Source organism: Gracilimonas mengyeensis, assembly GCF_900182705.1.
Lineage (GTDB): Bacteria > Bacteroidota > Rhodothermia > Balneolales > Balneolaceae > Gracilimonas > Gracilimonas mengyeensis.
This window is the reverse complement of sequence record NZ_FXTP01000019.1, coordinates 1-57,671: the sequence shown is the minus strand read 5'-3', so window position 1 is coordinate 57,671 and position 57,671 is coordinate 1. Positions and strand designations below refer to the sequence as shown.

Sequence of the window (57,671 nt, the reverse complement as noted above, 5' to 3'; positions counted from 1 at the left end):
ACTGATACTTCTGCTACCTGTCCAATAGTAAACCTGGAGATTACAAGTAATCCAGCAAGGTGTTACTAAACATTGTGGTATGAACAGCCATAGCTGATTCATAAGCTACCTGGTTACGCTGCATGTCGGAAAAAGCCTGGGCATAATCCGTATCCACCAAACCACTGATATCCGCTTCCTGTGAAATTTTAGAAGATTCGTACTGCTCAAACATGTACTCCATACGATTGATATTATTCCCTAATTGGGAAGTCTTATCCGTTACATGTTCAATAACATCCTGTACGTCGGTGAGCAACTGGTTAAGGGCAGCACCGTCATTGTTAATCAGGGCCTGTTCAATATCACCCAATATCGTAAACATATCGCCGGCAGGCGTTGTGGTCAGTTCTTGGCCTGTAACACTAAACTTGATAGATACACCGTCCCCAGCTTTAATTACCGGCGGGTTAGCATTACTATTATTGGTAACATTTCCGGCACCGTCAACTTCAAAAGGTGCCTGATCACTGTTAGTACCGGCAAAGAGATATCGGTCGCCATAGGTCAGGTTCAGGGCATTGGCAAGGGTTACTTTAATCCCTTTTACCTGGTCGGCCATACTCACCCGGTTTTCTTCTCCATAGGAATCTGAGGCACCTTTTACCGTTGTTTCCTTAATCTCAATCAGGCTATCAATCATTTTGTCGAGGGTATCCTGCGCCAGTCTTCCCTGCCGCAAGCCACTGTCCAAATTGCTCTGATATTGTTCTTCCTTACGGATGTTTTCTTCCAGGATGCGGGACCGCTGGAATGGAACCGGTGCCTGGGATGCCACCCGAACCGAGCGGCCACTGGAAAGGTCTGACTGGATCCTTCCAGCTTCGCTGCGGTTCTTATTAACATCACGCATAAAATTGCCAAAAAGCAGTTTCTGTGTAACTCTCATGGTTTTACCTCATTATTCCTAATAGTGTGTCGTACATATCTTGTGCCGATGCCATTACGCGGGCTGCTCCCTGATACGCATTCTGATACTGTATCATCAAGCTCAGCTCTTCGTCAATGTTTACGCCGGCTTCTCGTTCCTGCTGAATTTTCAACATTTGCAGTTCTGAGTCGCGGGCTTCCACTTGTGCATTTAAGCTGTTTAGCTCAGCGCCGGGAGAACTTATCAGGCCTACGGTGTAATCCACCAGCTTCCGGCCGTCAATTAGTTTCTCGTTTCTCAATTCTGCAATAGAAGCAGCCACTGAACCGTTGCCAGCCTCTGTATCACTAACAGAAGCAGCCACATGTGCGGGATCATCAATAAGTACCTGGTTCACTTTTATGTCTGCCGCAGTAGTACCGGTTGGGTCAAAGAAGTTTCGGTTGGTGTTGTCATTCAATCCAAAACCGGTGGCATGCAGGCTGTTGAATTCATTCACCATCGTAGCGGCCAAATCATCCACTTTCTGCTTCAATTCCGGAATTTCAGTCTGGTACATTTCTATTTCTGCACCCAGCTTCCCGGAATCTACATTTACGGTTTTACCGCTGCCGAGACGAACTCTGAACTCACGGTTAACGGCATCAATTTCGGGAGTTAGCGTTTGAGCCTTTTCTGAATCCAAAACACTTACGCCGCCAATACGGATTTCAACAGAACCATTATCGGTAAATTGACTTTCGAAACCTGTTAGCTTGGAAAGTTCTTCCAGCTTGGCTACGCGAATATCCAGGCTGGTATTATCAGGTTGGCCAGCTGCTTGCCCCTGTTCAATCGATTGGTTCAGGGAATAGATTTCTTTTAGAATTCCATTGATGGAATCAGTGGTTTTGATGGCCGATTCACGGGTCAACTCACTGGTACGTTCCAGGTTCCGGTCAATGTCATGAAACTTTTGAGTAAGCTGCTGGGCGTTGGTTATCAGGCTGTGTCTCACACTCATATCCTGAGGATCCGACGACAGTTCGGAGAAACTATCCAGCAGGTTACTGATATTAAGATCCAGGTCATTTCCTGAATCCGTAGCCAGGAAGGTTTCCAGCTGCTCAAACACCTTCGACTTGTTTTCCATGAACGACATATCCTGCTGCTTTTGGTTCATCAGCACGTCGTTCATTTCGTTACGAAGGCGTGTATAGCCGGTAATTTCCACACCCAGTCCGGAATGGTAACCGGTCATCTGCATCCCTAGGGGAGATTTCTCAACCCGCTGGCGCGAATAACCCGGCGTATCCGCATTAATGATGTTGTTGGAAGTGACCGAAAGTGAACGTTCAGCCGTCCTTAATCCGGTTTTTGAAATTTCTAAAAGTGAACGCATAATATTTTATACCTCTTGATTTACGGCAACACCGGTAGATATTGGAGACCGGTTGCCATTGGCACTGTATCTTGAATTCTTGGTGCTGTGCTCGCTGTACATGGAATGCATCAGGCGTGCATTTTGCTCCATGGCAAACTCAAGCAACTGAATAATTTGCTTGTGCTTGTTTTGCAGCAACTGGGTGTTTTTTGTAAGCAATGTATGCCAGCCGTCAATTTCTGATGCATACTCAGGATAATGGTTTTTGAGGTCCATCAGGCGCATGCGTGGCTGTTCCTTGCCTAAATTTTCAGCTTCCAGTAACTCTGAAAGTTCCCTGATAAAGGCTTTTTCTTGTTGTTTGTACTCAAGCGTAAGCTCTGAGTGAATATCGGAAAGGGCTTCAATCCTGGAAGGGTTTGATGCGATAATGGCATCAATTTGTTCTTCCATTACCTTGATGAGCTTATTTGAGCATTTGTCTAGTGATACTATCGTCTCAGATAGCACCTGTAATGGCATAATGCTGTTATCTGTATGTTCCATTGGTAGAGTGTGGTTTGTTTAATGGTTGTTCGATGACGCTTTTGACTGATTCCAGTATTTGGTTACCAAATCAGCCATGCCCAATTTCCGTTGTTCAGCGAGCTCCTTCGCCAAAGCGTCAGTTATATGTTCGCGGTACAGGTTATTTGCACTTCCCATTACGCCGCTATTATCGGACATCTTAAATGAATCTTTAGTCATCTCTTTTACGAGGTGCTTGGCAAATATTTCTTCAAAATCGTTGGCTGCCTGCTCTTTTTTAATTTGCTGGCTGTTTTGATCGCTCACCTGCCGGCGGGCGATTTGCAAAAATGAATCATCAATATTCATGGGTACTATCCTTGTTTAATACTTCTCTAAAATTTCCTGGTTTGATGGATACTCAAACTCCATAAAGCCGGTTTTAAAACGTTTACATTACAATCAACTTAGCCCGCAGAACGCCGGATTTGTCCAGTGCCTGGAAAATCGAAATGATGTCCCGTGGCGTCATGCCCAGCGCATTCAGTGATGCCGATAGTTGCTGAACCGTGGTTTGTGGCTCCAGTACAAAAGTCTGAGCCAGCTCTTCACTTAGTTCCGCTTCCGGAACGTCCAGCACCTGTGTTTCGCCACCGCTAAAGGCCGGAGGCTGACTCACATACGGACTGATTTGAGTCCTCAGCTGCAGATTTCCATGAGAAATCATGGCATCGTCAATAATCACATCACCGCCGGCTACAATAGTCCCGGTACGCTCGTTGATCACTACCCTTGCCGGGGTTTCTACTACAATTTCCTGGTCCAGGATGATGCTGGTAAAAACATTCATATTTCCACGATCTTGGAAGGCTTCGGGCCACTCCACGCGAACCAGCCCGGAATGGTGCATCGAGGCCAGTTCTTCGTCAAAAGTCTGGTTGATGGTTTCTACGATATTTCTTGCATTGGTAAAGTTGGGGTCGCGAAGTACCAGGCCGAGTGGCTTCTGGGTATCCATTTCAAATTCTTCATTCTTCTCAACTATGCCTCCCCCGGGGATAGTAGCCGTCAGGGTTTGGTTTTGGCTTACACGTGCTCCGGTAATCTCGGCCGTAGCTCCGCCAACAATCAGCGGCCCCTGGGCTTTTACAAATACTTCTTCGTTATCAGGATCAAACATAGGCGTTTGTAGTAATACCCCGCCCTGTAAGCTTCGTGCATCTCCCAAAGACGATACCGTCACATCAATTACACTTCCTGGTGCATGATAGGGACTGATGGAGGCTGTAACCATCACTGCCGCTACGTTACGGGTGCGAAGGCGTTCGGCATCTACCGTTATCCCAAAATTCTCTAACATATTGGCCACGGATTGTACCGTAAAAGCCGAACCGCGGGTACCCATAGAACGGTCGCCCGTACGATCCAGACCGGTAACCAGGCCGTATCCAATCAGTTCTTTACGTTGCATGTCTTCCAGCTCCACCAAATTGGATAGTTTGGTTTGAGCCTGTGCTACCGGTGACATTACAGACATGGCAAAAAGCAGAGTAGCAAGAAAAGCCAGTATTAGTTTCCAGTTCATTTTTATGTGTATTGATAGATTCATGTCCATTTCAAAAGCTTCTTAATTACCCAATTGTCTTAGCAGGATGGCCGCTCCCATTCCCAGGGAAACAGCGCCTAACACTGCTTTTTTGAGCAATCCACGGTCTTTAGTTTTGGGATTTATCCCACCCTTTTTCTGATAGCTGATATTGGCGTTAGCAATACGATAGGATAACACCTGATTCTGGCTGTTAACATCGTTCTGCCGTACAATACCGCTCAAACTCATCTCGTGAACTTCACCGTTAACCTCGGTCAGGCGGTTGCCTTCCACAAGCAAGTCTCCGCTGGGAGTTACCTCTTTCACCTGCACACTAATGAAACCCTCCAAAAGCTGGCGCTGGTTGGCAAGGTTTCGCTGATCAGAACCGTAATTAACATTAGCTTCAGCTCCAAAAGTAGGTTCGAAGGGAAGAAAATTACTGGCTACTGCGCCCTCCGTTCCGCCATTGGCAGATGTAGATAATTGGGTATCTGAGGTAGAGCTACCAGAGGTGCTTTCACGCAGTATCACGGTGATCACATCTCCTATCTGCTTGGCTTTTACATCGGTATACAGTGATGATTGTGCGGCTGTTAGGGCAGGCATTATGATGGCTGCTATAAGAAGTGGTATTGTTAGATATAAATTGTTTAATGCGTTCTTAACCATGCTGCTTCTCCAGGGCCTGTAATCTTGCCCAGATATTTATTTCGTGTTTCTTTGCAGTAAATTTGAATTTCGTCGTTCAGGGCTCCATCCTGTCTGGCTTCGCATGCCAACATTATTTGCAGTCCATTTTGCTGATAAACCAGGTTTACGGTACCGCCTGCTTCAACCACATAGCCGGCACTTAAATAATCCGGATTGATGTACTGACCGGGATTAAGTGTTCGACGTAAGGTTTTTCCCAGTAGCTGATCCATGTCAGATACCGGCTGTTCGCGGCCCAGGGTAATTTGAATCCAGGCCCAGCTGAGATCCTCGGCTTTTATCGCCTGACCAGCAACGACCCTTTGACTTAAGACAGGTAATTTTTGCTCAGCAACCACTTCCAGCTGTATCTCGGTTTTATCCGGCTGACCTCCTGCCTGATACACCACCTCAAAGCTGGTGTATTTTTGGATAGGCCCTACCGGTTGAACCATTTGAATTTGCGCCGGCGATATTTCCCGTACTGAACGGGGTATCCACCTTGGCGATAGCTGGAAACGGAAGCTTTGATCAGCAAATTTAGCTTGTACTGCTTCAAGGGCCATGTCCACAATAACCTCCTCGGCCCCGGCAGGCTCAGTGGCCGTTACCGGTTGGACCGGGAGGACTAACATGACTACTATGAAGAGAAAGCTACTACTCGTCATTTTATCAAAGCTTATCGTTTAATGGAGTTGGTTACAGACATCATATCTTCAGCGGTCTGTACCATCTTCGAGTTTGTTTCGTAGGCACGCTGCGCTTCAATCAGTCGTACCATCTCATTTACAATATCTACGTTGGATTGCTCAAGGAAACCCTGGCGTACGGCTCCAAAGCCTTCTGATCCGGGTGCCGCATAAAAAGGCATACCGGAAGCTTCGGTTTCGCGGAACAGGTTGTCCCCCACGGCTTCCAAACCACCGGCGTTGGCAAATTTTGCCAATTCAATTTGTCCGAGTTCCACCTGACTGTTATCACCAGCCATCAGGGCTGTGACGGTTCCATCTTGTCCAATTTCGATAGCAGCGGCATCACTGGGGATTTCGATCTGGCTGGCCAGAGGCAATCCGGAGTTATTCACCAGCATACCGGTGGCATCCTGGCTAAAGTTACCATCACGGGTATAGGCAATGCTTCCGTCCGGCATTTCAACCTGGAAGAAACCGGAACCTGTAATAGCTACATCCAGGGCATTCCCTGTTTCTGTAACGGAACCCTGCATAAAGTTTCGAATGGTTGCCACGGCACGTGATCCGTGTCCGATTTGCAAAGCAGGACCGGTACCGGAGTTGTTATCTACGGAGCCCCCTATTTTTGAAGAGGCAATGTTTTCATAAAAAAGATCCTGAAAAGCAATCGTGCTTCTCTTGAAACCGGTGGTTCCAACGTTGGCCAGGTTATTGGCAATGTTATCTACCGATCGTTGTTGGGCACTCATACCGAGTGCAGCTGTACTTAGTGCTCTAAACATGTGTATAGGGTTTTACTGTTGATTAATATTTTCCGAGTTGTGTGCTAACCCGTGACAATAACTCGTCAGAGGTTTTCAGAGCGCGTTGCTGAGATTCGAACATTTTCGTGTTCTGCATCATATCAACCATCTCAGCCAGAGGCTCTACATTTCCTTTTTCAAAATATCCTTGCATAATGGTGCCGGTATTATCATCCGTAAGCATGCTCTCGTCTTCCACGGTAAAGTAGGCACTGCCCTTGCGCTGCAGCTGGCTGGAATCTTCTACATTTACCATACGCAGCTTGTCAATCGGGCGGTCATTCAGGCTGATGGTGCCGTCTTTGGCAATTTCCAGCTTAGGCATCTCGCCGTCGCCCTGTGCCATAAAGTAGTCCGAAAGATCAATCTCACCGGAGTTGCCCATCACTTTGGCACCACTTCCGTTCACTAAAAAGCCATCCGGGTCTAAGTGAAAGCGGCCATCGCGGGTCAGCATATTCTGCCCGTCTTGTTCTACCATAAAAAATCCGTCGCCGTTAATACCCAGGTCAAACTCATTACCGGTAGGCTCCAGCACGCCCTGGTTCAGGTTGATACGTTGCATAGGCACGCTTTTAATTACTTCGCGGCCGTCAATATTTTCTTTAAACATGCGGTAAAACATCTTATTCCCTTTGAAACCAGGGGTATTGATGTTTGCCAGATTATCTGCTGTCGCTTCCTGCGATTTGGATAACACCTGCATGGCCTGCATATGAGCATATATTCGGTCAATCATAAAAAACTGATAGTGGTTTATAATTTTGGGGATTCACACCGTGGAACGGCTTTCCCTTCTTTTCACGACCGAATAGTTCAACTTTTATGCCATTGTACACTGACCTCCGTTTTTTTGAGGAATTCCGGGGCTTTTTCTGTCTTGATGGATCTTCTAATTTATTTACCTGAATGTCCTCTAAAGTATCTATATGCCCTTTTATGCCGAGTTTCTGACCTATCAATCACCAATCGGATAAAAAATATTTCTTGAAAAAATTTTTCCTCCCTCCTCCGAAAATTTTCACTGTTTTGGGGAAATGTTTTCCGCATGGATGGATTTTTTGTCCAAGCAGACTACGGTCACCTCATTATTTAGCGGCTGGGAAGCACTCCACTATATATGGTATCGTTTTTGAATATAGCCTGGCATGGCAGACCAAAGTTCAGATCAAGAAAAAACAGAAGAACCCACGCAGCGCAAGCTGGATGAAGCGCGCAAGGAAGGGAATGTAAGTATCAGCAAGGAAGTATCGTCAGTGGCGGTGCTCATTACGGCTATACTTATGTTTATAGCTATGAGTGAATCGGTAGCGGATAATGTTACCAAATTATTCGAATCCTTCTTTCATGACGCTGGTGGCGGGTTCACTGATAAAGAAGATGCAATAGGCTTTCTCCATGATGCATTATTTGCAGGAATTGGAATGATTGGGCCTATACTGCTCATACTGGTCATCGTGACTTTAATCGTCAACCTGGCTCAAACCGGCGGCGTATTTGCCGTCAAGGCCATGGCTCCGAAAGCCAGCAAAATGAATCCGGCCAGCGGTATAAAAAATATTTTTTCCACCAAAGGGCTGGTTGAACTGGTAAAAGGGTTTATCAAACTCTTTATCGTCGTCTTAATCGGATACTATACCGTTAAGAATGATATAGACAAATTTGTCTCTTTCATGATCTCCCCTCTTGACTATAGTATGAGCGAGACCGGATCCTATGTACTCATGTTTGTAACCCGAATTCTGGCCGCTCTGCTAGTACTTTCTATTGCCGATGCTATCTACCAGCGATTTCAGCATCATAAAGACCTTCGCATGACTAAGCAGGAAGTGAAGGACGAATACAAGCAGATGGAAGGTGATCCTCATGTAAAAGGACAGCGTCGTCAGTTTGGGATGAAGCTTCGCCAGAAAAAACGTCTGGACCACGCGGTATTAAATTCCGATGTGGTAGTAGCCAACCCTACGCACTACGCCGTAGCCATTCGATATGATCCCGAAACAAATGGTGCTCCTATTGTGATGGCAAAGGGAAAAAGACTGAAAGCTCTTCGAATAAAAGAGCTCGCAAAAAATTATGGCATACCTATTGTAGAGAATAAACCTGTAGCCCGTGCTCTTTTTGCTACCGCAGAAGAAGACGAATTTATCCCTGAAGACCAATTCAGGGCCGTAGCAGAGATCCTGGCGTATGTTTACAAACTTAAAAACAAACACAAAATATAAGTTTAATGGCTTTTGGCGGACTTGATACCAACAAATTAAAAGGAACATTTTTCCAGACGGACGTACTTATTTCCTCCAGTATCGTCATGATCCTGCTGATCATGATTATTCCGTTCCCTACGGCGTTGATGGATTTTTTCCTGGCAATCAATATTTCTTTATCACTTATTGTACTGCTGGTAGCTTTCTATGCACTAAAACCATTGCAGTTTGCAGTATTCCCCGGAATGTTGCTTATCCTGACTTTATTCAGGCTGGCTTTGAACGTGGGTACTACCCGTCTCATCTTAAGTGAGGGTTATGCCGGGTCGATTATTGAAACCTTTGGCGGGTTTATAGTACAGGGTAACTTTGTTATCGGGATTATCATCTTTGCTGTATTGGTGATTATCAACTTTGTGGTAATTACCAAAGGTTCTACCCGTATTGCCGAGGTAGCCGCCCGTTTTACCCTGGATGCGATGCCCGGGAAGCAGATGTCTATCGATGCCGACCTGAGTGCCGGCCTGCTCACCGATCAGGAAGCCAAAAAGAAAAGGGAAGAAATTGCCCGCGAAGCCGACTTCTATGGAGCCATGGACGGTGCCAGTAAGTTTGTACGTGGTGATGTTATTGCCGGCCTTCTGATTACTTTCATCAACATTATTGGCGGACTTATTATTGGTACTATGCAGCTCGGCATGCCAATCGGCGAAGCGGCGAGTAAATATACCTTGTTAACTATTGGTGACGGTCTGGTATCCCAAATCCCTGCCCTGCTGATTTCTACTGCAGCCGGTATGATTGTATCCCGTGCGGCCAGTGAAGGTAACCTTAGCCAGGAACTGGTTTCCCAGTTGCTCGGTAATCCTAAAACCATTGTTATTGGTGCCGCCTTCATTTTTGTGTTGGGAACCCTCCCCGGTCTTCCCCTGATTCCTTTCTGGCTGATTGCAGGCTTGCTGCTTTACATGGCCTACAATGGCTTGCAAACTGAACAGAAAGAACAGGATGAAGTGGAAGCCGAAGAAACCAAGGCGCTTTCCGGCAAAGGAGATGATCCTGTTGAAAACTACCTGTTGGTAGATACGCTGGAGCTGGAAATTGGCTACAGTCTGATCCCAATGGTTGAAACCGACCAGGGCGGAGACTTGCTTGAGCGAATGACTTCCCTCCGCAAACAAATGGCGTCAGAGCTGGGCATCATCATTCCTTCTATCCGTATCCGCGATAACGTACAACTGGATGCCAACCACTACACCATTAAAATGCGAGGTATCCAACAAGGCGATGGAGAATTACTCCCCGGCTACCATCTTACCCTGCTGCCTTCCGACTTCAAGCCCGACATCCAGGGTATTGAAACCAAAGATCCAACATTTGGAATGGATGCTATTTGGGTAAGCGGAAAAAATAAGTCACAAGCGGAAAAATATGGTCTTTCTGTAATCGAAGCCGGAGCGGTAATTACCACTCACCTGATGGAAGTTCTGAAGAAAAATGCCCACAAACTGGTGGACCGCCAGATGGTGAAAAAGCTTATTGACAATATTAAAGAGCAGTCGCCTGCCCTGGTTGAAGAACTGATCCCGGACGGTATGAAAATTGGCGAAATACAAAAAGTATTGAAGCGATTGCTGCGTGAGCGTATCCCGGTTAAAGATCTGAATACGATCCTCGAGACCTTAGCCGATTATTGCGGCCAAACCACTAATACCGATGTACTTAACGAGTACTGCCGGGCTGCTTTATCGGAAACCATTACCAAACAATTTGTAAATGAGAACAACGAAGTAGTAGTGGTGATGATGGATTCAAATCTGGAATCACACCTGCTTTCTCAGGCCCAGCAAGGCATGCTGAACAGCAACACCCTTGGGCTTACTCCAGACACCGTAGAAGCAATTTACAAGAACGCCTCTACCATTTTTGATCAAATGATTCGACAAGGATTTGATCCGATTTTATTGACCTCACCAGTCCTTCGGTTCACCCTTTTCGAATTTCTGGCACCAATCTTGCCAGATATAAATGTGCTGTCATACAACGACATCACCCAGGATGTTCAGTTCAAAACCTTTGACCGTTTACGCATTGAACAATCCGAAAAGATTGACGCACCTAAAGAACCTTTTGAACAACCAGCTCAACAATCTGAAGAATTCGTAACCGCATGATACTCAAGAATATTTTTGGAAAAACGATTGAAGCAGCCAAAAAGAGCGCCCAGCAAATGTATGGCGATGACTTTTTGGTAATTGAAGCGGCCGAAGGAAATGAAAACGGCAAGGCTAAAATCACCATCTTTTCTGATGAAAAGAATAAATCAGGCGATAAACCCTCGTCTGGCCAACAAGCCTCTGCCTCAAAACAACCTCCGGCTCAACAACAAGATAATGCAGGCGTAAAGTTTGAACGATCTGCCGCTGCGCAGGCTCCTAAAAAAGCCTCAGGCGGTGAAGAGAAGCTCAACAAATTGCGCCAGTATGCCAAGCAAATCGAGAAGAAAGATTTTGCACAGCATTTTGAAGCACGTACAAATGGCAATGGTACCTCCTTTCGCCAGCAAGATAATGGAACAGCCTTCGATGCCGCTCCAAAGAGTAATGGCAATGGAACAGCGGCTGGTGCAACCACCTACAGCCGCTCAGCGGTACGCAATGCGCCAACCCCACCAAAAACTAACGGCAAGGCTGATGGAGAAGATCATAAAAAGCCGAAGCCCGTTATTAAAAGTGTTTTTGACAATGGAAAACAAAAAGACAACCCCAAAGGTGCTGATGGAAAATTCATCACCCATTTCAAACAAAGTGAAAACTCCTCGCGAAAAACATTCCGACAGGCTACTACAGTGTTACCTGCACGAAATGATGAGAGGGAAGTCAAAGCCTTGCACAAACGCTTTGATAAACTTGAAGCCCTGCTCGATTCGGCCCTGATATCGGCAAACCTGGATTATGCCTCCCACCCTGCTTTTCAGCAGTTGGTTCATACCGGTATTACCACCAGCGTAATTGCCGGCTGGTTTGGCCAGATCATTGAAAAGGGCATCGATCCCTACGATCAACCCGAACAGTTTATGAATAAGCTGGCAGCTATTATCCGCCAGGCTTTGGGTAAAAACGATTTCGACGAGCCCCAGAAGTACATGATGTTTGTGGGTCCCTCCGGTTCCGGAAAGACAAGCCTGATTATGAAACTCAGTCAGCACCCCGACCTGATGGAAGACAAGAAAATTGCGGTAGCATCCGTGCATCCCCAAAACAAAAAAGAAAACGGTGCTTACTATACCATTCTTAAGCCTTTCTGCGAGGATCATGAGCTGCCCTATTTTGAGATTAAGAACGGCAAAGATGTAAATGATTATATGGCAGCATGGGAAGAATTTGATCATGTATTCATTGATACGCCTTCGATAAATGTGGAACAAGACAATGCCTTCCGGGACTTTTGGAAAATCCGGCAGATGCTGACGCCACTTACGCCTTTTGAAGTACACTATGTGGTAAATGCTGCGTTGAACCGATTCTATTTCAGAAACTCTTCGGCCACACACCACCCGCTGCAGCCAGACTATGTGGCTATCACCCATTTGGATGAGGTTTCCCAATGGGGTCCGATCATTCCATTCTTACAAGAAATGGGAGGAAACGCCCGCTACACCAGCCGTGGCGAAAGTATACCCAACAGCCTGGGTGAATTTAATCCACAGTGGTTCGCACAAAAAATATTACAGGAAAATTGACACTTATGATTACGCAACAGAACATGAATAAACCTTTTGTATATACGGTAATTAGCGGAAAAGGCGGTGTTGGAAAAAGTATGGCCAGCATCAATACGGCAGCTATGCTTAGCAAAATGGGCTATAAGACCGCCCTGCTGGATGTTGACCTCGGCCTGGCTAATTGTGCAACCCTGATGAACGAACCGGTAAGAGCTACCGTGACCGACTGGATAAACGGACAGTGTGTATTGGAGGAACTTCCACAGGATGCTTCCGGCATCAGCCTGGTGACGGCCGCCAATGAACCCGCACAAGCCAATCTGAGCTCGGAACTTATTATGGATGCGCTCGACCAAGTGGTCCATTTTCTTAAAGAATATCATGACTTTGTGGTAATTGATACTCCCGCAGGTGCCGGTGAAATGGCCTTATGGGCCCTGGATACCGCCGACATTGGCACCCTGATTTTAGTGGACGAACCCGCCGCTATCTCGGATGTGTACCGGTTGTGCAAATACGTGTACAATATTGACCCGGAGTATCGCTTTGCCAGCATCATCAATTTTGCGGACGACGAAGCAACCGCAGAAAGCACGCTTAACCGCTTCAACACTATTCTATCATACTTTTTGCAAAAGAAAAGCCATTATCTGGGATTTATACCGGCCAGCAAAAGCGTGAAAGATGCGGTTATACAACAAACAACACTCATTGAAAGCGAGGCCGAAAGCGAAGTTCTGCAAGAACTTGAGTTCATTGCGAACAACCTCATTGCCCTTGCGGCAAATCATGAGCAATCTCAACTAAAACCTGTACTCTAAATAATAGGAGAACACCATGTTAATAAGACTTATTTCCGTTATTTCTCTAATCCTGTTTATGCTGTTGATGCTCTCCGGAGCCAATATCGACATAGCTTTGTACAGAAGTATGATTGTCTTCATGAGCCTGTTTGCGGTCATATATATCACCATCTTTTTATTAAATGTGGTGAAGGAAAACCATTCTGAAAATATGACCATGTCAAGCTCAGGCTCAGGCGGAGGTAACACTAAAGCTAAAGGGGAACACTAATATGGGCAACAAATCACTACAAGAACTCATGGAGCTGTATTGCAAAAATCCGGCTCCGGGTTTACGAAATTCAATTATCAGTAAGTCGATGCCGCTTATCCGCAGCATCATAGGGAAAATAAGCCGCCCCGATCAGCCCCTCACTCAACGTGAGGACCTTGAAAGCGCGGGCATTTACGGGCTGTTGCAAGCCATGGATTCCTACGATCACGAACGCAACATACAGTTCAATACCTTTGCGTATTACCGCATTCGCGGAAGTATCGTGGATTACCTGCGCAGCATAGACCAGCTGCCCCGCAAACAGCGCAAGAACTATGGGGAAGTCCAAAATGTAATCGATCAGAAAAGCCAGATTTTAGGCCGCGAACCTTCGGATGAAGAAATTGCCGAGGAACTGGATATGGATATTGACGACTATCATAAGCTGCTCTCCAATGTACAGCAGCGGAATGTGTTATCGCTGGACAGTCCGGCCTACGACGATTCCGGGGCCAGTTCACACTACGATTTCCATGAAGATCCGGATAGTGAAACACCCGATCTCAACCTGGAAAAAAAGGAGCGTACTGAAGCCCTTCAAAAGAAAATTGGAGAGTTGAAAGAACGCGAGCGTCTGATCCTGATGCTATATTATTATGAGGATATGACGATGAGTGAAATCGCACTGCTTCTGGAGTTAACTGAAGCACGTATTTCTCAGATCGTCGGAAAGCTGCTGATCAAGCTAAAATCTGAGTTGTCTAAAGATCAGGTTATGTTTTCTTGACAGGTACATGCTTTCATCATAAACAAATATCAGGTTTATAGCCTATCAGGGAGGCTCTACAAACTTCTTTATGATTCTAACTTAATAACTTCGGTTGTTGAACCGATAATGAAGTATCTAAATTATATATAGGTATTTCATTATGTCACTTGTTCCAAAAATATCACGACTTCGAAAATTGCCCGAGCTCCTCAAATACAAGGAGGAGACCAAGGAGCGAGAGAAAAAGGAGCGTAAAGAAAACCAGGAACAGCCCGAGAAGCCTTTTGAAATTGACGATGAGGTTACTATCAATCCTGATACCCTCTCTGAATACAAAGTAGAAAAGGTGAAATCAGGGCTCAGACAGCCAAAATCAGGGAATAAAAAAGTTGGCAAGAATATAGATTTGAAAGTGTAACCGACTATAAAAGGCACAGAACAGGCCATTATCTGTTACTCTTTTCCTCACAGCTTTATTACGGCCTGCCTTTTTGCACTTTCAAATAAGGCATCAATCACCTTCATGTTAGCAAGCGCATCTTCCAATGGTGTTGGCACTTCGGTGTCATCCAGTATGGCTTTGGAAAATGCATCGCCTTGCAGGGTGTAGTGGTCCGCACTAAACTCTTTCTTTTCCACTATTTCTCCATCTTTTTTCAAATATACAGTGGTGGTTGCCAGCAAAGGATTAAAGGGAATATCCATTTCGATAATTCCCTCGGTACCCAAAATGGTAAGTTTTTGTGTAGGACTACTCTGGGTTGAACAGGTGAAAGTAGCACTGCAGCCGGGAAAAGTAAGTACCCCGGTGGCCAAGCGATCCGTTTCAAACTCGGGATCAAAGTCCATTTCAGCAAAAACTTGTACCGGCTCATCATGCAAAATATAACGGGAGGCAGATAAGCAGTAACAACCAATATCGAGCATACCTCCCCCGCCTATCTCCGCTTTATTTCTGATATTATCCGGGTTGTTGTTGAAGTAGGTAAAAATGGAATCAATACTAGTAATCCGCCCCACCTTTTCTTCCTTTAACCATTGTTTTACCTGATCCCACTGGGGATGAAAACGATACATGAATGCTTCCATCACTTTCAGGTCTGGAAAATCCTCAACGGACCTTGCCAGCTTTTCCGCCTCCTCTCTGTTCATGCTGATGGGTTTCTCACATAAAACATGCTTGCCGGCTTCCAGAGCTTCTATCGTCCACTCTACATGCATATGGTTGGGTAATGGAATGTAAATAGCATCGATATTAGCATCGGCCAGTAACTGTTCGTAGGAACCATAGGCTTTTTCAATATCCAACTGAGCTGCCACCCTTTCGGCCTTCTCTTTACTCCGGGAGGCAATGGCTTCTACTGAGCACAATTTTCCTTTTTGCATGCCAGGTATTACATGTTCTGTTCCAATATTTGCGGTGCTTAAAACGCCCCATCGTACCATATCCATAATTCTGCTCCTTGGATTAATATTGACGCTTCAAAATATCATTTTGAATTTCCTTTTCCGGATTTTTTTTGGCTGAGTGTGTTTCATGCTACTTTTTGGTTTATGAAGAAAAAAACTCCGGGTTCTTCACAAAATGTTCACAATGAACCCTGATTTTGGAAGTGCAAAATAAGACATGCGTATCCGAAATTATCGAGGTCGGTTCGCAGATAAATAAAAATCAAAAATCATCAATACTATGAGATTCCTATTATCCATTTTGACAATTTTTACGCTGGCATTGAGCAGCGCTGCATTTGCCCAAGATACCGTTGAAATAACGATCGAAGGCAATGATAAAATGCAGTTTAACTTAGACGAAATTAAAGTTGAAGCGGGTCAAACCGTGGTTTTGACACTGAAGCATGTGGGCAAACTGCCAAAAGCAGCTATGGGCCACAACTGGGTATTGCTAACCCAAGGCACTGACATTAACAAATTTGGTGCTGCAGCTTCAAAATTTGCAGGAAATGAGTACATCCCAGAAGATTCTGAGAATGTAATCACACATACTAAATTAATTGGCGGCGGACAGGAAACAACTATAGAATTTACCGCACCTGAAGCTGGAACATACGACTTCATTTGCAGTTTCCCTGGCCACTATGCCATGATGAAAGGAAAGTTTATCGTAGAATAGTAGTTAACTCATAGCATACCTAAACTAAACTACTATATTTGTACCCCTAATAACCCCGGATTGTTGACACCATCCGGGGTTTTTTATTGCGTTTTTTTCGGTGATGGATTGGGGTTTATTAGAGTGTAAGCTAAAAATAATCCATCTCTCGATAGCTTTTAAAGCAATCTGCTTAAGCCATTATACGGATACAGCATCGCTTGCCACTATACTTTCAGCAATACCTACCGCACGCTTAACCTGATGGTGTACGGCCTGTTTTATGATATCTGTATCTTCCACATTCATATTGCCTTCCATGTCGGCAGCTACTGAAGTACCATAAGGATTGCCTCCGGCTGCATAAACGGCATCATCCGTATATCCCGGAGATACTACAATGGAACCCCAGTGATGCATGGTTGTGTATAATGATAGCAGGGTTTCCTCTTGTCCACCATGCGGGTTAATGGCACTTGTCATACCGGTTACTACTTTATTCACCAGCTTTCCCTGTTGCCATAGCGGTCCTGTTGAATCCAGAAACTGTTTTAACTGTGCAGGAACATTACCATATCTGGTTGGAGCACTGAATACAATAGTATCGGCCCATTCCAAATCATCCATGGAAGCAGTTTCTACATCTTTTGTAGCTTCATAATGTTCTTTCCATGCAGGATTCTGTTCTATTGCCTGTTCCGGGGCCAACTCCTCTACTTTTCGTAGGCGCACCTCTGAACCGTTTTCCTTTGCACTTTCGGCAGCCCACTGAGCCAGTTGATAATTTACGCCTGTTGAACTGTAATATATGATCGCAGTTTTAACGTCACTCATGATCTCTGTCCTTTTTAGTTTGTATTATTCTACGTGTTACAGGTATCCAAACAAATCAGCAGAGAAATTGTTCCATGTTAAACTAATTTATGCTATTAATGGCTTCTTCGATAGAATTTTCGCCTTGAAGCAGCTCTAAGTCTTTCCCAAAAGTAGATTCTTCATCCAGGATAGCAACGATAACGGATGCCACATCATCGCGGGTAATCGTACGATCATCTACTTCAATTTCTTCACTTAATTCTATCTTTCCGGTTCCTTCATCATTTGTAAGGCGGCCGGGCATCAGTACCGTGTAGTCTAATCCTGATTTTCGCAGATGTTCATCTGCTGTAGATTTAGCCTCATAATAATGCTGCATGGGCTCAGACCATAGCTCTGTGCTACGATTTGCCAACAAAGCACTAACCATTATAAAACGCTCAGTGCCGGCCTTACCAGCTTCATTAACGGCCTTAATGGCTCCGTTTTGATCAATGACTTTCGTTTGGGATTTAGGGGTTTGAGCGCCAGAACCTGCCGTAAATACTACCGCATCCACACCTTCGTAAGCATGGGAAAAATCTTCTTCCAGGTCACCTAAAACCGTTTCAATTCCCTCTTCCTCAAACTTCGATTTCTGCTCTTCTTTTCGGATCATGGCTTTAGGATTGTGCCCGGCATCTTTCAGCTTTTTCACCAATCGTTGGCCAATTTGTCCGTTTGCGCCAATTACTAATACTTTCATGATCTAAGTGTAATATTTATTTGATTTATCATTTAGTAAAGTAATGCAACCGGCACCTAAATCGTTTCAATATTTGGAAGAAGTTGTTAGCCTTAAAGCCCTTTGCCGGTTGCCGCCCAGAGGATACCACCCCAAATGTGCTCCAGGAATAAATCATCCCGATAGTTTTCCGGCATATGTCCCATCGCTGTGTAGAAAGAACGCCCTCCGTCAAACTCGTGGTACCAAGCTACGGGGTGAAAATCCCCCATGCCTTTTGCCCTGCCCTGCCCCCAGTCGTCCGTCACATCGTAGGTATCCTCGTCTACTGTGATCAGATAGTTTAAGCCATCCGCTTTTTCTTCCCCAAATTCATACCATTCGTCAGTCCACCACCGGGATTTCGGATAGCGTTCCAGCCCGGGGAAGTTGTTCTCCCTTACCGTGATCTCCGCCGTTTCAATCTTTGGATGCGTCTTAAACATGCGACCTACCAGCTGAGTATACCACTCCCACTCGTATTCTGTATCTGAAGCCGAATGTATCCCTACAAAGCCCTTACCCGACTGGATAAAACGCTCCACTGCCGCTTGCTGATCTTCATTAAGTACATCCCCTGTTGTGTTTAAGAAGATAATAACATCGTAATTTGATAAACCTTCGTCTGTGAACACTCCGGTCATCTCCTGCCAGTTCACATGGAACATGTGTCGCTCGCCCAACTCTCGGATGGCATCTACACCTTCATTAATAGATTCATGGTGCCAACCATCTGTTTTAGTAAATAAAAGCGCATTGAATTGACCGCTCTGGGCAACGGCTACTCCGGAAAGAGTAAAAGTTATGGCAATAAACAGTAATAGAAGTTTCTTCATGATCGGTGGTTTTATAGTTCAGGTTGCGTGGTGGATGATACATATTTTGAATTAAATAGATAAAAATCCCCGATAAAGACTATTTTAGTATAGAATGTAAGTAAGCATCTAACCTTTTATTAATTCTCATTATGAAGAAATTACTTGTATTGACCGGCGGAGGAGATTGCCCGGGATTGAATGCTGTTATACGAGCCATTGTAAAAAGAGCCGAACAAGAAAATGACTGGCAGGTTTTTGGAAGCATTGAGGCCTTTAATGGTGTGCTGAGAGAGCCTAAAGAAATTATCCCCCTCACAAATAGAACCGTTAGTGGTATTCATGTGAAAGGAGGTACCATTCTGCAAACCACAACCAAGGGTGGCCCTTTTACCTGGCCGGTGCAAAACGATGACGGAAGCTGGACCACCGAGGACCGTTCGGACGAAATGATTGATTTCTTAAAAAAAGAGGGTTTTGAAGCGGTTATTAATATTGGAGGTGATGGTTCCCAGCGCATAAGTCAGGCCTTGTATGAGAAAGGCCTCAATATGATTGGCGTGCCCAAAACCATAGATAACGACCTCTCCTCTACCGATTACACCTTTGGCTTCCAAACAGCCGTAGAAATTGCCACCGATGGAGTAGATAAACTGGTCACTACCGCCGAGTCTCACCACCGGCTGATGATTATGGAAGTAATGGGGCGTAATGCCGGCTGGATTGCCCTGCACGCCGCTGTTGCCGGTGGAGCAGAAGTATGCCTGATTCCAGAAATTCCGTATGATATTGATAAACTGGTTAAACGCTTAAACCAGCGATATACAGCCGGCAAAGGCTTTGCCAATATTGTAATTGCTGAAGGAGCAAAACCTAAAGACGGCACGGTTGTATCCCGTAAAAGCGATGAGACCGGCTACCAAAATGTTCGGCTGGGCGGCGTGGCTTATCAGCTTTCTGAGCAGCTTAAAGCCGCTGGTTTTAAACATGATATACGTGAAATGGTGCTGGGACACCTGCAGCGAGGCGGCAAGCCTATAGCTTACGATCGTGTATTGGCTACCCAATTCGGTGTAAAAGCCATGGAAATGGCTATGGCTTCCAAGTTTGGCGAGATGGTGGCCTATGTGGATAACGAAATTACTTCGGTGCCTTTGAAAGAAGCCACCTCCATCTACAATCAGGTAGACCCGCAGAGTTTTTTAGTACAAACAGCACGCGGTGTTGGGATCAGTTTTGGGGACTAAGGGGAATTTTGGAATCAAAGGGAGATCCGCACTTTTAAGTAGAGAATACTTACCAGCATAGCGAGGCCAAAACTCAGCAACGTGCCAATCAAAATGTACTCGGTAAGTTTGATGCCCTCTTTTTCCTTCAAATCTCCAAACCGGAATACCGACTTGGCGGCCAGCAAAAAACCAATGCCCGACCAATTTCCGCTTACCACAAAGCCAAATACAAACAAACGTTCCAGAATGCCTATGTAGCGGCCGGCATTGGCCAGTGTTTTCTTTTCCTTGCTTTCGTTTTTTGGAAGCCACCCTGCAATCAGAATCTTTATGATGATAGCCGCCGGTTGGGTGAGGAAAAAGAGGCAAAGCAGAAGTAAAAGGTTTTGCTGACTGACAATACCTGAAATTTGAACCATTGCTCCCCCATCAACCCAAAACCAAATACCGAATATGACCAAAACGTGTAAAAACTGATCTGCAAAAAAGAGGATTTGTTCTCTTGCGGTATCCCAGCTTGATGCATTTTTGGAGCTGCTTTTCCTTAGCATAAGCTTTCCTGCATCAATCATAAAATGAGTTACCAGGACAATGGCCGGAATCCACAGGTATAGCAGATTTCTGCTAATTTCAGGCCATAGCAACAACAAAGTAGCTACAGCATGGATGGCCACATGCAGATACAAATAGCCCGACTTCAGCCGGTATTTTCGTTTATGATCTACCCATTTCTTGAACTGCAGACCGAAGTCCCCAATCAGATGGGCTAATAAAAGTTTTAGCAGTATAATCATCTCTCATAACCTAATGCTTCTGTTTTTTTGCGATAGCGATTTATCACCGCCCGAACTTCCTCCAAGTACGCCCGCTTGTGCCTCTCACTTACTGACGATTGCGTAATGCCCAGCTTCTTAGCTATTTCTTCTTGCTTCAAATCCCCGGTAAAATTCAGCCGTACGTATTCTGCTGATTTCGGCGTCCAGTTATCCATTGCCACCAGTAGCAGCCTCAGGTATAGGTTTATCTCTTCATCAAAGGCTTCATCTGCTGTTTTCACCATCAGGTTCTGCTTCTGGGATGATAGCTGTTCGTAGCCTTCCCCCGAGCGTATAAAAGCCTCCCCGTTTGATTCGTTAATGGTTGCGGCATCAAATTCCTTTTTACCGATCCCTATACACATCCGTACATCAACGCCCTTTACTTGCTTTACTGCAGCTTTTATGGCTATGGAATGCTGCAGGGCATCCAGGGGATTTAAAATTTCAGCTTGGAAACTATCTCCCCGGTAAATTTCCCAACTTTTTGGGGGTGAACCAATTTCATCCAAAGCCTCTTTCAACGGCTTTAGCCACTTTTCGGCTTCCGTATTTCGGGAATTGATGATATCTCCGGTGATTACGCTGGTCATGCCTTATTATAGGCTTTTTATCCGATATAAACAATTATCGGCTTTAAAGCCTGTATATAGAATTATCGGCTACACAACCAATACAGGCTCATAATTTTCTGATGACAGAAACATTAATAAAAGCCAGGTATTTCAGGCGGCTCAACAAACTAAGAAACAATGATTTATCCTACCCGGAATTTCAGTTCCTCAATGGTAGATAGGATATCATCCCGGTCCATATCCCGATAGCGTTCAGGCAATAATTCCTTAGAAGTACATTCGATTACCGCACTTAGTGTCTGCAATTCTACCTCTTCAGGATAAGTAGGCGGCAGAAAATCAGCCAGGGCCGCATCCAGGATTTCCGGTGTGACAGCCTCTTCGTTGGCCGAAGCAGCCCGGAATTTGGCTCGTGTCAGAGCCGCTTCCATATCGGCGCCGGAAAAGGTTTTCTCGCCTTTCTCTATCAATTTTGGGATGTATTCTTCGGATAAAGTCAGGCCGGTTTTCTTGGCCATAGCTTCAAATAATTCCACCCGTTCTTCTTCGGTGTGGGGAGGAAATAATGCAAGGTGCTCTTCAGCACGACCCTGACGCTTCAAATCCACCGGCATTAAATCGGGGCGGGCGGTCATGAGGAACCAGACAATGCGTCCACGGTTAGCCGTGTCACTCATAAAAGTAGCTATTTGCGAGAATACCCGGCTAGAAACGCCACTGTCACCGCTGGCATCGCGATCGCCAAGGTAGGCATCGGCTTCGTCGATCATCACGGCTACAGGTGCCATGGCTTTAAGCAGGGAAAGTATTTTCTCGAGATTACCCTCGGTAACGCCCTGCCATTGGCTTCGGAAGTTTTTGAGTTTTACCATCGGAATTCCAACCTCACTGGCAAAGCAGGTCACCAAAAAGGTCTTCCCGGTTCCCACTGGACCGCATACCAAATAGCCCATGGGCATTACATCCTGCCGGCCGGCTTTCAATGCCTTAACCGCCTGACGCAGGTGTGACTTCACTTGCTTGTGTCCGGCTACATTATCCAGCGTGTAGTGCGTTTCCACGAATTCCAGCAGTCCATAGGCCTCGGCTTCAATCAGCTCCTTCTTAGCTTCAGAAAGTCCTTCAAAAGTGATTTTCTCTTTGTTCTCGCGGGCATTAGACAGTACACTTCGGATATTTACCAAATTCAAACCCGCGGTCTGCTGGGCCACAATCTCTGGCTTTACTTCCGATAAATCTTCCCAGCTATCCTTCTCCGTTTCAAACTGGATAAACTTCAAGCGATCGTTTTCACCTGGAATATTAATTTTGATATCGGTGGTATAGGGATTTTGCACCAGCGTCTTGTTCAGGTCAGCCAGGTTTTCAGTGATGAGCACCGTAGTAAAATCAGAAGCCAAAAACATTGGGTCGTGAGCCCAGCGGGAAAGATACACCAGTGACGTACGGTCTTCGTTGCCAATAGAGGCCGCATCGCTCATGGGCACAATCGTTTCCGCATAATCAATGATAAGTCCCACGCTTTTCTTTTGATCCAGCCGCAGGCGGAAATACTGCTCCAGCAGCGACATCACACGCACAGGGTCCTTAGGCATCTTCTGAGCATATTCGGTCCCTACCAGGCTATCACGACCGGCAATGGCTTGGTTAAAATCTGCCTGCGATTCCTTATCCCGAAAATAGATACCGGAAGCCCGATCATAAAAAATCACGAAATCACGGGCTCCGAAAAACTCATCCGCCAAAAATGATTTCAGGCGGTTGAACTTGGTACCATTCTCTTCTTTGAGCGGAACCAGATCATGGACGTTTCCATGCAAAATAAACTGGTTGATGGTACGGCTGAGATACTTTCTGGCAAATTCCTGGGACCATTTGGGATAGTGATCGAACATGGTTTTTAACTTTGATATGGATGTAAATCTTCTGCTATAATTACTAAGCTGTCATATTTTAGCTATCAGCTTTCAGTTCATAGGAATAAAACTGTAAGTTGAAGTCTGACAGCTGAATGCTTATTCAATAATTATGAGCTTCACCGTTTCAATGCGGCTTGGAGTGGCTTTACTTATAATGAATTTTTTGCCCTCAATCACCACTTCTTCATTTACTTTCGGTATACGCCCTAAATGATTGATTATGAAGCCTGCTACGGTATCATATTCAGAAGGTTCCAGTGGAAGTTCAATTTCTTCAAATCTTTCCATGAGCTCTTCAATTTCCACATTGCCGCTGACCACATAAGTATTTTCCGAGAGTTTTTTCATGATCTCATCTTCCACATCGTATTCGTCCTGAATGTCTCCCACCACTTCCTCCAGCAGGTCTTCGATAGTGACCATACCGGCCGTACCGCCGTATTCATCCAGTACAATGGCCACCGACATGTTAGACTGACGAAACTCCGTCAACAGATCTTTAGATTTTTTACTGGATGGGACCAGTTTAACCGGGCGAACAATCTCATTTACAGATTTTGGTTCGTGGAAAAAGTCGTGAGCAAACACCACCCCGATCACATCATCAATGGAATCACGATATACGGGGAGTTTAGAGTGGCCCGTTTGAACGAACATATCCAGCACTTCGGGAATGGGGGCATCTTTCTCCACCGCCTGGATCTCGATACGTGGAATCATCGAGTCTTTTACCCGTTTGCTGGAAAGCTCCAGCACGTTGTGCAGAATTTCGGAATCGTCTTCGTCGATATCCTCACTACCACCGCTATCCCTCAGTTCTTTGAAGATCATTTCGACATCCTGCCGGCGGTAATAACTCTCCACCACTTCGGCATCTTTCACAAACCACCGTATTAGGACATTAGAAGAGCCTTTTGAAATTTCGATAAGTGGCCGGAATACGTAATAAGCAATGCGTAGCGGAATGGATATGACCGAAATCATACTGTCTGCCAGCGCTCTGAAAATGGCTTTAGGTAAAATCTCTCCGAAAATCATAATGACTACCGAGGCGATGATAGTTTGAACTACCAATACTTGTAATTCGGTAGGAACCACATCGAACCAAAGTTCACCATAATGTTGAATAGGCTCAACCAGAAAAATGGCCATAAAGGTGGCGTACAGCACATTTACGATGTTGTTGCCTACCAAGGTGGTGGTTAGGAAAGTTTCCGGTTTGCGGGTGAAGAACTCTATAGAATTGGCAAGAAAATTATTCTTGCGGGAAGCCACTTCCAGCTTCAGCTTGTTAGCTGTCACAAAAGCGATCTCGGAACCGGAGAAAAACCCACTAAGTACAATGGTTAACACAATGAGAGAAAGTTCTATCATGGCTTTCTCTTTTTAGCGCTGCAAATTTGATACGTAAAACTACCCGAAGGAGGCTCGTCTTTCATTCAGAATAAATTTGTTCTTATTTACCAGAAAAGTTGGGCTTTCGTTTTTCAAGGAAAGCCGTCGTTCCTTCCTTAAAATCGGCGGTACCGCACAATTCTCCAAATAATTTAGCTTCTGTTTCAAAGCCGTCTTCAGTTCCTGCCTCATTTACAGCGAGAATGGCATTTTTTATAGCTACCGGACCCTGTTTTAATATTTTTTGAAGCATGGCCTTAGCTTCTTCCACCGGATTACCATCCACAACCTGGTTTACCAAACCGATTTCAAATGCTTCATCGGCTTTAATTTGTCGTCCGGTCATGATGCATTCCAGGGCTTTGGCTTTCCCTACAGCCTGGGTAAGACGTTGTGTGCCTCCGTATCCCGGGATCAACCCAAGCGATACCTCTGGAAGTCCCATAGCAGCATTTGTTGAAGCAATGCGTAAATGACACCCAAGTGCGAGTTCACAACCTCCACCTAAAGCATAGCCGTTCACGGCCGCAATCACCGGTATGGTCATATCTTCTATTTTCTGAAAGATATCCTGCCCTTTTTTAGATACTTTTTCTCCTGAAGCAGGATCGAGTGTGCTTAACTCCTTGATATCAGCTCCGGCAACAAAAGCTTTTTCGCCAGCCCCGGTAATCACCACCGCCCTGATTTTATATTCTTCGTTAATGGCATCAAAGGCTTCGTCCAGCTCCTCTAAAACCAAATTATTGAGTGCATTTAGTTTTTCAGGACGGTTAATGGTAAGCGTACAAATGCCGTCATCGTCGATTGCGAGTAGCAGCGTTTCGAAATCTTGCTTAATCATTTATTCTTTGACTTTATTGGCAGGTTTGATTTCCGATTTTACATCGTCCGAGAGATCATCCAATATGGAATCAAAATCCAGTTCGGTTTCCCACTCGGCGGTGTACTCCGGTAAAATATCCTGATCTAAGTCGTCAATCAATTGCGAAGTTTCTTCCACTTCATTTAGCAAGTTATCCAGCTGGAACCCTATTTCTTCGGGGTTGCTCATGGTCATAGATTGCTCGTAAATGTAGCGTACGGCATCTTCAATAGTTTCCAGGTGCGTTTCACACACCAAATATTTTTCTTTGGCTACGCTGAATTTCTTTAATCGCTTCTGCATGATAGCAACGCGCCGGGCTTTTGTGCGCTTCAGTTTTTCAGATTCCAGTGTTCTAATTTCCTCAATCTGCCGCTTCACCTCTTCTTTCAGGTTACTTTCCAGCGAAGTATTGAGGTAGACTTCGTAGCGCTTGATTAAGTCCAGTAACGTCAAATAATTGCTGAGCAGCTCATCAATTTTCTTCCCAATGTTATCCAGCAAACCCTGCGAACTGTAAGGTAATTTTTCAAAATTTTCCTGCACCAGCTTGGCAAGGTGTTTTAAAACCAAGAATCGTTTCTGGGATTTATTATCCAACGACTGGAAAAGTTCCTTCTCATTATTAGCCGCATGACGCTCTTTAATTTTCTTCAGCTCCAGTTTTTTCCGGAAACGGGGAAGTTTGGGTACGATCCCCAGGTACATTAACTCAACGCCAAAAACGGTGGTAAGCAGCAAGCTGGATACATCACCCATGCCGGTCATGAAAAAGGCTGTCAGTGTAGCTACCAACAGTACTCCCAGGTTAATGGGATTCATGAAGGCTTCGCGCGTGTAATTGATGTTGAGTTCTTCGTTCATGAATTTTCTTCTGTTGAAGGGTCTTGTTTATCAGAACCGGGCTTTTTACTGCCTATGGTTTTCTCGGTATGGATTTCTTCAGCATGCTTTTCAATCTCGCTGTAGAGCATGCCCATTTCAGCCTTAACCTGCTTCAGAGTTTGCTTCGCCCGTTGCTTTTTCAGTTCTTCATCGAGCTCCTCTTGCTTAACTTTTTGGCCGGCAGCGGTATCTTCATCTTCAAGGTTATCCATTGCAACATCGAGGCGTGCCTCTACATGTGTAACCTTTTCCCGGACCTTACCAAGGAATTCATCGACTGACTCAAGCAAGTTATCCGCATTCATATTTTGCACGGCCTGCGAAATCTTGCCTTTCTGCTCGGCTCGGCGAAGCTTTTCCTTGGCTTCTTTTATGCGCCGGTAGTGATCTTTGTATTCCTCTTTGAGGCGTTCGCGTTCTTTTTCACTTTTGCTGCTCATGGTGTGCTCCTATGAACTGCTTTTTTCTTTATTTCCAATGGTTTTGGAGGAGTCTTTTTCTTTGGCGGGTGCTTCTTCATCTATATTGATAGAGCCGCTGTTCTCTCCCATCTCCATTTTAAACTGCTCAACCAACGATTTTGCACGGATTTTTTCAGCATTAGCTTCAATTTCCATGGTCTCTGTATCGATGCTGTCTAGTGCAATTTCCATACGGGCTTCGTTTTTAGCCGAGCGTTCATTTAACCGGGTAATCATCTCATCATGAGTCTGATCTACACCGCCCACTTCAAACTGTTCCAGCGTATCCGCAATTTTGGCCTGCCATTCAGAACGCTCACTGGCACGTAAGGCTTCTTTGGCTTCCTGAATCTTGCGGTCTTTCTCTTTCATGAACACTTTCTTCACCTTGATAGCCTTTTCGTAGGCTCTGTCAGCAAAAGCAAGTTGCTCCTTGGTGTGCTCGAAATTCTCTTTGGCTTTCTCCAGCTGGAGTGCATAGCCTTCGGCGATATCGTCACGGTTAGCCTGGATGGCTGACTTCACTTTTGCCGTCAGATCCTGAATAGCTTTTTCATTTCGCTTCAGCTCTTTTTCAAGCATCAGCTTGTTGGCTTTCACCGTAGCTATGTTTTCGTTCATCTGGGGAATTTGGTCATTCATGTCCCGGATATTCTGCTCCAGGATCAACTTTGGATCCTCCATTGAGCTTACCAAACCGCCGAACATAGACTTTATAGCACGTATAAATCGTTTAAACATAATAGGTTCCTTTTTTTTAAATGCCCTGTTGATACTACAAACTAAATTAACCGATTCTTAGTGTATTTCAAGCAGAATCAAGATCAAAGCTCCTGCTGCCTTTTTGGTCAATGATATGACTCACCAAATGCACCGGTTCGGGTTTAGTACCCGCAATAGTTACTGCAGCATATAACTTAGCGCTTGCAGCTTCTATTGTTTGGGGCTTGTTCGTATAACCAGTCATAATTGTTTCACCGTTGTCAATTTTATCTCCAATTTTCTTGTGCAGGATGATTCCGGCTTGTGGATCTACCTCATCCTCCTTCTTTCTTCGGCCTGCCCCAAGCTCTACCGAAGCCATTCCAATTTCAAAGGAATCCATCGCTGTCAGGTAGCCTTCGTCATTTGATTTGATTTCAAACTCGTACTCTGCTTTGGGATATTTTTCCGGTGATTTGATCACTTCGGTATCACCGCCTTGCTCTTCTACAATATCCAGCCATTTCTGGAAAGCTTCGCCATTTTCAATCTGGCGCTTGCTAATCTCAATCCCTTCCTTAACCGTATCAGCTTTGCCACCCAGGTAAATCATCGTCCCGGAAAGCAAGTGGGTAATTTCCATGATATCGTCCGGACCGTTACCGTGCATGGCGTCTATACATTCTTCCACTTCCAGCCAGTTTCCGATCTTGTAACCCAACGGCTGGTTCATATTGGTCACATAGGCAATGGTTTCCTTCTCAAATTGTGTACCAATCCCTACCAGAGCCTCTCCCAGCTTGATGGCATCTTCGGTGGTTTTCATAAAAGCACCGGAGCCAGCTTTCACATCCAGAACCAATGCATCAATTCCTTCAGCCAGCTTTTTACTCATGATACTTCCTGCGATCAGTGGGATGGACTCCACTGTGGCCGTTACATCCCGAAGGGCATACAATCTCTTGTCAGCGGGAGCTATTTCGGCGGTTTGTCCGGCCAGCACCAAATCGTGTTTACCAATAATTTCTTTGTATCGGGCCAAATCCATGTCCACCTGAAACCCCGGGATAGATTCCAGCTTGTCCAAAGTACCGCCGGTATGTCCGAGTCCCCTACCGGAAATCATGGGCACAGGAATCCCCGCAGAAGCAACTATGGGCGCCAAAATAAGCGATAGCTTATCTCCCACTCCACCGGTGGAATGCTTGTCCACTTTCTTGCCGGTAATTTCAGAAAGATCCACGATGGTACCTGAGTTAAGCATGGCTTCCGTCAGGGCCGCTGACTCTTCATCATTCAAGCCATTCAGAAAAGCTGCCATCAGAAAGGCACTCAGCTGGTAATCGGGGATTTCATCGGCAGTGTATTGGTTTATGAGATGCTGAATTTCCTCTTTTTCCAGAGTTTGTCCATCTCGTTTTTTGCGTATAATCGATACTATATTGTATTTTGAATCCATAGGGCAAGTATAGCCTAAAAACAGCATTATTTCTCACTCAATTCACACTTTTTGATACACATTTCAGCCGATCAGAATCTGTACAAAATTAAAGAACTTGTACCTCCCGAAACCAAACTCAACTTATACGATCCTTCAAATGGAATCCCGGATTTAAATGATACGGACGCCCTGCTGGTTCGCACGGTCACCCAGATCAATGCTAATACTTTGCCTCAGCCTCCGCAACAACTCAGGTTTATAGGAACCGGCTCCTCAGGCACCGACCACATTGATGAAGAATATCTGCAACAAAATGGTATCCGTTTTTCGGATGCCAATGGGTGCAATGCCCGCGCCGTAGCTGAGTATGTAATCACGGCTTTGTTGTTTTGGAGAGAAGAACAGCAGCTTAAAGAAATTCCCGGCAAAGTGGGAGTAATTGGAGTAGGTAAGGCAGGTTCTGCGGTAGTTTCGCTTCTGGAAAAATTTGGTATAGATTGCGTTGCCTACGATCCTCCCCGAGAACGTAGAGACCCTGGTTTTACCTCGGCAACAATTGACGAAGTACTTGCCTGCGAGATCCTCACCTTCCATGTACCTCTGAATCGGAAAGGAGAATTTGCGACCTATCATTGGCTGAATGAAGAAAAATTAGCGGGACGGCAATATCAGTTGATTATCAATGCAGCCCGTGGAGGCGTAATTGATGAGTTGGAGCTGATGAAAGCTTACGTGGAAGAACGTGTACAAGGCTATATACTGGATGTGTGGGAAGAGGAACCTGATTTCAATACCGAAATAGCCAAACATGCATTCCTGGCCACCCCTCACATTGCCGGATATTCTGAGCAATCTAAAATTAACGCCACTAAGATGGTTTGTGACCGCCTGGCTGAGTACTTTAATCTCGAGCCATCCAAAAGTCAGGAAAATAATGACAACCAAATTATTGACCTGGAAGACTATTTAAACTACGACCTTAAGAAACTGTTGGCTCGCTTTCATCCCATGAAAGAATACGATGCAGCACTCAGAGACCTCTCTGACCGTCCGGATAAAAAAGTGCTATTCCAGAATCTTAGAAATGAGATGCCCTACCGCTATGAGTATCCTCAACTCAAAATCCGAAAAGAGGTACTGGACCAGTTTGCAGAGCTCCAACTCCTGGGTATTCAAGAGATCTAAAAATCAAAGAAGAGGGAATTATATTTAATTCATCACCACTAACACTTTATTTATTTAGACAAATACTGCCGTTTACAACTTTGAAAGAATGTTTTCTTCAATATTCCCAAATGTTTTTTACTTTCTGCTTGCCCGTTTAAAATTTATCAAACCTTAAAAAAACGCATACATGGAATTATTTGAACAAGCTGTGGACTGGATGAACAACCTGGTCTGGTCATTTCCCGAACAGTTCCCCATAATGGTAGCGGTACTGCTCGGATTTGGGATTTTTATCACCTTACGACTTGGTTTTGTGCAATTACGCAGGTTTTCTCACGGGGTAAAATCCGTAATGGGCGTGTATGATAATCCTGATGATACCGGGGATGTAAATCACTTCCAGGCTCTTACCACAGCTTTATCAGCTACTGTAGGTATCGGTAATATTGCCGGGGTGGCTATCGCCATCCACTTTGGTGGACCCGGTGCTCTTTTCTGGATGTGGGTAACCGCCTTTTTTGGTATGGCTATTAAATACACCGAATGTACCCTGGCAGTTAAGTATCGCATAAAAAATCAGGATGGCTCGGTGTCCGGTGGCCCCATGTATTACATTGAGCGAGGCCTTGGCCCTAACTGGAAATGGCTGGCCGTATTTTTTGCAGCTATGGCCGTGATCTGTTCTTTCCTAACCGGTAATGCCGTGCAAGCCAACACCGTTGCTGATACCATGTACAGCACTTTTCAAATTCCAAGCTGGGCTTCCGGCCTTTTTACTGCTGCTTTTGTGGGCGTGGTGATTGTGGGAGGTATCAAACGTATTGGACAAGTTACCGCCCGACTTATGCCCCTGATGGCTATCATTTATGTACTTGGCGCACTGGTGATTCTTTTTATTAATGCCGGTGATGTTATCCCTGCTTTTAAAACTATTTTTGTATCTGCATTTACACCTGAAGCCGGCTTATTTGGTGTAGGTTCCGGAGTTTTCTTAACCACACTGGTTTGGGGCATTAAACGCGGATTATTTTCGAATGAAGCCGGACAGGGTTCGGCTCCCATCGCTCACGGTGCAGCTAAAACAGAAGAACCCGTACGCGAAGGGGTTGTTGCGCTGCTTGAACCTTTTATTGATACCATCGTGGTTTGTACGATGACCGGGCTGGTAATTGTAGCCACCGGCGTATGGCAAGAACGTCACGAGATGGTATACGACCCTACCAATCGTGACAACACGGTAGAAATTGTAGACGACAGCAATACCCTTATTATTGAAGACGGATTACCCGTAAATGGAACCGTACTCCGTAATGATTACGAAACCGGTGTTTTTTATCTGAACCAGGATGAAAGCGAAACCTTTACCGGTACGCTGAATATCATGACCGGCACCTTTACCGATGCCGATGGAAATGTGGTGGCAACGGTCTACACCAGTATCATAGAAAACGGGGCATCACTTACTTCTATAGCTTTCGAGAAAGGACTCTCTCCTATCTTCCCCTTTGGAGAATATATTGTAACTTTCTGTGTGCTCCTGTTTGGGATATCCACGGCCATTAGCTGGAGCTATTATGGGGACCGGGCCATACAGTACCTGGCCGGTGACGGTTCCATTATCTACTACAAACTGGTGTACCTGGGCATGCACTTTCTGGGGGCTATTTTCCCGCTGGCTACGGTATGGGCCATTGGCGATATCGCACTTGGGTTGATGACCTTCCCCAATATTATCGCCCTATTTGCCTTATCCGGATCGGTTGCGGTGGCAAGTAAAACCTATTTCAATAAAATGGAAGAAGTTGAAGCCGGTAAATAAACTATAGACATGGAAAACGTTTTAGAAATTGATCATCCCGTAGTAAAGCGCTACCTGAGTGTACTCAGAGATAAAAACACCGAAACCGCCGCCTTCAGGCGAGCAATGGGCAATATCGGCACCATCCTCGCCTATCATGCCCTGGATCATTTGCCCCTGAAGGAGTACGACGTGGACACTCCCATCAAAACCACTACAGGCTTCAAGCCGGCCGCTGAGGTTTTTGTAATCCCCATCTTGCGGGCCGGACTCAGTTTGGTTGACGGAATTATCAGTTTTATGCCGGATGCTAAAGTGGGACATATCGGCGTTTACAGGGATGAAGAAACACACGAGCCGGTAAATTACTACCATAATTTTCCCGGCGGACTGGAAGACGCTTACACTCTGGTGGTAGACCCTATGCTGGCTACCGGCGGAAGTGGTTCTCACGCGCTCAAGTTTCTAAAAGAAAATGGTGCTAACAATATTCGGTTTGTCACCCTGATATGTGCTCCTGAAGGAATCAACCGCATTCTGGAAGATCACCCCGATGTACCCATAATCACAGCTGCTATTGATGAAAACCTCAACGACAATGCCTTTATCGTACCAGGACTCGGTGACGCCGGAGACCGCTACTTTGGTACACTTTAGTTTAAGGTTTTGCTTGCTACTGGTTTTTACCGGGAGTCTGATTTTTTCTGGTTGCAGTGAACTTTCAGAATACGAAAACCAACAGGTCGCAGAGGCTTTAAGCGATTCCCTCCTCTCCACAACCGAAAGCTGGGATGTGGAAATGGAGTTTCTTGAACAGGGCCAGTTAAAACTCATTCTCACTGGCAGCCGCGCCGTTACCATTAAAAACGAACAACGTAGCGTTACTAAAATAAGCGGCCCGGTTTACATTGAAATTTACAATGAAGAAGGCGAAGCAGATACCTTTGTAAACGCCGACTCGGCCATGCATTATCCCGAAGAAGCGCTCTTTGAACTGTATGGTAATGTGAATGTAAAAGCTCCGGAAGGCAAAGAGCTCCGCTCTGAATCCCTGCAATGGGAACGCAAAAGTGACCGTGTACGCACTTCTGACTTTGTGATTTTTATAACTGATGCGGACAGTATAGCCGCAGAAGGTTTTTTTGGTAATACTCAGCTCACCAACTATACCTTAAATGAAGGAGGCGGCCGTGCAGTCATTGAATAATTCCAATTTCTCCTCTTCTGTTAAACTCCTCCGCCTGATTCGTATATTGGCAGTATGCACTTTTTAAAATCTCATACACCTTCAATTTCTCTTGTCCTCCCCGTTTTAATTTTTTTGGGTATGCTGCCACTTTTTTCCTCAGCCCAGGATGTTATCAACATTGAGCGCTTTCGCGAGGCCCAGGGCGTAACTATGGATGGGGAAATGGTTCGAAAGTTGTACGATGCCCGGCTTTCTACCGGAAATGTTGAAATGGTTTGCGACAGCGCCTGGCAATTTATTAACCGGGGTGAAGTGAGGGCTTTTGGAAATATCCAGATTGATACCGGCGATGAAATGATCTGGGCCGATACCCTCTATTATTACAATAACCGAGACCTAAGCCTTTTACGAGGCCGGGTGGTCATCTTACAAGACAGCACCACTTTATTTGGGGATGAAGTGGATTACAATTTTCTGACCAAAGTCGCCATTTTTAACAAAGGTATCCGTATGGAAGATCAAGACGGTACTTTAATCGCCCAGGGTGGTACCTATTTTCAAAACCAGGACAGCGCGGTGTTTCGCGGGCAAGTACAAGTAGCTGATTCGGCCCAATATGCCGAAGGCGACAGCCTGTTTGTAAACCGAAAAAACCAATTTCTGCAGCTGTACAGTAACATCTTTGTAGCCGACAGTTCCAACAATGGTATTCTTACCGGTGATTACCTCGAAGCCGACTCCACCGGAAGGCGATACGTTGACGGGAATGGCTACATGCGCCGCATCAGTGCCGATACCACCGACACCACTCACATCAATGCGGCAGAGTTACTTTTACAAGAAGAAGATTCCACGAATACAATCTTTGGATATCAAAATGTGCGAGTGTGGTCCCAAAAATTCTCTTCCATTTCGGACACGCTGAAATACGACTCTGAAACAGAAGTTTTTCAACTCATCTCCAACCCTAAAGCATGGCATAAAAATATTCAACTTACAGGTCCTTACATTTCTGTTCAGATGGATAGTAGCGAGGTGGAACAGCTCCTTGCTTGCCACAAAACTATTGCCGTACAGGAAGACAGTGCAACCGGACGTCTGCATCAAATTAAAGGAGATACCTTAGTGGCTGATTTCACAGATGGCAATATTTCCAAAATCCGCATCTACCCTAACAGCCAGGTACTCTATCACACCAAAAATGAAAATGATGAGCCTGATGGAGCTGTGCAGTATAGTTCTCCCCACACTACGATGTATTTTTCAAACGGAGATTTACAGCGGGTTCTTGCCGGTAAAAACAATGGCTATTTCTTTGAAGAATTTGACGGATTAGCCGACCGACAGCTGGAAGGCTTTGCATGGAATCCCGAAGAACGCCCCCATAGACCGGACAGGGAAGTTGCTCCCCGGTTTGATCCCGTCCCCTTGAACCCTCCGTTTGAATTGCCAGAACGGTTCACCGAGTTTTTAAATAATCAGGAGCAGCCGGTAGAAATGAAAGAGTGATACTTCCAAAATTAGAAGCTTCCTTCAGTTACCCCAAAATTTCGGGGCAATGACGAGTTGTATATCGAACTCACGTTTAATTAGTATCTAAAAGCAGGTGCCTAAGTTATAGGACTGGTATAAGCATCAACCAGCACGTATTCTTAGGGATGAGAGTGGAACTAACTAATCTTTTGCTTTAACACAAACACCTCTCACAACCAATTCAAGAACAACTTGAATTGGTTGATCTCTCCTCCCCGACATATCGGTACGGGACAGGCCAAGGAGAGACTTTTTTTACATCACAGTACATCTTTTCTGTTTGAGAATGATAAGTGTGCAGTATTATTCTCAAAAATTCGACGTGAATAGTTTGATGTACATTTACCCTGAGAAAAGTATCTTAAAGTGAATGTGAGAACTTTATAAATAGCTCTCACATTCACTTCGACATTCAATAGTCCTTGTTCAATATTCGATATTCAAATCAAACATTAAAGCGGAAAAGCAACACATCGCCGTCTTTCACCACATACTCCTTGCCTTCCTGACGCATCTTACCGGCGTCGCGGGCCGCTTTTTCTGAGCCAAGTTCTTCATAATCACTATAAGCAATGGTCTCGGCGCGGATAAATCCTTTCTCAAAATCGGTGTGGATTACTCCGGCAGCCTGAGGGGCTTTGGTTCCCTTCTTGATGGTCCATGCACGGGCTTCTTTAGGTCCTGCGGTAAAGTAGGTAATCAGGCCAAGCTCTTTGAAGGCTCCTTTAATAAGTCGATCCAAACCGGCACTTTCCACGCCCAGCTCTTCGAGGAACATCTCTTTTTCATCTTCATCCAGCTCGGCGATTTCCGCTTCAATCTTGGCGCAGAACATCACCACTTCATCGTCGTGTTCTGATGCAATTTCCTTTACGGTATCAACGTACTCATTGCCGCTGTCTAAATCATCTTCACCTACATTGCAGGCATACAACACCTGTTTGTCAGACAGCAGAAACAAGTCCCGGTAGGCTTCTTTGTCATCTTTGGAAACCTCAAAAGTACGGGCAGAATTACCGTCGCCGAGGTGATCGGCCAGACGTTGAACGATTTCCAGCTGTGCCCCGATCTTCTTGTCGCCGCCTTTGGCTTCTTTCTTCAATTTCTCCACCCTTTTTTCTACGCTTTCCAAATCCTTCAGGATGAGCTCTTCTTCGATGATGCGAATATCCCGTTCTGGATCTACATTTCCTTCCACGTGGATGATGTCATCATTATCAAAACAACGTACCACGTGCAGAATCAGGTCTACTTCACGGATGTGAGAGAGAAAGGCATTCCCCTTCCCTTTTCCTTCAGAAGCTCCTTTAACCAATCCGGCAATATCCACAAACTCGATGCTTGCGGGAAGCACGTTCTTGGATTCAGCCAATTCGGCCAGCTTATGCAGGCGCTCATCGGGAACCGGCACCATGCCCACATTGGGATCGATAGTACAAAAAGGAAAGTTGGCCGATTCGGCACCGGCGTTGCTCAAAGCATTAAATAAGGTAGATTTACCTACATTTGGCAAACCTACAATTCCACATCGTAAACTCATTTATTAGATGGATTAGGGATTAAAAGTCTAAACATTCTTGTTCTATAAATTCTTCATCCGGAAGTACCACGGCCGTTAATATTCCAAAGCCTCGGTGCTTGTACACGCATCCGGTATCAATGCCAATCATATTGTCATCTACAATAGGCTCTTTAACCGGAGTGTGTGCAAATACAACAGTTTTCTCCCATCGGTTTTTCCGGCTATACACATGATCGCGCTGCCATAAAAACTGGCTTCGTTCGTAATCGCTCTGCAAGTTTTCCTCCACAGTTAAATCCGGAGAGATGCCACCGTGCACAAAAAAGTAATCTTCAGTCTGCCAATACAGTTCGGTGTTCTTAAAAAACTGGTAGTGTTCTTCCGGCAAGTCAAAGTCTTGGGGCGTTGATTCATACTGCTCTAAGGTACTATCACCGCCATTACCCAACCATAGATCCCACTTATTATCTTCATAAGCTTCAAGCAGCATCTGGTCGTGATTGCCCCGCAGGAATATGCACTCGTGATTATCATCAAATGCAATCAGCCGGTCTATCACTTTGGGAGCGTTTGGGCCGCGATCGGTATAATCGCCCATAAAAACGTAAATCGGGTCATCCTGATATTTATCATCCAGCCGGTGAAGCATCGCAGCGGCAGATTTAGCACAGCCGTGAATATCGCCAATTGCAATAATATGCTGGTCAGGTTTGGGCATTAATTACCAAGGGTTTTTTGGATGAGTCCGCGTCCTTTTTTGTTGATGCGCCCCTGTTCGTCCAGATCGGTGAGTGCCGCATCTAAAATACCATTAATGAAGCGCCCGGATTTGGCCGTAGAATATCGTTTGGCAATTTCGATGGCCTCGTTAATACTTACCTTGGTGGGAATCTCTTCAAAATAAAGCAACTCACAGATAGCAATTCTAAGCACCAACCGGTCAATTAAAGCTAACCGCTGAATATCCCAGTTTCGGATATGTTTTGAGGTGATTTCATCCAGCTCTTCTTCATGCTCCAGGGTACGGAAGAACAATCGTTCTGCAAAACGCCTCAATTCTTTTTCTTTGCTAAAGTCTTCTTTCTTGATGATGGTATCAACCACCTGACTAGGGGTATATTCGCCAAGCTGGTGAGCGTACAACGCTTGCAGTACGGTTTCTCTTACTTTTCTGCGGTTAATCATGCCAAATAACTAATTTAGTGAGCGCCAAAGATAAGGGTTTGCACAAACAATTGTGAGATGATTTGTTTGCAAAAATTACATTCGTACAGGTTTTAACAGCGATGCTTGTGATTTTTGAGCTGCAGGGCGATAGATAGTGATGTTGAGATGAATTTAATCGCATTGGTTACAACTGCATGGAACACGGATAACGCTGATCTGGCGGAAAATATCAGATAATGAATAGAGACCTATTCAAAATATTTGTGCCCAATTTTCGAAAATTATCCATTCCATCCAACCACTCGGGCGAAAATTGTCGCTAATGCGGTTTTTTTTCTACCCACCAATCGTTCCTACGGAACGCTATTATGATCCTTCGAATCATAATTATGTCCCGTAGGGCTACATATCGGTAAAAGATTACCCATGGGGAAAAAAGAATTTTCGCCCCAATGTATGATAAGAAAAGGTGTTTCCCGAAAATTGGGCACATGCGTTTCAAATGGTATCCCAAAACATTATCCGCGAGCATCCGCCCAATCCGCGTCATCCGTGTTCTATTCTAATGGCGCCAATGGTCGGGCAAATCAGCCCGCCCTACTTTTTCGTAATAAATCATTGTTTTACTCCCCCAAAGCTGAGTATATTTGGGACTCTCCAATTTTTGGTATCCAAAATGCGTCCTTAGCTCAGTTGGTTTAGAGCACCGCCTTGACAGGGCGGGGGTCACTGGTTCGAGTCCAGTAGGACGCACGCTTACATACGCTATAAGCCCGGTTTTAATGAATCGGGCTTTTTTTAGTTATGGGAAAATGTGGTCTACTATGGTATAACTATGGTACAACTTTACCCCCAACCACTTGATTTGATACAAGATCTTTTAAGTCTGAGACTTAAAAGTAAAAGTAATGAATAGCTGACATGGCTCAATACCCGAACCTTGCAAGTCTCTGACTTGCCTGCCACTTCGTAACGTTTTCATGGTTTATGCGAGTGAAAAAATATACCATTCCTTTGCACCATGTACCCACTCCTCCCTTAATTACTCGCGATACAGCCTGTATTAAAAATCAAATAATTAGAAGCAGATGGCTACTAATTAGGATAAACCTCCAGGGATTTTAAAATCCCTGGAGGTTTGAGCAATGGAAACATATTTTTCAAAAATATTTAACTGAATCGCATTGATGAATTGCTTTTCACACAGACTGAAGGACTGGTAACGAGAGCAAAAACAGTCTTTCCAATTAAAGCCTCTCAAATCTCACGGCCATCCCTCCACCCGGGGCTAAATCAATAGTTAGCGTATCTTCTGCCGTTACTTCTTTGGAGGCAATCTTAATAGCTGCAGGATTGGATTGATAGTTAGCCTCTTCGCCATCTTGATACATTTCAGCTTTATAAGTAACGCCTTTTTCCAAAAAGCTCAAATCAATTTCAAAAGTCCGGCTGTTTTCATCGGTGATGCTGCCCAGGTACCAATCTTCGCTGTTGCGGTCTTTCCGAACCACGGTGATATGATCCCCAATTTTGGATTGCAATACTTTGGTGTCTTCCCAGTCAGTAGGCACATCTTTAATAAACTGAAAAGCCGGTTCGCCTTCGTAATTCTCCGGTAAGTCCGAGGCCATGTGCAACGGACTGTAAATAACCACATACAACGCCAACTGTTTGGCCAGCGTGGTATTCACTCTGTTGTTGGGTTTAGAGGGAATCTCCAGTTCAAACACGCCGGGCGTGAAATCCATCGGGCCGCCTACCAGCCGGGTAAAAGGCAAAATGGTGGTATGTTCCGGCGGGTTCCCGCCATCGGCCGACCAGGCGTTGAACTCCATCCCGCGGGCGCCCTCTCTCGTCATCATGTTGGGATAAGTGCGCCGTATCCCGGTATCCTTGATCGGTTCATGGGCATTAACCATAACGTGATGTTTGGCGGCAGTCTCCACCACTTTGCGGTAATGGCGAACCCCAAACTGACCGTGATGCCATTCTTTGCCATCCAATTTTGGCCCCACATAGCCAGTTTTCACGCGACTGATGCCCAGATCTTCATAAAACTGAAAGGCGTCTTCCAGTTGATTTTCGTAATTGGTAACGCCCGCCGAAGTCTCATGATGTCCAATCAGTCCAACACCCTTTTCCCGGGCATATTCGGTGAGGGCTTCAATATCAAAATCTGGATAAGGTTGAGTGAAGTTGAAAGCGTCCAGATTGTTTACCCAATCTCCATCCCAACCGATATTCCAGCCCTCAACCAGCACCCCATCAAAACCGTGCTCAGCGGCAAAGTCGATGTATTTTTTGGTGATTTCGGTCGTGGCCCCGTGGCGTTCACCAGAACCCCAGGTGTATTTGTCGATATGCATGCCCCACCAAATACCAATGTATTTGCCGGGCTTAATCCAGGATGTATCTTCCAGTTTATTAGGCTCGTTCAGGTTCAAAATCATAGACGAGGTAAGCAGCTCACCCGGTGTTTGGGTAATGTGAATGGTTCGCCATGAGGAGGTAACCGGTGCCGATCCTTTCACCGCAATACCATCCGACCACGGCACCAACTCTCCATGCAAGGTATTCGTCCCGGACTGCCGCAACACCATGCTGGCATAGTCGGTTAGGGCCGCTTCATGGATCGATACATACAGTGAATCGTTTAGTTCGAGCGTGAGCGGCGTATGTACTACTTCCAGTTCATTAATCGGGGATTTTTTGTAGAGATACTCATACCGGTCGGGCATGTAGGCGGGAATCCACCAAGCCGGGTAATTATCCGCAAAAATAAATTCTGTTTTTTCTTTTTTGATGTTCAGCGAATCCAGGTTCTCCTGCTCAGGGATTTCATAACGGAAAGCCACACCATCATTAAAAAGCCGGAAGTATATGTTTAGCTGATGTCCGCCGGCAACCGTTTCAAGTTTGTATTCGTTGTAGTGATTTCTAATCAACCGCTTTTCCCCCCATGGCTGCTCCCAGGTTTCATCCGTGGATGATTTCTCAAAATGTAAGATCTCAATATCGCCCGCATACACCGTGCTATCCATAAACTCTATCCCCAACGCGGATGGCTTAATAATCTCGGTTTCCTGGTAAGCCGCCGAATACGTCAGTCCTCCCTCGTTGGTTCGGTTCACTTCCACTGTAATTTTCTCATCCGGGCTGGTGAATGGTTCGTTGATATCCGTGTTGGAGCAGCTTATAAAAAGAAGGGGTATGATGAGGTAAAGCATCTTTTTTGAGATACGCTTTGTACGTTTATTGAAGAAGGAAAGAGCCATGTTTTTTAGCAGATAATTATTGGGTTGAAATTGGGCAGAAGGTGAAGTTTTGGGCTAATGGTGATGCTCTATTAATACCTAAAATCAATTCTAAAGCCGGATATATAAAATCATATTTTTACTTCCTTTAAAAAGCCCTTTACATGCTCTTACTTTTGGCTTGAACCAAAAGTAACAAAAGTTCAAAGCGGGCGAAAAAAGCGCTAAAGAATCCTGCCTTCCGCTAAAATAAATCAATGCTCCACAACCGGGCTTGCCTGTCACCAAACAACCGTGCGGAACGATTTATTTATTAACGCTCCATTTCGTCTTCTTCTTAACGCTCTTTTTTCTAAGGCCCAAGCAATAGAAAATGATGGTAGGAGTAATTAATGTAGAGAAGAGGGCTTTCAAATCAGATATTTAATCCCTCTTCTGAACCAACATATATGAAGCTTACATTTAGCCTATCATTACTTTAGAGCAAAAAAACACTGCAACAAATCAGGATTGATTTGCTACAGTGCTTCCGAGGTATCAAGCTACTATTATTCAGCAGGTTCTATGGTTAAGATGCGCCCTTCCGTTTCTGAATCTATGGTGAAGGTGACATTATAGGTACCGGGGGTGTTCACATAATAATTGTCTTGCCCGTCTTCTTTCACGATGTCTTCATTATCAAAAGCAGAGCCGGTTTTAGCCGCACCACCGTAGGTAATCCAGATGGTTCCATCGGGATCACGAAGTACAAACGACCGGCCTTCAATCAACTCCACTGTCCAGTTCCAGTTATACAACAGATCGGATTGCTCCGGGGTTTTCACCATATGTACGCTTTCCCATTGCCCGGAAGGTTCTGATCCATCCACCAAATACGCATTTCCAAACCAGCCGATTTCGGTATCGGAATAATCGTTGAAAGAATCGCCGGTTTTCACCTTGGTTTCGCTCCATTCTCCGCTGCTGGCATTAAACTTTAGCTTAACGGTAAACAATCCTGTAAGGTGATTCGGAATGTTATCGAGGAAATAGCCAATATCGTAATTGCCCGTGCTGTCGGCCCAGGCGGTAGCGTAATCTTCTACACCAAGGCTTGAAAGTGTAACCACTTCGGGGCCCTGGTAGGCGTGCCACCCGTTATTGAAACGGTACCGGTAGCCTGCCGCTCCATTCAGTTCCACATCATTGATTTCATACACGGCTGAATCTACTGAGACATGTGTTTCTGTAATAGCCGTTCCTTCTGCCCATTGTCCCGGTGTGGCATCACCAATTATTTCGGGTTTAACGGGCATCAAAATAAACAGCATATTCTCGCGGTCGCGGGCATCAACGTAGGTGTAGTACAGGCCTTCTTCCGTAACTTCAATAGGATCGGAATCGGCCGTAAGGGTTCCGTGAATCACTTCATCCGCAACCGGCACATTACCGACCACTGAGGCACTGTCCACCGATCCGCCGCCGGGCGCTCCGTAAGTCGTTCCTTCTTCCTGCTCCACATAGGTAAACTCAATGGTGCTGTTTGCCCCGATGTACATGAACTTACCATACACATCCGTCATATTTTCCACACCGGCTCCCTGACCGGCATCAAGGGTAGCGGCATTCATCTTGGCGGTCAGGTCGTTAACATTTGCTGCAATAGTATTGGATCCATACACATACAATCCTTCCTGATTCGGAATCAACTCCTCTTCTCCTCCGCCACCGGAATCGGTACCGCATGCTGCAAACAAACCAACAGAAAGTATGGCCGTAAACACCAGTAACATTTTGTTGAAAGATCTTCTTTGTTTTTCCATAGCTTTATTCATTTTGGGTTAGTTGTACTTTTTATTAGTGACATTTTTTGGTTGATCATTTTCTATGCTGTTGGTCAAAGTTCACCCAAAAGGCGTGCTGCTTTTTCCGTCTCAAGTGTTACCAGCGCATCAAAAATGAGGGCTATTTCTTCGGGTTTATCTTCTCCAAATTCTTTTCTGGCTTGATAGTATTCGTACACCAGCTCCAGCTCGGCTCGTCCGTAGGCAACTCCCGTATATTCTTGTATGATCTCCAGGAATAGGAACTCAAACTCCACCGTGGGTTCAATCATGGTCCCTTCGCCAAAGTCGTTCCAAGTCACCAATTGCAGGTAATCCACACTATGCTCTTCTGCTTTTTGAAGCGTATTCCGCAGCGTTTGCCCATCTTCCAGATCTACGTAGCCATAGCTGTTGCCCCAGTCTCCTTCCACATAATAATCGTGAAAACCGGGGTAGGCCGATCCTATTTGAAATTCGCCTTCGGGACCATTGCTGTAAAATGAGGCCAGTTCGCTGAGGGATTCATTGAAATCAACCCATGAAAAAGTCCCGTCTGCACCTTCTCCCACCAGGTTTTCATGGCCCCATAGTGGCATAAAAACCGGGTCTTTTTCAAAAGCAGATAACACCTCATTCCAGTCAGACTCGCTGGTAAAATGCCTTGGCCCAAAGGTTAACAGCAGAGGATTTCCCTCTACGTTGATGTAGTTATCGGAACTAAAATATTTGGATTCTATGTACCCGATATCTTTCTGAGCCGCTTCTATATCAGATTGAGACTGCTGCCGGCCTACATTTCCTGCGGTGAATTCTTCATACACAATGCCAAAATCCAATCCCACCTCACCGGTTCTTTCAATAAAAGCATTGCTGTTTGCCAGGTTGGTGAAGTAATCATTAAGCCGGTGCGTGCCGTACCAATCCACCAACACCCCGTCAATGCCTGCGTATTTCATCAGCAACAGGTGATACTCAATAACGGCCGGGTCTTGCGAATCATAGGGGCCAATCAGCGGGTAATAATGCGAGGCGATTTCACGCTGACCGTTTTGCAGGATGTTGTCCGGATTCCGATTGGCCATAGTCCAATGCGTTCCCCAATAGCCGGAAAAAGGTTTACTTTCAAACCACGGCATGTAGTGCATATACACTTTGGTCGTGTTTGTTTTTTCAACTTCAGGGATCCCGTTTTTACCGGAACCGGGTCCGGTTGGATCGCCTGAACAAGCCCACAATAGTAGCAGTAAAAGCAATGACATATAAAAAGTAATTTTCTGCATCTTATGTATAATTCGAAACCTGTAGGTTTTTTGTTTTTTACTCGTACCCATTGCTTGGTACAATCTGCTGATTGGTATTTACTTCCTGAAGCGGGATGGGATAGTATTTGTCCCATTCGTGATAGATGATGGGGCCCTGGGTTACGCGGTAATCGTTGTATTTGGTGACCTCTTCTTCCACAATATCCCAGCGCACGATATCGTACCACCGGTGCCCTTCCGCAAACAATTCTCTGAAGCGTTCTTCCCGCAGGGAGTCTTGCAACTGGCTTCCTCCCAATCCGCTAAAATCAACGGATGGCTCAGGAGTTTCAGGATTAAAACCATAGGCTCTGCGGCGGACTTTATTCACGTATTCCAGCGCGGTGTTATCATTGCCGAGTTCGTTCATAGTCTCCGCATACATCAGGTACACATCCGCCATACGCATCACTAAATAATTTATACCGGAGTTTCGGTTGGTGGAATACACCGAATAAGATTGGGGAACGTATTTTTTGAAGCTGTGCCCGGTATAATTGAACTCACTTTCGCCGGCCGGCTCCATGTCGCCATCCGAGGTAGCCACCGAATCTTCCGGGTCGTACAGGGCAATCTCTGCCCGGGGATCATCACCTAAACGGAATACATTTACGCCGTGGGGAGTCACATTGCTCCAGCCACGTCCGGGAGGTGCCAGGGACAGTGCAATGCCTGAACCCAGACCATTTTCCCAGATATTTTGCTCCATATCAATGCTGTAGTTCAGTTCAAATACGGATTCAGTGCTGAATTCATACTGGCCATGGAACAGATCCTTGTATTCGTTATAAGGCAGCAGGCTTAAATTCGGATTATTGATTAATTCCTCGAAATAACCTCTTGCCAGGCTGTATTCTTCCATGTACAAATAGGCTTTCCCTAAAAATCCTTTGGCAGCATATTTATCTACCCGGGCTACATCCGCGCCAAACCAGGCATCCGGCAACAGTTCCTCTGCTTTTTTGAAGTCCGCAATTACCTGGTTATACACCTGCCCTACGCTGGCACGCGGTTTCATCATATCATCGCGGGTAGAGGGGATTTCAAGAATGAGCGGCACCGCAAGCTTTGTGCTGTCATCCGCAAAGGTATCTTCTCCCCATAACCGTACCATATGGAAATATGCGAAGCCCCGGAGGAAATGCGCCTGCCCCAATATCAGGTCCAATTCATCCTGTATAGCCTGGTTGGGTTGTTGTTCTTCCAGAAATTCGGGTGCACTTTCGATGATATCGTTTGCACGGGAAACCACCCGGTACCAGCCCCTCCAGGCAATCAGCACATTGGCATCACCTGAGGTTACTTCGTTGCGGCTTTGGGCATTCCAATAATCCGATGTATGCGGCAATGCCAGCAGGGTTTCCACGTAGAAAGTCTGTCCAAACAGATCCAGGCTTTTGGTAGCGGAATACACGCCGTTTAGCGACATATCAAAATGATCAATACGGGTATAGTAGTTGTCGGATGAAAGCTCGTTTTCATTCGAGACATCCAGAAAGTTATCCCCGGAGCAACCAGCTATCACTCCTGCTATCAACAATAAAATCAATAATGGTTTAGACATGAGTAGTGTGATTGTTCTTTCCTGATTCGGTGTGTTTTTTCTAAAACTGTACATCTACGCCACCTCCCATGGTAAATGTTTGCGGATATTGCCCGTAATCTACGCCGCGGCTGATGTTGGAGCCTGCCACTTCCGGGTCCATCCCCGAATACCCGGTGATAGTTAATATGTTGCTGGCGGTCAGATACAAGCGAACTTTCCTCAGGTTTAACTGGCTGAGTAATGAAGACGGCAGATTGTAGCCCAGTTGTACGTTTCTGAGCTTTAGGTATGAGCCATCTTCCACAAAGTAGGTGGATGGATTACTGAAATTCCCGTTCGGATCGCTGGCAATGTTTCTTGGATGATTGGTGTGATTTTCCGGCGTCCAGGCTTCGGCAATTTTGGTCGTGGTGTTGTTATCTCCAAAAAAGTTACGGGAGTAGGCTTTCTCGGCATTAAAGACATCCACATCATACACGCCCTGGAAAAACAGGGACAAATCAAACATAGCCTTGTAATTGAGATTCACTGTAAGTCCATACTGCCATTTGGGCCAGGGATTGCCAATAAAGGTTCGGTCGTGTTCGGTAATTTGTCCGTCCGGCACACCATTGGGTCCGCTGATGTCTTTGTACATCAAATCGCCAGGGGCCGTCCCAGCTGCCTGATAAATGCCGTCCGGTGCCCAGGAGTTGATGGCATATACCTCTTGTTCGGTATCCAGCACACGATCTACGATAAAGCCGTAAAAACTGGAAATTGGTTTTCCGACCTGGGTTCGGGTCATACCCCCGATTTGTCCGCCGCCGGCTCCTCCAATAATGTATTCGTCTTCGTTAAGGGCTTTCACCTCATTTTGCATATGCGATGCGTTGCCTTTTAAGCCAAGGCTGAAGTCGTTGAAGGCATAATTTGCGCCCATTTCTATATCGATACCGGAATTGCGCATGGAGCCAATATTGACCTGCGGATTGACCGGGTATTGGTTGTGAACGGCGATTCCAACAGAAGGCGGGATGGGAACGCCGTACAGCAGATCCTTGGTATCTTTGATGTAGTAATCAACGTTCAGGTTGTACTGGCCTTCCAAAAATTCGGCATCCAAGCCAATATTATGTTGTACAATTTCTTCCCATTTCACTTCTTCGTTGGGAAATTTACTCAGGTAAAACCCGGATACCCGGTCCTGCCCGGCTGCATCAAAGGCATAGCTGGCAAATTGGGAAGTGTAGGTTTTATCATAAATGAAGTTGGCAATGTTGTCGGAGCCGAGTTTACCGGTACTCGCACGGATTTTCAGGTCTGATACCACCGGAACGCTTTCGAAAAATTGCTCATCCGAAATTCTCCATGCCACTGCAAATGAGGGAAATACGCCCCAAAGATTTTCCGGACCAAATTTGGGAGCCGAGGCATCCCGACGCACATTGGCTTCAAAGAAATACTTCTCTTTGTAATTGTAGTTGAACCGGCCAAACTGAGACAGCAGGCGGCTTTCATAAATATTTTGTCGATCCGTAGTATTGAATGTGCCGGTAGCCAGGTTCATGCTCCAGCCCACATCCACCGGTAGATCCGTTCCGGTGATATTAAAATGACGGGTTTTTGATTGTGAGGCCTCGTATCCAGCCATCACTTTCACGTTATGCTGGGAGATGTCTTTTTCGTAGGTACCCACCAGGTTTAAAGTGAGCGAATTGCTGGTAGCCTGGTTATAAGTGAGTGAATTGATGGGGTTGGCAAAGGCACCGTAATCAAAAGCCTCCTGGAAGGCTTGCCCGGTGTTTGACATATGGTTATAGCCAAAAGTCGATTTCAGCGTTAACCCTTGCAATGGCGTGGCCTGCAGATAAATGTTGCCGGTAAGCCGGTCGTAGGTTTGTTTTTGATGTTGCTGCCGCTGCGTAGCCACCGGGTTTGGTCCCTGGAAATACGCCGGAGCTTGTCCCCAGCCGCCAAATGGGTTCGATTCATCCCTGATGGGCATAATGGGGATAGAACGATACGGGATGCCTCCAGAAAAGCTTTCGTTAAAATTATCAATCGGGTTCTCTTCTACTTTCGAATAGAGCAAGCTCTCGCCGATTTTCAGCGACTCCGAGATATCAAAATCCGAATTCAACCGGATGCCATACCGCTTGTAGTTGTTGTCAATAAGGATGCCGTCTTCGTTATCATATCCTAAAGACAGGTAAAAATTGTAATTATCTCCGCCGTTGGAAATCGAAAGATCATTGGATTGCAGGATACCGCTTCCGTCATAGTAGGCATCAATCCAGTCGGTATCATGCTGATAGTTATCCCAGGCCGGTTCCGGATTCTGCCCCGCATTTAGCCGCGATTCTCTTTTGTATTGCACAAACTGCTCGCTGTTCAGCAGGTTCGGTAAATCCAGCGGCGCTTTCCGGGAGATAGAACTTTTGAAGCTAACCTGCAGATCCCCGTCTCCCCTTTTGGTATTCACCAGGATCACGCCATGTGCCGCCTCAGCTCCGTAAATAGAAGCCGCCGTTGCCCCTTTTAACACCTCGATGGATTCCACATCATCCGAGTCGAAAAAGTTGCCGGGACCGCCTTCCAGTTTCACCCCGTCCACAATCCATAACGGATCGCTGTTTCCAATAGAACCCACTCCGCGAATGTGAATAGTTGGGCTGGAACCGGGCGCAAAGCCACCTGAAACCTGCACGCCGGACGAAAGTCCCTGAAGGGCTTGGTCAAGGCGGACGGTGTTTTTGCTTTCCACGCTTTGCACATCCACAGAAGAGATAGAACCGGTTAGGTTGGAGCGTTTTTGGCTTCCGTATCCCACAATTACTAATTCATCACCTGTAACCACCCGGGGCTGCATGCGCACCGTCAGGTTGGTTCGCCCTTCCAGGGGCTCTTCTTTGGTTTGAAAGCCTATAAAAGAAAAAACGAGCGTATCTTGCAGGGAAGGCACATCCAGGCCAAATTCCCCGTCTGCATTGGTGGTGGTACCGCTGTTAGTGCCTTTAATTCGGATATTAACTGCTGGCAGCGTTTCGTTGTTGCTGGCATCTACCACCGTACCCTGCACCCGCTCTACTGAAGATACCGGCGGAGAAATAACATTATTCCCGGGAGCAAAAATGCCATACGATTTTGGGTTGATGTACTTAAAGCGCAGTTTATAATCCTCAAGTAAAATCTGCAGAGCCTTCGAAACATTTCTAGGCAGCGTTTTTTGACTCAAGATCCTCTTTCCTTCTACCACCTCGCTGCGGTACAGAAATACCACATTGGCAAACTGTTCCAGCTGTTGCAAGGCAATCTCCAGCGCCATGCCCTCTTCTATAATCAACTGTTTGGCTTGTTTATCCTGCACGCTTGTGGCATGCAGGGTTCCTACAGACTGAGCCTCAACTGTACTGGCAAAAAAGCAGATGTAAGCCGTAAGCCCAATCTTAATAAAATCATGCATTGACCATTTCATGAACACTCCAACTTTATTCATTAATAGTATCTATTGTTATTGATTGATTAATTTTTGGCAGCGTGATCTCCGATGTACACGGTTTTTCTATCCGCAGATTGATAAATGGGGATATTGGCTATGTCTGAAACCGCACGCACCAACTCTTCCAAAGACCGGAAATAGATGCCCCCCGTCAGTTTGATATCCATTACTTCCTCATCCACAATTTGAACCTCTACATCAAAACGCTGCTGCACATAAGTCACAAACTCACGGATGGTGGTTTCATCAAATTCCATTACTCCGGTGGCCCACGAGGTATAAAAAGAAGAGTTTACCTGTTGCTTGCTTACCACTTCCGATTCATTGAACTCCAGCAATTCTCCCGGCATCATGGAAACCACCTGATCACCCGGCTGTTGATCGCCCATATTCACTTCCACGCTTCCATCTTCCAGCACCACTCTTGAGCGATCCCTTAAAACAGTAACCAGGAACCGGGTTCCGATATCCCTGATCACTCCATCCGGAGTATTCACTTTAAATACAGAAGCATCGGAGCTCATCTTTTCGCCCGAATCAAAAAACACCTCGCCTTCAACCACTACTTCTATGGCCTTATCAGTGTGCTGATTAATGGAGTAAGTGATTTTTGAATTGCTGTTCAGGAACATCCTGGCCCCGTTATTGAAGCGTACAATCTTGTGTTCATCCGCTCCGGTTTGCACACTCTGTTTTTCAATAATTTGTTCAAAAGAAGCAATGGGCTCTGGCGCACTCTGATAGATATAAAAAGCGATTCCGGTGATAGCTGCTAAAAGAACTACGGAAGCCACTCTGAATGTCCATTTCCAGAAAGATCCTGGTTTAGATGTGCCCCGGTTAGTTTTTTCTTTTCTTTGGATGGTATCGCGGGAAAGCTTTTTCCATTCTTCATCAACATCAGGAAGGGATGGGGCCGCAAACTGGAAACCGGCAATTTCAGCCATTGCTTTCTGGGCCAGCTGCCGGTTCTTATCACTTGATTCCATCCAGCGATTCCACTTTCTGATATCCTGCTCACTGGCCGTACCAATTACCATCCGGCGGAAGGAGGCGTCATTTACTAAATCCTGAACCGTTATTTCTTTTTTACTCACAGAATAATATTGGTTGGTTTTATGTTTTTTTGCTTCTGTGAATAAGGAGAGTGCGGAAAACAGCCAGCGTACTCATATTTGTTTAAAAAAATTTTTCCTATGGCCTAATGAGTCTCCAAAAGTAGTGGCTACCCCTCGTTCCACACGCTCTGCGTTGGAACGGAATATGATGCCATTGACCAATAAGAATTAGGACGTGGATAACATGGATTGAGAAGATCAGCCCGGATTTTTTAATGTCCGTAGGTCGGGCAGACTTGTCCGACCGGGACGGAAGAGTCCGTCTTGCTGATTCACACACATATACGGATAAATCTATCCGTCCTACGTTAGTCCCGGCAGATACAACAGAAAATAGCCCCGGACAAGCATAGCGTAGTGGGCTCCGTCCGGGATAACAGAATCTCATTGAATAATCCTCCTTCGCCTCGTTCCATACGCTCCGCGTTGGAACGGACTATGATGTTTTTGTCCAAACCTAATTAAAACGCGGATGGAACGGATTGTACAGTTTACCCCGAATTTTTAGGTGTATGTAGGTCAGACAGAATTGCCTGTCCCTGATGGAATAGCCCCCTAAGTGATCTTTTAAGCCTTTAGCGAAGCGGTGACTGAAAAGTACAAGCAGTGTGAGTCTCCAGACTCATGGAGTTGCTTTACGTACGTCGATAGGCTTCCACCGCTTCAACTTTTTTTGATGAAGTCTTACCCCTTGGAAAAGTCATTGCTCGGCGAAGAGTTATTCCCTTGATGCATCATCGCCTCGCTAAAGGCTTAAAAGATTCAAATGAGTTCCAAATATTATCTCCACTTCAACGATAATAATGCCAGACTTCAGGCCATAGTAATTAACTTAATCACGAACTCACATTAATTTATACATGGGAGGATAAATCTATCCAAAAAAAAAAAAAACGAAGAGCCATTGAGAAACGTAAGCGTAAGCAGCAAAGAAATAACCAGTTTCATAAAATGCTGATCCAATAAAGAGCGTAAGGTTTGCATGGCACCAAATACATGGTTACGCACCGACTGCCGGTTGATGGATAGTATTTGCTCAATCTCGCCGTAGCTCATCCCGTTGTAGAAATGCAGATATATAACCTCTCTTTGGCGGTTGGATAATTGATTTAAAGCATGCTCTAATTGCTCTCTCTGCTCTCGCCTGATCTCATCCCGAATAATGAAATCCTCTTTCGAGAACTCCGTAAAAACGCTTCCATCTGTTTCACTAAAATCGCCCCGTTTCTCCCGTTCCGCTTTAACCCTTTTCAGGATTTTTCGGCGTAAAGACACAAACAAATACACATTTGGGGAATGAATATGCTCCAGCTCCTTTCTTCGCTCCCAGATATTCTTAAACAAATCGTGAATACAATCTTTTACGATCTCCGATTGGTTGTTCAGCTTAATGCCATATGCAAACAAAGAGCCGTAATAGCCTTTGTAGACGGTTTCAAAAGAAGCTTCATCTCCCCCCACGAAGTTTTCCCAGGCATGTTTTAAAGCTTTCTTTGAATCCATCAGGCTCTCATTATCGAAAAAATATAATTAGTAAGATTTTATTAAGGATGCTTTTTAAAACTTATCGAATATCAGCATAAACGAAAAATCAAATATTTTAAAAAGGAAATATCCTAACTGGAAGGCCCTGTCTGGCGGACTAAAATGGGGACCAAAGCTTAGACCACTTATAGCCAAGCATTATCCACAATCAACTTCAAGGAAAATAGATTATTCAAAAAGCCTTTATTATTCTTTACTCATGTTTTTCAAAATCTCGCTAACTCATCCAATTTCTTGTGATATGAACTTCCATTCCCTCCATCTGTTTCAGATGGTTTACTCCTATCTTTCAGTTTCATTTTTTGGCGGCATTTTTGGCAAGTCATCACCTTTTGTCCTCTGTAACTAAATGCTTGTAACCGTACAATAGAACCACCTACGGGACGAACTTGACCTTCCTGAGTCTTACAAAATCTACACCTTCATTCATCATACTCTTTCATATTATGCGCCCTGCCTTTTTTTAGCCTATAACTATCACTTTTGTCTAGCTAACTGCGGATATCATTCCTAACCTTTAGCACGCTAACAGATTTAACTACACGGCCTTGAACAAACTGGTTTTAAAATTCTGGTGCTTTTTAGAGGGCATTAACCGTAACATCCGATGCTGCCTTAACGGTGCAGGGCATAGCAGAAGCTTTATTTATCAGTACACTTTCCCCGCCAAATATTTTTAACACTAAGCTGGCATTAAAAGTCCATTTTTAAGAAGGTTATAACTGCATGTAATTAATTGATTAGATAGAGACATCCGTGCCGGGAGCACTAAAATTGCTCCCGACAGAATGCCTGCATCATCGCCTTGAGATTACCCCGTTCGCTATGCAATTCAATACCGGACCATCTGTACCCACCCAAAACCTTGTGTATCCGGATGTAATTGCAGCAGCCATTTTTGGTCAATCCCATAAGCAGCTCTCTTAACTTGATGAATAGTTTGCACCCCGCGTTAGCTCACCTTTTGGAATTTTTTCAAAAGCTTGCCAATCAAACTAATTTCGTAAGTAGTTATTAAAGTGCCTGAACCTGTGCCAGCTGGTTATTTTGCGTTAATAAATTTTCAGGATACACCTCAAACCGGTTTTTGAATTCCTGTTCGAAATACCTTGCGGTACCCAATCCGATTTCATTAAGTACCTGTCCGGTAGTTTTACAACGTCCTTTTCGAATTAGCCATCTGGCTTTTCGCAAACGAGCTTCTTTAATCAATTTTCCGGGTGGAATATCCAGCAACCTTTCACTGTTTCTATACAGTTGCCTCCTGCTCATTTCTAATAATCCGGCCAACATTTCCACGGTGAGCTTAGGATTAGAAAGATGCTGATCGATAATTATCAATAAGATCTTAAGCTCACTATCCCTATATATGTTTTGGCCATTATTCAATTCATTTACCCATACCTCAAGCCATTCACTCATCATACTATAATTGTGTTTTAATTCACTGTTAAGATGACAAAGCATACAGTGAATGAATGTGCCAAAAACTATAACTTTTGTGCCCAAAAAAGCCCATATATGCTCTACAGGCTGTTTTCTATGCTAAAACAAATGTGCCATAGAATAAAATTCTTAGTTGTATTCTGAGGGTGACCGTCCAAAGCGTTCCTTAAATAATTTGCTAAAATAGGAAGGAGTCCTAAATCCTACTGCATACCCCACTTCGCTAACCGTCATTTTTTTATGATCCTCCAGCATTAGCCTCGCTTTGTACATTCTGATTTCCCGTATAAACTCAGCCGGTGTATAACCCGTATCGGCTTTTAGCTTACGGTATAACTGCCGGCGACTCATATTCACATGATCGCTCAGCTCCTCAACGGTGATATTGGAATCGGACAGCCGGTCTTCTACATAAGCCTGCAATTTCTGTTGTAAGGTTAATGGGATATTTTCCGACTCCTCTGCCACCCCATTCTCTTGTTGATATTTCTCCCGTTCGGATCTGAGATGCAGCAGGTTTTTAACGCGTGCCTTAAGCTCCTGCGCATTAAAAGGTTTTGCCAAATAATCACTCACCCCGATTTCATATCCTCTCACACGGTCTTCCACTTCTGCTCGGGCCGAAAGCAAAATAATAGGCGTTAATTTAAAATCTGACATGTTCCTCACTTCTTCTGCAAAAGTAAAGCCATCCATTTCCGGCATCATGACATCAGAGATGATAATATCCGGTTTAACAAGCGGTAACTTCTTTTTGCCCGACAGACCATTCTCGGCTGTTTCAACCTTTACCTTCAAATTATTTTCAGTACTTAGCAGATCGGTAATATAGCTGCGCATGTCGGTATTGTCTTCCACCAACAACACTGTAAATTCATGCTCACCGTTCAATTCGATTTTTGGCAGAGAAAATTCTTCTTTAAAAGTCTCTGCTGTAACCTCTTCCTCATCTGGGCTTACTTTAAGCTGATTTCCATAGTCTTTTTTGGGGAACAACACCGCAAAAACCGTCCATTTACCCAGCTGACTTTCCACGGAGATCGTACCATCATGTTGCTGTACAAATTCTTTGGTTATCGCCAGTCCAACACCAATACCCTTTCCTCCATATTCAATTTGATCTGCTGTGGAATGAAACCGATCAAAAATATGAGGAAGTTGTTCTTTATTTATGCCCCGGCCGGTATCCCGTATTTCAATCTTAAGCTCATCCCTGTAGTTAGTTAAGATAAGCTCCACCGTTCCTTCCTTAGGGGTGAACTTAATCGCATTCGAAAGCAAGTTTACAATAATTTTCTCCAGTTTATCGGCATCCGCCTGAAACCATAACTCTTGTTCAGGAAGCTGGGTTTTTATGGTCAAATTTTTACTCTCAGCCATACTCCCAAAAGACTCCGTTACTCGGTAAAGAAGAGAAGTCAGCTCTATGTTGCTGGGCTCTAATTCCATTTTTTGAGCGTCCAGGCGGGTCAAATCCAGCACCTGCTCAACCAGTTGCTGTAAGCGATCCCCGTTTCGGCGGGCAACATTGAGACGTCGCTGCCAGCCATCGCCAAGAGTATCAGTCTGGCTTTTTAGTTGCTCTATAGATCCATTGATTAAAGTTAGAGGCGTACGCAATTCATGGGAAATATTGGTCAGCAAATTCGTTTTTATGCGGTCCAGTTTAGCCAATTCTTCGGCTTGTTCAGCCTGCATTCTGATGGCCTCTTGCCGGGTTCTGAAATTCGAATACCAAACAGTCGCGGCTATCAAACCGCTCATCCCAAAAAGGACATATAACCAATAAGCTATCGTACTTTGATACCAGGGTGGTGTGATAGTAAAACGATAGATGGCGGCATCACTGGCCTGTATCCGGTCGGCATTGCGGGCTTCAACTTTGAACGTGTAGCTTCCCGGTGAGAGTTGCGCCAACCGAGCCTGATTTGATGCCTCCCAGTTACTCCATTCCCCATCATTAATCGCATACCGATATTCTGATTTCTCAGGATACTGAAAAGCCAGGTTACTGTAAGTAAGCGTTACATTGTTTTTGGTATGATGAATATCGACCTCACCAGAGGCAGCAAGCAGTTCGTCTTGAGCACTCACCTGGGTAAAAACAGGGCTATGACTGTAGCTGTTGGTTGGTAACTGATTGGGATTAAAAGACACCACCCCGGTGTTCCCTATCCAAATTGGAAAATAAGTGGTTGAGTCACTCGTCAAAAAATGATAATTGATTTCAGACTCACTGGGCAAAAGCCCCTGATCGGTATAATAATTGGTAATTCCCCCGGTTTCAGGATTATATCGTGATAAACCCAATGCATTAAGCAGCCAATAATTACCCGCCTTATCTATCATCAGGTCGCTGTTTATCCCGCTCGCAAAACCATCCTCAGGCTTTATGCGCTTGATGATTTCTTTGGTTTCTATGTTTATCACAAACAAACCATGGCTGAACGTGAGCACAATAATTTTACCGGATTTGGTTTGCTCGATATCTATAGGTTCGGGAAGCTCATTCTCCATAAATAACTCAAAGCGGCCGGCTTCTTCATTCAGCTCATAGATGTAGTCATTGGCCACTACCAGGTGTCTTCCCTCCCATGTTTCGTGATGATTGTTCACAGAATTCATGATTAGTTTCTCAGGAACGGTTCCCTGAAAATTAAACACCTTCAACTCTTTGGTAACCGGGTCAAACCGCTTGATCGCATTTTGATTAAACCCGTACGACCACAACTTACCTTCACTGTCTTTTTCCAGAATATCCCCAAAATCATACCTCGGATCATATTCCGAAACAGTATGAAATGCTTCAAAACTATTGGCCTCCAAGTCAACCTTCGCTATTCCTAAGCCCGTAACCCATAAATTTCCCTTATCATCATACACCAGGTTACTCAACCGCCCCACCCCAACTTCATCCATACTCCAGGTTTTAATTTCCTGTATATCCAGGGTCTCGGGATCGTAGGTGATTCTCTTCAGGCCGGTCATTTGAGTAGCAACCAACAACACTCCGGATTTTAAGGCAAGAAAATCAGACACAAGATTTCGTCCATCTGCAAAGGCCGGAGGATCCAACTCTGCCCATATCTTTTCCTCTCCGGTATTAACATTTCTGACAAGTATCTTCCCATTTCCCGTACCCACTATATAATGTCCCTCTGCCGTGGTTTCAGCTTGATAATAAAATGAATTGCCAACCAAATCCTGAAAATTTGGGTCTGTAAAATGGGTCTCAAATTTTTTAAAATAGGGAGGATACTGCGACAATCCGGTATAAAAGTTTCCAATCCATAATGATCCACTACGATCCAGAAACAACCGGCTGATATATTGGATATTCCCTAATCCTTCTATCTCATTGGAATTGAAGACTTCATAGACATCAGATCCCTTGTCGTATCTGGTGATACCATTCGTCATGGGTACCCCAGCATCGTACACCCGCTTATTGATAAACCATAGATAACGCTCGTCTTCAACCTGTGGCAACATGGAAGGACTGTTCAAGGCCTCCAGCTCTTCACTTTCCACGCGATTAAAGATACCCTCCGCATATTGATAGGTCCTTTCATCAGTGGTAATCCATATAAGTCCGTTTTCATCTTTATAAAGATGAATGATCTCAGTCTCTTGCAAATGTTCAGGTGCTTCTATGCGCCTAAACTGTTGGCCGTTTTTATCAAATGTCATCAATCCTTTGTCGGTAGCTAACCAGAATTCGTCTCCCATTTCCAAAAGATTATACACATATGGATCTGCCAAATCCTCGTCATCGCTATTAAATATAATCAGGCTGTCTTTTGGGGTGATGTGCAATATGCCTCGGTTGGCTCCCATCCATAAGGAACTGTCTTCTGCTACATGCAAGCTTTTTGGAGGGATATAATCCCCATAAATATCCGACACCGGGAATACAGAATCCTGCTTCTGCGTATAAGGATAAATAGATGAATCTTTGCTACCAATTTTCAGGATGATAGCCGATTCCAGATTCAGGTAATAAGAAACCCATACATTCTGTTGGGCATCTGTCCCCAATAAACGTACTGCCCTTGCCTCTTGATCCAGCTTAAGCTTTTCAGCCAAATCTATGTAGCCAAAATGATGCTCTTCTGTATCATAATAGCCAATGTAGTTGCTGTAATAATACCCAACCCAAATCTTTCCATTCTCATCATCCAATAAACGATCTGTAAAATTACCCACTGGAAAGCCATTATCAGAGGGAATACGAAAAGATTTAAACTCATAACCGTCATAACGCACTAAACCATTTAGGGTAGCCAGCCACAAAAAACCATCGGAACCTTGTTTTATGTCATTAACTTTCTTGGCAGGCAATCCATCTTCCAGACCGAAATTTCTGAACCAAACCTCTGATTTTTGCTGTCCATATACCCACGAACTAATAACTATTGATATGAACAGACTAAGTACACCAATCTTATTAAAATCCATGATTAGCCTTTTTTATCCCACTATTTTTTAATCCAACGTATATTTTTATATCAACTATTAGTACCACCTAACAGATTGAAATAACCACATTTAAATCTTTTTTAAAATAAGATTTTCCTAATGTGATGAATTCATCAGACATAAAAAAAGCCGCCGGGGGTGCCGGCGGCTGTGCAGGTTCTTTTTGGTTTGTGGGAATGGATTTACTTAATCAGGGTCAGCTTGCGGGTGAAGACCT

48 protein-coding genes and 1 tRNA gene are annotated in these 57,671 nt (G+C 45.0%); 15 read left to right on the top strand and 34 right to left on the bottom strand.

Features of this window, described 5'->3' with window-relative positions; translation table 11 throughout:
* Nucleotides 1-40 precede the first annotated feature (40 nt).
* The 9 genes from FN815_RS17545 to FN815_RS17505 form a co-directional block, all read right to left on the bottom strand.
* Nucleotides 41-928 (bottom strand): flagellin N-terminal helical domain-containing protein, encoded by an 888-nt coding sequence (locus FN815_RS17545; RefSeq protein WP_142456144.1) that lies wholly within the window; start codon nt 926-928, stop codon nt 41-43.
* Nucleotides 929-932: 4 nt separating this feature from the next.
* Entirely contained in the window at nt 933-2,291 is a 1,359-nt protein-coding gene (flgK, locus tag FN815_RS17540; RefSeq protein ID WP_142456143.1) for a flagellar hook-associated protein FlgK, read from the bottom strand.
* A gap of 6 nt (nt 2,292-2,297) precedes the next feature.
* Nucleotides 2,298-2,819: a flagellar export chaperone FlgN gene (gene flgN / locus FN815_RS17535; protein ID WP_142456142.1), complete on the bottom strand. Its 522-nt coding sequence runs from the start codon at nt 2,817-2,819 to the stop codon at nt 2,298-2,300.
* 18 nt (nt 2,820-2,837) lie between these two features.
* Nucleotides 2,838-3,149: a hypothetical protein gene (locus tag FN815_RS17530; RefSeq protein WP_142456141.1), complete on the bottom strand. Its 312-nt coding sequence runs from the start codon at nt 3,147-3,149 to the stop codon at nt 2,838-2,840.
* 82 nt (nt 3,150-3,231) lie between these two features.
* A complete protein-coding gene (locus tag FN815_RS17525) occupies nt 3,232-4,365 on the bottom strand; it encodes a flagellar basal body P-ring protein FlgI (RefSeq protein WP_185957365.1) in 1,134 nt (377 codons plus the stop codon).
* A 42-nt stretch (nt 4,366-4,407) separates the two neighbouring features.
* Complete coding sequence (locus FN815_RS17520; protein WP_185957364.1) at nt 4,408-4,977, bottom strand: flagellar basal body L-ring protein FlgH; 570 nt, start codon at nt 4,975-4,977, stop codon at nt 4,408-4,410.
* 44 nt (nt 4,978-5,021) lie between these two features.
* The gene (gene flgA / locus FN815_RS17515) at nt 5,022-5,696 is read right to left on the bottom strand and encodes a flagellar basal body P-ring formation chaperone FlgA (RefSeq protein ID WP_185957363.1); all 675 of its coding nucleotides are present in this window, start codon (nt 5,694-5,696) and stop codon (nt 5,022-5,024) included.
* Nucleotides 5,697-5,740: 44 nt separating this feature from the next.
* Nucleotides 5,741-6,535, bottom strand: a complete 795-nt coding sequence (gene flgG / locus FN815_RS17510; protein WP_142456137.1) for a flagellar basal-body rod protein FlgG — start codon at nt 6,533-6,535, stop codon at nt 5,741-5,743.
* Between the two features lie 22 nt (nt 6,536-6,557).
* Complete coding sequence (locus tag FN815_RS17505; protein ID WP_142456136.1) at nt 6,558-7,295, bottom strand: flagellar hook-basal body protein; 738 nt, start codon at nt 7,293-7,295, stop codon at nt 6,558-6,560.
* Between the two features lie 409 nt (nt 7,296-7,704).
* On the opposite strand from FN815_RS17505, the gene flhB reads away from it, so the two are divergent.
* From flhB to FN815_RS17470, 7 genes are all read left to right on the top strand, one after another.
* The gene (gene flhB / locus FN815_RS17500; RefSeq protein WP_142456135.1) at nt 7,705-8,781 is read left to right on the top strand and encodes a flagellar biosynthesis protein FlhB; all 1,077 of its coding nucleotides are present in this window, start codon (nt 7,705-7,707) and stop codon (nt 8,779-8,781) included.
* Nucleotides 8,782-8,786: 5 nt separating this feature from the next.
* Nucleotides 8,787-10,937: a flagellar biosynthesis protein FlhA gene (gene flhA, locus FN815_RS17495; protein ID WP_142456134.1), complete on the top strand. Its 2,151-nt coding sequence runs from the start codon at nt 8,787-8,789 to the stop codon at nt 10,935-10,937.
* Nucleotides 10,934-12,505, top strand: a complete 1,572-nt coding sequence (locus tag FN815_RS17490; protein ID WP_142456133.1) for a hypothetical protein — start codon at nt 10,934-10,936, stop codon at nt 12,503-12,505. The genes flhA and FN815_RS17490 overlap by 4 nt, the downstream gene beginning before the upstream one ends.
* Nucleotides 12,506-12,510: 5 nt before the next feature.
* Nucleotides 12,511-13,308, top strand: coding sequence for a P-loop NTPase (locus FN815_RS17485; protein WP_142456132.1), 798 nt, complete (start codon nt 12,511-12,513; stop codon nt 13,306-13,308).
* Between the two features lie 16 nt (nt 13,309-13,324).
* Nucleotides 13,325-13,561 carry a hypothetical protein gene (locus FN815_RS17480; RefSeq protein ID WP_142456131.1) on the top strand — a complete coding sequence of 79 codons (237 nt, stop codon included), beginning with the start codon at nt 13,325-13,327 and terminating at the stop codon, nt 13,559-13,561.
* A gap of 1 nt (nt 13,562) precedes the next feature.
* The gene (locus FN815_RS17475) at nt 13,563-14,330 is read left to right on the top strand and encodes a sigma-70 family RNA polymerase sigma factor (RefSeq protein WP_142456130.1); all 768 of its coding nucleotides are present in this window, start codon (nt 13,563-13,565) and stop codon (nt 14,328-14,330) included.
* Nucleotides 14,331-14,472: 142 nt separating this feature from the next.
* Nucleotides 14,473-14,730, top strand: coding sequence for a hypothetical protein (locus FN815_RS17470; RefSeq protein WP_142456129.1), 258 nt, complete (start codon nt 14,473-14,475; stop codon nt 14,728-14,730).
* A 47-nt stretch (nt 14,731-14,777) separates the two neighbouring features.
* Here FN815_RS17470 and FN815_RS17465 read toward each other — a convergent pair whose 3' ends face one another.
* The gene (locus FN815_RS17465; RefSeq protein ID WP_142456128.1) at nt 14,778-15,764 is read right to left on the bottom strand and encodes a Gfo/Idh/MocA family protein; all 987 of its coding nucleotides are present in this window, start codon (nt 15,762-15,764) and stop codon (nt 14,778-14,780) included.
* 238 nt (nt 15,765-16,002) lie between these two features.
* Here FN815_RS17465 and azu point away from each other — a divergent pair, with 238 nt between their 5' ends.
* Nucleotides 16,003-16,443: an azurin gene (gene azu, locus FN815_RS17460; protein WP_142456127.1), complete on the top strand. Its 441-nt coding sequence runs from the start codon at nt 16,003-16,005 to the stop codon at nt 16,441-16,443.
* A gap of 180 nt (nt 16,444-16,623) precedes the next feature.
* Here the strand turns inward: azu and wrbA are convergent, their stop codons facing one another.
* From wrbA to FN815_RS17445, 3 genes are all read right to left on the bottom strand, one after another.
* On the bottom strand, nt 16,624-17,256 hold the full coding sequence (wrbA, locus tag FN815_RS17455; protein WP_142456126.1) for an NAD(P)H:quinone oxidoreductase: 633 nt from the start codon (nt 17,254-17,256) through the stop codon (nt 16,624-16,626).
* Nucleotides 17,257-17,338: 82 nt separating this feature from the next.
* Nucleotides 17,339-17,983 carry an SDR family oxidoreductase gene (locus FN815_RS17450; protein ID WP_142456125.1) on the bottom strand — a complete coding sequence of 215 codons (645 nt, stop codon included), beginning with the start codon at nt 17,981-17,983 and terminating at the stop codon, nt 17,339-17,341.
* A 92-nt stretch (nt 17,984-18,075) separates the two neighbouring features.
* The gene (locus FN815_RS17445; protein WP_142456124.1) at nt 18,076-18,837 is read right to left on the bottom strand and encodes a ThuA domain-containing protein; all 762 of its coding nucleotides are present in this window, start codon (nt 18,835-18,837) and stop codon (nt 18,076-18,078) included.
* Nucleotides 18,838-18,968: 131 nt separating this feature from the next.
* Here FN815_RS17445 and FN815_RS17440 point away from each other — a divergent pair, with 131 nt between their 5' ends.
* Nucleotides 18,969-20,063 (top strand): 6-phosphofructokinase, encoded by a 1,095-nt coding sequence (locus FN815_RS17440; RefSeq protein WP_142456123.1) that lies wholly within the window; start codon nt 18,969-18,971, stop codon nt 20,061-20,063.
* Between the two features lie 14 nt (nt 20,064-20,077).
* On the opposite strand, the gene FN815_RS17435 is transcribed toward FN815_RS17440, so the two are convergent.
* The 9 genes from FN815_RS17435 to FN815_RS17395 form a co-directional block, all read right to left on the bottom strand.
* A complete protein-coding gene (locus FN815_RS17435) occupies nt 20,078-20,839 on the bottom strand; it encodes a DUF3307 domain-containing protein (RefSeq protein ID WP_142456122.1) in 762 nt (253 codons plus the stop codon).
* Complete coding sequence (locus FN815_RS17430; RefSeq protein ID WP_142456121.1) at nt 20,836-21,453, bottom strand: SatD family protein; 618 nt, start codon at nt 21,451-21,453, stop codon at nt 20,836-20,838. The genes FN815_RS17435 and FN815_RS17430 overlap by 4 nt, the downstream gene beginning before the upstream one ends.
* Nucleotides 21,454-21,617: 164 nt before the next feature.
* On the bottom strand, nt 21,618-23,330 hold the full coding sequence (locus tag FN815_RS17425; RefSeq protein ID WP_142456120.1) for an ATP-binding protein: 1,713 nt from the start codon (nt 23,328-23,330) through the stop codon (nt 21,618-21,620).
* 120 nt (nt 23,331-23,450) lie between these two features.
* Nucleotides 23,451-24,728: a hemolysin family protein gene (locus FN815_RS17420; protein WP_142456119.1), complete on the bottom strand. Its 1,278-nt coding sequence runs from the start codon at nt 24,726-24,728 to the stop codon at nt 23,451-23,453.
* An 82-nt stretch (nt 24,729-24,810) separates the two neighbouring features.
* A complete protein-coding gene (locus FN815_RS17415) occupies nt 24,811-25,593 on the bottom strand; it encodes an enoyl-CoA hydratase/isomerase family protein (protein ID WP_142456118.1) in 783 nt (260 codons plus the stop codon).
* Entirely contained in the window at nt 25,594-26,478 is an 885-nt protein-coding gene (locus FN815_RS17410) for a hypothetical protein (RefSeq protein ID WP_142456117.1), read from the bottom strand.
* Nucleotides 26,475-26,939 (bottom strand): hypothetical protein, encoded by a 465-nt coding sequence (locus FN815_RS17405; RefSeq protein ID WP_142456116.1) that lies wholly within the window; start codon nt 26,937-26,939, stop codon nt 26,475-26,477. The genes FN815_RS17410 and FN815_RS17405 overlap by 4 nt, the downstream gene beginning before the upstream one ends.
* A 9-nt stretch (nt 26,940-26,948) precedes the next feature.
* Complete coding sequence (locus FN815_RS17400) at nt 26,949-27,701, bottom strand: PspA/IM30 family protein (RefSeq protein ID WP_142456115.1); 753 nt, start codon at nt 27,699-27,701, stop codon at nt 26,949-26,951.
* Between the two features lie 67 nt (nt 27,702-27,768).
* Nucleotides 27,769-29,121, bottom strand: coding sequence for a thymidine phosphorylase (locus tag FN815_RS17395; protein WP_142456114.1), 1,353 nt, complete (start codon nt 29,119-29,121; stop codon nt 27,769-27,771).
* A 51-nt stretch (nt 29,122-29,172) separates the two neighbouring features.
* Here FN815_RS17395 and FN815_RS17390 point away from each other — a divergent pair, with 51 nt between their 5' ends.
* The 5 genes from FN815_RS17390 to FN815_RS17370 all read left to right on the top strand — a co-directional run bounded on the left by FN815_RS17390 (nt 29,173) and on the right by FN815_RS17370 (nt 34,766).
* Nucleotides 29,173-30,288, top strand: coding sequence for a 4-phosphoerythronate dehydrogenase (locus tag FN815_RS17390; RefSeq protein ID WP_142456113.1), 1,116 nt, complete (start codon nt 29,173-29,175; stop codon nt 30,286-30,288).
* A 169-nt stretch (nt 30,289-30,457) separates the two neighbouring features.
* Nucleotides 30,458-32,089: an alanine/glycine:cation symporter family protein gene (locus FN815_RS17385; protein WP_142456112.1), complete on the top strand. Its 1,632-nt coding sequence runs from the start codon at nt 30,458-30,460 to the stop codon at nt 32,087-32,089.
* A 9-nt stretch (nt 32,090-32,098) separates the two neighbouring features.
* Nucleotides 32,099-32,725 (top strand): uracil phosphoribosyltransferase, encoded by a 627-nt coding sequence (gene upp / locus FN815_RS17380; protein ID WP_142456111.1) that lies wholly within the window; start codon nt 32,099-32,101, stop codon nt 32,723-32,725.
* Nucleotides 32,667-33,275: an LPS export ABC transporter periplasmic protein LptC gene (gene lptC, locus FN815_RS17375; protein ID WP_185957361.1), complete on the top strand. Its 609-nt coding sequence runs from the start codon at nt 32,667-32,669 to the stop codon at nt 33,273-33,275. Before upp ends, lptC begins: the two co-directional genes overlap by 59 nt.
* Before the next feature lie 120 nt (nt 33,276-33,395).
* Nucleotides 33,396-34,766: an OstA-like protein gene (locus FN815_RS17370; protein ID WP_142456109.1), complete on the top strand. Its 1,371-nt coding sequence runs from the start codon at nt 33,396-33,398 to the stop codon at nt 34,764-34,766.
* 469 nt (nt 34,767-35,235) lie between these two features.
* On the opposite strand, the gene ychF is transcribed toward FN815_RS17370, so the two are convergent.
* From ychF to nusB, 3 genes are read right to left on the bottom strand one after another with little or no spacing between them, the layout of a single operon-like run.
* Nucleotides 35,236-36,330 carry a redox-regulated ATPase YchF gene (gene ychF, locus FN815_RS17365; protein WP_142456107.1) on the bottom strand — a complete coding sequence of 365 codons (1,095 nt, stop codon included), beginning with the start codon at nt 36,328-36,330 and terminating at the stop codon, nt 35,236-35,238.
* Nucleotides 36,331-36,349: 19 nt separating this feature from the next.
* Nucleotides 36,350-37,030: a metallophosphoesterase family protein gene (locus FN815_RS17360; RefSeq protein ID WP_142456105.1), complete on the bottom strand. Its 681-nt coding sequence runs from the start codon at nt 37,028-37,030 to the stop codon at nt 36,350-36,352.
* Complete coding sequence (nusB, locus tag FN815_RS17355) at nt 37,030-37,497, bottom strand: transcription antitermination factor NusB (RefSeq protein ID WP_142456103.1); 468 nt, start codon at nt 37,495-37,497, stop codon at nt 37,030-37,032. The genes FN815_RS17360 and nusB overlap by 1 nt, the downstream gene beginning before the upstream one ends.
* Nucleotides 37,498-38,157: 660 nt before the next feature.
* Between nusB and FN815_RS17350 the strand changes: the two genes are divergently transcribed.
* Nucleotides 38,158-38,232, top strand: a tRNA-Val gene (locus FN815_RS17350).
* A gap of 494 nt (nt 38,233-38,726) precedes the next feature.
* On the opposite strand, the gene FN815_RS17345 is transcribed toward FN815_RS17350, so the two are convergent.
* From FN815_RS17345 to FN815_RS17305, 9 genes are all read right to left on the bottom strand, one after another.
* Nucleotides 38,727-40,706: a glycoside hydrolase family 97 protein gene (locus FN815_RS17345; RefSeq protein WP_142456101.1), complete on the bottom strand. Its 1,980-nt coding sequence runs from the start codon at nt 40,704-40,706 to the stop codon at nt 38,727-38,729.
* Nucleotides 40,707-41,281: 575 nt separating this feature from the next.
* Nucleotides 41,282-42,535 carry a hypothetical protein gene (locus tag FN815_RS17340; RefSeq protein ID WP_142456099.1) on the bottom strand — a complete coding sequence of 418 codons (1,254 nt, stop codon included), beginning with the start codon at nt 42,533-42,535 and terminating at the stop codon, nt 41,282-41,284.
* A gap of 74 nt (nt 42,536-42,609) precedes the next feature.
* Nucleotides 42,610-43,797 (bottom strand): glycoside hydrolase family 99 protein, encoded by a 1,188-nt coding sequence (locus FN815_RS17335; RefSeq protein ID WP_185957360.1) that lies wholly within the window; start codon nt 43,795-43,797, stop codon nt 42,610-42,612.
* Nucleotides 43,798-43,855: 58 nt separating this feature from the next.
* Nucleotides 43,856-45,403: a RagB/SusD family nutrient uptake outer membrane protein gene (locus FN815_RS17330; RefSeq protein ID WP_185957359.1), complete on the bottom strand. Its 1,548-nt coding sequence runs from the start codon at nt 45,401-45,403 to the stop codon at nt 43,856-43,858.
* Nucleotides 45,404-45,443: 40 nt separating this feature from the next.
* Nucleotides 45,444-48,863: a SusC/RagA family TonB-linked outer membrane protein gene (locus FN815_RS17325; protein ID WP_142456093.1), complete on the bottom strand. Its 3,420-nt coding sequence runs from the start codon at nt 48,861-48,863 to the stop codon at nt 45,444-45,446.
* 26 nt (nt 48,864-48,889) lie between these two features.
* Nucleotides 48,890-49,963: a FecR family protein gene (locus FN815_RS17320; RefSeq protein WP_142456092.1), complete on the bottom strand. Its 1,074-nt coding sequence runs from the start codon at nt 49,961-49,963 to the stop codon at nt 48,890-48,892.
* 870 nt (nt 49,964-50,833) lie between these two features.
* On the bottom strand, nt 50,834-51,487 hold the full coding sequence (locus FN815_RS17315) for an RNA polymerase sigma factor (protein ID WP_142456090.1): 654 nt from the start codon (nt 51,485-51,487) through the stop codon (nt 50,834-50,836).
* Between the two features lie 1,056 nt (nt 51,488-52,543).
* Complete coding sequence (locus FN815_RS17310) at nt 52,544-52,951, bottom strand: helix-turn-helix domain-containing protein (RefSeq protein ID WP_221930356.1); 408 nt, start codon at nt 52,949-52,951, stop codon at nt 52,544-52,546.
* 153 nt (nt 52,952-53,104) lie between these two features.
* Nucleotides 53,105-57,433, bottom strand: coding sequence for a hybrid sensor histidine kinase/response regulator transcription factor (locus FN815_RS17305; protein ID WP_142456086.1), 4,329 nt, complete (start codon nt 57,431-57,433; stop codon nt 53,105-53,107).
* Nucleotides 57,434-57,671: the final 238 nt, after the last annotated feature.

Excerpts from the sequence above, each read along its gene's own strand:
- FN815_RS17545 (WP_142456144.1), bottom strand. The coding sequence starts at position 928 with ATGAGAGTTACACAGAAACTGCTTTTTGGCAATTTTATGCGTGATGTT.
- flgK (WP_142456143.1), bottom strand. The coding sequence starts at position 2,291 with ATGCGTTCACTTTTAGAAATTTCAAAAACCGGATTAAGGACGGCTGAA.
- flgN (WP_142456142.1), bottom strand. The coding sequence starts at position 2,819 with ATGGAACATACAGATAACAGCATTATGCCATTACAGGTGCTATCTGAG.
- FN815_RS17530 (WP_142456141.1), bottom strand. The coding sequence starts at position 3,149 with ATGAATATTGATGATTCATTTTTGCAAATCGCCCGCCGGCAGGTGAGC.
- FN815_RS17525 (WP_185957365.1), bottom strand. The coding sequence starts at position 4,365 with ATGAACTGGAAACTAATACTGGCTTTTCTTGCTACTCTGCTTTTTGCC.
- FN815_RS17520 (WP_185957364.1), bottom strand. The coding sequence starts at position 4,977 with ATGCCTGCCCTAACAGCCGCACAATCATCACTGTATACCGATGTAAAA.
- flgA (WP_185957363.1), bottom strand. The coding sequence starts at position 5,696 with ATGTTAGTCCTCCCGGTCCAACCGGTAACGGCCACTGAGCCTGCCGGG.
- flgG (WP_142456137.1), bottom strand. The coding sequence starts at position 6,535 with ATGTTTAGAGCACTAAGTACAGCTGCACTCGGTATGAGTGCCCAACAA.
- FN815_RS17505 (WP_142456136.1), bottom strand. The coding sequence starts at position 7,295 with ATGATTGACCGAATATATGCTCATATGCAGGCCATGCAGGTGTTATCC.
- flhB (WP_142456135.1), top strand. The coding sequence starts at position 7,705 with ATGGCAGACCAAAGTTCAGATCAAGAAAAAACAGAAGAACCCACGCAG.
- flhA (WP_142456134.1), top strand. The coding sequence starts at position 8,787 with ATGGCTTTTGGCGGACTTGATACCAACAAATTAAAAGGAACATTTTTC.
- FN815_RS17490 (WP_142456133.1), top strand. The coding sequence starts at position 10,934 with ATGATACTCAAGAATATTTTTGGAAAAACGATTGAAGCAGCCAAAAAG.
- FN815_RS17485 (WP_142456132.1), top strand. The coding sequence starts at position 12,511 with ATGATTACGCAACAGAACATGAATAAACCTTTTGTATATACGGTAATT.
- FN815_RS17480 (WP_142456131.1), top strand. The coding sequence starts at position 13,325 with ATGTTAATAAGACTTATTTCCGTTATTTCTCTAATCCTGTTTATGCTG.
- FN815_RS17475 (WP_142456130.1), top strand. The coding sequence starts at position 13,563 with ATGGGCAACAAATCACTACAAGAACTCATGGAGCTGTATTGCAAAAAT.
- FN815_RS17470 (WP_142456129.1), top strand. The coding sequence starts at position 14,473 with ATGTCACTTGTTCCAAAAATATCACGACTTCGAAAATTGCCCGAGCTC.
- FN815_RS17465 (WP_142456128.1), bottom strand. The coding sequence starts at position 15,764 with ATGGATATGGTACGATGGGGCGTTTTAAGCACCGCAAATATTGGAACA.
- azu (WP_142456127.1), top strand. The coding sequence starts at position 16,003 with ATGAGATTCCTATTATCCATTTTGACAATTTTTACGCTGGCATTGAGC.
- wrbA (WP_142456126.1), bottom strand. The coding sequence starts at position 17,256 with ATGAGTGACGTTAAAACTGCGATCATATATTACAGTTCAACAGGCGTA.
- FN815_RS17450 (WP_142456125.1), bottom strand. The coding sequence starts at position 17,983 with ATGAAAGTATTAGTAATTGGCGCAAACGGACAAATTGGCCAACGATTG.
- FN815_RS17445 (WP_142456124.1), bottom strand. The coding sequence starts at position 18,837 with ATGAAGAAACTTCTATTACTGTTTATTGCCATAACTTTTACTCTTTCC.
- FN815_RS17440 (WP_142456123.1), top strand. The coding sequence starts at position 18,969 with ATGAAGAAATTACTTGTATTGACCGGCGGAGGAGATTGCCCGGGATTG.
- FN815_RS17435 (WP_142456122.1), bottom strand. The coding sequence starts at position 20,839 with ATGATTATACTGCTAAAACTTTTATTAGCCCATCTGATTGGGGACTTC.
- FN815_RS17430 (WP_142456121.1), bottom strand. The coding sequence starts at position 21,453 with ATGACCAGCGTAATCACCGGAGATATCATCAATTCCCGAAATACGGAA.
- FN815_RS17425 (WP_142456120.1), bottom strand. The coding sequence starts at position 23,330 with ATGTTCGATCACTATCCCAAATGGTCCCAGGAATTTGCCAGAAAGTAT.
- FN815_RS17420 (WP_142456119.1), bottom strand. The coding sequence starts at position 24,728 with ATGATAGAACTTTCTCTCATTGTGTTAACCATTGTACTTAGTGGGTTT.
- FN815_RS17415 (WP_142456118.1), bottom strand. The coding sequence starts at position 25,593 with ATGATTAAGCAAGATTTCGAAACGCTGCTACTCGCAATCGACGATGAC.
- FN815_RS17410 (WP_142456117.1), bottom strand. The coding sequence starts at position 26,478 with ATGAACGAAGAACTCAACATCAATTACACGCGCGAAGCCTTCATGAAT.
- FN815_RS17405 (WP_142456116.1), bottom strand. The coding sequence starts at position 26,939 with ATGAGCAGCAAAAGTGAAAAAGAACGCGAACGCCTCAAAGAGGAATAC.
- FN815_RS17400 (WP_142456115.1), bottom strand. The coding sequence starts at position 27,701 with ATGTTTAAACGATTTATACGTGCTATAAAGTCTATGTTCGGCGGTTTG.
- FN815_RS17395 (WP_142456114.1), bottom strand. The coding sequence starts at position 29,121 with ATGGATTCAAAATACAATATAGTATCGATTATACGCAAAAAACGAGAT.
- FN815_RS17385 (WP_142456112.1), top strand. The coding sequence starts at position 30,458 with ATGGAATTATTTGAACAAGCTGTGGACTGGATGAACAACCTGGTCTGG.
- upp (WP_142456111.1), top strand. The coding sequence starts at position 32,099 with ATGGAAAACGTTTTAGAAATTGATCATCCCGTAGTAAAGCGCTACCTG.
- lptC (WP_185957361.1), top strand. The coding sequence starts at position 32,667 with ATGCCTTTATCGTACCAGGACTCGGTGACGCCGGAGACCGCTACTTTG.
- FN815_RS17370 (WP_142456109.1), top strand. The coding sequence starts at position 33,396 with ATGCTGCCACTTTTTTCCTCAGCCCAGGATGTTATCAACATTGAGCGC.
- ychF (WP_142456107.1), bottom strand. The coding sequence starts at position 36,330 with ATGAGTTTACGATGTGGAATTGTAGGTTTGCCAAATGTAGGTAAATCT.
- FN815_RS17360 (WP_142456105.1), bottom strand. The coding sequence starts at position 37,030 with ATGCCCAAACCTGACCAGCATATTATTGCAATTGGCGATATTCACGGC.
- nusB (WP_142456103.1), bottom strand. The coding sequence starts at position 37,497 with ATGATTAACCGCAGAAAAGTAAGAGAAACCGTACTGCAAGCGTTGTAC.
- FN815_RS17345 (WP_142456101.1), bottom strand. The coding sequence starts at position 40,706 with ATGCTTTACCTCATCATACCCCTTCTTTTTATAAGCTGCTCCAACACG.
- FN815_RS17340 (WP_142456099.1), bottom strand. The coding sequence starts at position 42,535 with ATGGAAAAACAAAGAAGATCTTTCAACAAAATGTTACTGGTGTTTACG.
- FN815_RS17335 (WP_185957360.1), bottom strand. The coding sequence starts at position 43,797 with ATGTCATTGCTTTTACTGCTACTATTGTGGGCTTGTTCAGGCGATCCA.
- FN815_RS17330 (WP_185957359.1), bottom strand. The coding sequence starts at position 45,403 with ATGTCTAAACCATTATTGATTTTATTGTTGATAGCAGGAGTGATAGCT.
- FN815_RS17325 (WP_142456093.1), bottom strand. The coding sequence starts at position 48,863 with ATGAATAAAGTTGGAGTGTTCATGAAATGGTCAATGCATGATTTTATT.
- FN815_RS17315 (WP_142456090.1), bottom strand. The coding sequence starts at position 51,487 with ATGGATTCAAAGAAAGCTTTAAAACATGCCTGGGAAAACTTCGTGGGG.
- FN815_RS17310 (WP_221930356.1), bottom strand. The coding sequence starts at position 52,951 with ATGAGTGAATGGCTTGAGGTATGGGTAAATGAATTGAATAATGGCCAA.
- FN815_RS17305 (WP_142456086.1), bottom strand. The coding sequence starts at position 57,433 with ATGGATTTTAATAAGATTGGTGTACTTAGTCTGTTCATATCAATAGTT.